Genomic DNA, 57,377 nt, shown 5'->3' with positions numbered 1-57,377 from the left:
TGTCCGGCGGGGCACTGTCGCTCGACGCGCTCGACGGCGGAGGCGCTTCACTCGAGGCTGGCCCGTCCGGCTCGGTCGACGCACTGGCCACCGACCCTCCGGCGACGATGATGGCAGCAGCTGCGGCTGCCAGGCGGCGGGGGCGGTGGGACAGGACGAGCATCGGCGGGCTCCTCGGGTCGTGCGGGCGGACGGTGGCGGTCGGCGGACTCGAACAGCGTCCAACACTGCGCCCGCCGAGTCAAACGAACAGCGGGAGCTCGTTGGTGACGAGGGGTTGTCGCGAAGGTGGAGCGCAACCCACCGCTGACCCGTCCGGGCCGCGTGACGCCGGTCGGGATCGGGGAGTACCGTCGACGGGAGGGCGGCCACCGGCCGGGTGACCGCAACGAGTGTTCGGGGAACAGCCATGAACGGATCGGTCGTCCACTTCGAGGTGCCCTACGACGACGGGGACCGGGCCCGCTCCTTCTATGCCGACGTGTTCGGCTGGAAGATCCAACAGATGCCGGAGTTCGACTACACGGGCGTCAGCACCGGCCCGGCCGGAGACGACGGGATGCCGAGTGAACCGGGCTACATCGGTGGCGGCATGTTCCAGCGGCAAGCCGACCTCGACCGTCCGGTGATCACCATCGACGTCGACGACATGCAGGCCGCGCTGGCGAAGATCGCCGAGCACGGCGGCGCCGCAGTGGGTGAGCCGATGGATGTCGGCGAGATGGGGATCGCCGGCTACTTCACCGACTCGGAGGGCAACCTGATGGGGCTGTGGCAGTCGAAGTCGCAGTGACGACCGCGCGCTGAGCCCGGCTGGGAACGGCTCCTACCAGCGGATCTCGACTTCGATCTCGGACTCCTCCCCGAGCTCGATCTCGACGTTGAGCGTGACCTCGTCGGGGACGGCGGCCGTGTAGCGAACCCCGTCGCGCGAGAACGCCACCTGGTTGTGGCGCGACAGCTGGTCGGCGAGCTCGCGCAGCCGGGCGGCCGCCTCCTCGCGACGCATCGTCGTCTCGTTCTCCACTTCGATCAGCTCGTCACCCATCCCGACCTCCGGTCACTCGTCGTCGCGCACGACGCTAGTGCCGTGACCACAAACGTCCGCACGCCACAGCGGCATGGTCCCGGCGACCAGGGTCGTCATCCAGCGACCCGAGCGGCCGCTGGATGACGACGCGGATTCACGGCGTGGTCGTGGCGGTGGCGACCACCCCGATGACGAGCACTGGCGGGGTCGACGGTGCGGTCGTCGTCGGGTAGGTCGGCGTCGATGTCGACGTCGTGGGCGGCGGCGGGGGAACTGACGGCGGGGCCGTCGTCTCGGGGATGAGCGACGCCGGCAGCGTCGTGGTCGGACGCCCGTGGGTCGGGTCGGGCTCGGCGACCACGTCGTCGGCGGGCTCAAACTCGGCCTCGTAGTCCTCGCAGTAGGGGACGCTGAAGCCGTCGGCCGCCGCCACGTGGTTGGGAGACAGGATCTCGAGCTCGTAGGTCCCGCTGTACGTGCCGTTGTCCTCGCCGGCGTAGCCGCCGATCCCGCCCCCGCCGGGCGTGGGGGCGAAGTCGCCCCCGGGTTCGGGGCCCTCGACGAACGGCACGTCCACGCTGCGGCTGATCATCGCCACGTTGGTGTCGTCGACGTGCACCTCATAGGTGTTCGACGGCTGGCCGTACGGGTTGACGAACCGGTACTGCACGTCGGTCTCCCTGTTGGTCGAGATCGTCGCCGACAGGTGGAGGGTGCACGGGTCGGCCGGGTCGGGGAGCACGATGAGCGAGGCGTCGGTCACCTCGGCCGGAGCGGCGACGTCGCCGACCGCGGGCGGCAGGTCGCCGACCGGAGCCGGCACCTCGACCGGGACGTACTCGATGCGCAGCGGGATCGATGTTGAGCGCCGCATGAAGTACTCGGCGGAGAAGCCTCCGTCGTAGGCGCACACCACCTCGGCCGACAGCGAGATCGCCGTGTTGAGCTCGTAGGGGATCGCCCTGGCTTCGGCGAACGTCATGCCGTCGTCGACCCGTCGCTGGATCTCGGCCTCGCCGGCGGCGAGCACGTCGTCGACGCTCGGGAAGAAGTCGACCAGCGGGTTCGCCGGATCGAAGGCGTCGGCGATCGGCACGTGGACGGCGACGGTGGTGTCGGGCATCGTGTTGGCGTGCGGCACGTTCACCCGCCGCGGCCAGCCGGTCTCGACCGAACCGTTCCCACCGCTGTTCGGGCCGTCCCCGCTCCAGATGCCGTCGCTGTCCCCGGCGGCCAGGTTGCCGTCGATCGAGATCACGTGCGTCAAGTGGTGGGCGAGCCGGCAGTCGGCCCCGATCTCGGCGGCCACCCAGATCCGCCCATCCACCTGGCTGGTGCCTTCGAGCGTGGTGAACTGGTAGTGGCCGCCGACCTCGGTCTGCACCACACGCAGCACGTTGGCATTGCCCTCGCCCGCGCCTGGCGTGCACGGCAACGCCTGGTCGGCCAGGCAGGTGTCGGCGGCCGGCCCGAAGTGCAGCCAGTCGACGCCGACGTTGTAGGCCGAGGCGTTGCCGGCGGAGGGGGCCAGGCCCGCTGCGCCGAGTGGCAGGGCGATCGCCAGCAGCGGGGCGCTGCGGCGTCGTCGGTGGGTGGATCGTGACATTGGAGCATCCCTTGATCGTCGGGGTTGATGACAGGGGTCCAGATGTCCGAGGCCGCCTGCGCTCGCGCCTTGTCCCGAGAATTTCGGCGGCCGGATGTCACACCACCTGGAGGGCGGGGAAGTCAGGGCCGGGGGCGGACGAGGCGGTGCACGTGATGGTGGGGTGTGTCCGCCGGATTGTCGGGTTCGAGATCGACGGTGGCGACGTGGTCGAACCCGGCCGAGCGCAGCGCCGACCACGAGGCCCGGTTGTCCACATGGACGGGAACGACGAGCTCGGTGACATCGGGATAGGTCGGCCAGACGACCCCGACGAAGGCCCGGATCATCGCCGTGCCGATGCCGCGACCGGTGTCGCCCGGTTCGCCGACGAGATAGTCGATCGTGGCGACGTCGTCGCCGTCGACGAGTTCGCCGAGCTCGTCGGCGTAGTCGGGGTAGTCCCGGAAGTAGGCGAACTGCACGAGGCCGACGGGACGGCCGTCGAGCGACGCGAGGTAGTCGTGGCCCGGCTCGTCGCCGTCGGCGGACGGGCCGAAGTCGGCCTCGACCTCGTCGGGGGTGTGGCCGTGGTGCCACCAACGCTTGACGTGGTCGTACGCCAGCCAACGACCGAGCAGGGCGAAGTCGTCGCGGGCCAGGCGGCGGAACGTGAACCCCACCGGAGTCACGCTGGGGTCGCCTCGCGCCTGGCTCACCAGTAGCCGGCCATCAGCTCACGGGCCCACTCCGGCTCGACCAGGTCGCCGCGGGGACCGAACCCGCTCATGTAGGGCTTGACGTCGAGGATCGGCGTCCCCTCGACCGCGTCGAGGCCGATCACGTCGAGCCCGGTCTCGTCGGCCGCGGCGAGGCGGCAGACCGTGACGCCGATGCGGTTGGGCCGGTCCTTGGCCCGCTGGGCGAGGATCCCCACGTCCGGCCAGTCGAGCCGGCCCCGCGGATGGCGGGAGCCGCGGCACACGGCGTCGGGCGCGACCCGGTCGAACACGTAGATCACCTCGACGTGCGAGAAGCCGTCGAGGCCGGCCGTTGTCGTCGACTCGACGACGGCCGGGTCGAGGACGATGCGGGCCGCCACCTCGCCCCAATCATCGTCTTCGAGGAGGGCTCGCCCGCCGGTGACGTACCCGATCGGCTCCATCTCGAAGTGCACGCTCATCTCCTGTCCATGTCGGTGACGACGCCGGCGACCCGCCCGATCTGCACCTCGGACGAACTCGTCCGCATCTCCAGTCGCCGCTCGATGGGGAACATACTGTCGCAACCGTCGCCAGCAGCGGGTGGAGGCGGTGGTCCGCCATCGAATTTCGATGAGTGGACCTGCTGCACCGGCGGATGGCTGAGTGTCGGCTGTCGGCGCGTGCGGTGATGAGCAACGCCGCCCTGGGCGCGATTTGCGTGGTACGTTCGGCCCGGGAACTCGCCGGCTGGCCGGCGCGCGATGTGGAGGGGCTGTGCGCAACAAGCCGTACGACACGCGTCTGACGTGGAGCGGTCGGAGGATCGGTCGCTCCGCGGCGGCGTCGCTCGGCATCGCGGCCGGCCTCAGCCTGATCGCCGTCGGCGTCGCCGGATCCACAGCGCCACCCGGGCTCACGGAGCCGCCGCCGGGTGGGGAGTCGACGACAACCGTCGAGCCGTCGGCGCCGACGACACCGACCACACCGACGACTCCGACGACTCCAGTCGCGACGATCCCGCCAGCCCCAGAGGACTTCGAACCGGTTGCCACCCTCGCCGGCAATGCCGTGTGCGACCCGGCATCGGGCCGGACCACCGTCACGTGGCGTGTCGTCAACATCCGCAATGTGCCGATCGAGATCGTCTCGTCGTCGGAGCCGGTGACGTTCGACCGGGCAACCGTCGGCCCGTCGGAGACAGCCGTCGGAAGTCTCGAGATCGACGGTCCCAGCTCCGATACGGCGATCACCAACTCCGTCACCGTCTCGGTTGGCGGCGTTCCCATCACCGTGAGCGAGACGGTGTTCGCTGCTGCTTGCACCGGTCCGGCGCTGCCCCCCGAGGTGGCGTTCACGTTCGAGGTCAGCCCGAGCGTGACCACCGCCGCGATTGGCGACACGGTCGACTACGCGTACTGCGGTCGCAACCTCAGCGACATCGACCTCGAGGTGGTGAGGTTGACGGACGACCGGCTCGACGTGCTCTTCGAGCTGCCGGCGACCGTCACGATCGTGCCGCCAGGTGGCACGATCTGCAACGAGGACCTCGGGTTGACCGCGTCCTACCTCGTGGAACCCGCCGACGTCGGCCAGACGATCGTCAACAACGCCCTGGTGACGGTGCGCACGACCGAGGACAGCCCGCGCACCTTCCAGCAGACGGCGACCGCCGAGGTCGAGGTGACATTGGACCTCTTGGCGCTCGACATGTCGTGCGCCGGTGCGCCCGCCGACCAGGTGTGGGTCGGGTCCGTCACGCCCGACGAGCAGATCAGCCTGGGTAGCGGTCGCCACGTCGTGGTGGCCGCCGGGACGTATTCGGGCGGGGTGGACGGCAGCTTCGGCACGATCTGCGTACTCCCGGGCGCATCGTTCAACCCGGCCTACGTCAACGCGCAAGACCTTCACCTGTACGTCTACACCGGCGGATCGGCGCGGATGAACCAGTGGGTCAACGGGACGAGTTCGTCCATCCGTAATGCCGGGCAGTTCACGTTCGCCGGCAACGCCCAGGTGCGGACGCCGGTGACGAACGATGCCGGCGCGACGTTCTCGGCGCCGGCGGGTCTCACGGTGTCGGGGTCGTTCGTCAACGCCGGCACGCTCTCGTCACAACCGTTGGTGGTCGGCTCCGGCGGCGCGTTCGTCAACACCGGCACGGTCGAGGCGAGCGACTTCAACGAGAACGCCAACTCGACGTTCGACAACAGCGGCACGGTGAACGTGGGCGGGCGGGCGGAGCTCAACGGCCAGGTCGCCAACTCCGGGCGGTTCATCGCCGGGGGACTGGTCGAGATCAACGGTTCGGCCTCCGTGATCAACACCTGCCGCATCGAGGGCGGCAGCATGATCAACAACACCGCAGTCACCAACGAGGGCGTCATCCTCACCGGCAGCTCGTTCCGCAACAACAGCGGTGGCCGCTGGACGCAGACCACCTCCGGCTTCACCGGCGGCGACGACTTCTTCTGGAACGACGGGACGATCAGCGGCAGCGGTGGCTTCCGCTTCGGCGGATCGACCACGAACCAGGGCACGTTCAACGGCGCCAGCGCGCAGCAGCCGATCGTCTTCTACGACACCTCGCCGACCGGCAACCAGATCTTCGATCAGGAGTACCGACCGGTCACCAACACCGTGCGCGGCGAAGTCGCCGTGCCTCCGTCGGATGCCTGCAACGCCACCGGGCCCACGGTGCCGACCACGACCACCGCGCCGCCGACGACGTCTACCACCACCACGACGACCGAGCCACCCACGACGACGACGTCCACCACCACGACGACGTCCACCACCACCACGACGACGTCCACCACGACGACCGGGCCACCCACGACGACGACGTCCACGACCGAACCGGCGCCGTTGGACACCCCGGCGCCCAGCGAGCCGACCGAGACCACGGAACCCACTGCGTCGACGGAGCCCGCAGCGCCCACCGAGCCGACCGGCTCGACGCAGCCGAGCGAGTCGACGGAGCCGACGGCGTCGACGGAGCCGACCGAATCGACGGAGCCATCTGAGTCGACGGGGCCGACCCAGCCGACGGAGTCGACCGAGCCGACCGAGTCGACCGTGCCGGCCGAGTCGACCGAGCCAACGGCATCGACCGAGCCAACGGCGTCGACCGAGCCAACGGCGTCGACCGTGCCATCTGAGTCGACGCTGCCGACGGAGTCGACCGAGCCGACGGCGTCGACCGAGCCGACGGCGTCGACCGAGCCGACCGTGCCAACGGAGTCGACCGAGCCAACCGAGTCGACGGCGTCGACCGAGCCGACCGTGCCAACGGAGTCGACCGAGCCAACCGAGTCGACCGTGCCGACCGAGTCGACCGTGCCAACGGAGTCGACCGAGCCAACCGAGTCGACCGTGCCGACCGAGTCGACGCTGCCGACGGAGACGAGCGAGCCGACCGAGTCGACCGTGCCGACCGAGTCGACCGTGCCCACGGAGTCGACCGTGCCGACCGAGTCGACGCTGCCGACAGAGACGAGCGAGCCGACCGAGTCGACCGAGCCCGCGGCGTCGACCGAGCCCACGGCGTCGACCGTGCCGACCGAGTCGACCGAGCCGACCGAGACGACAGAGCCAGCGACCGCCACCAGCACCAGCTCGACGACGTCCACGTCCACGTCCACGTCCACGTCGACGTCGACGTCGACGACCACCTCCACGAGTACGACCACGACGACCAGCACGAGTACGACCACGAGCGCCGCGCCGATCGCGAGCGCTACCACGTCGACCGTTGCGACGACCACGGTGCCCGGTCCGACGACCACGCTGGTGCCACCCCCGCCGGGGATCACGTTCACGTTCACGCTCGAGCCGAGCACGCAGGTCGCCTCGGTGGGCGAGACCATCGAGTACGTCTACTGCGGCGAGAACACCAGCGACGTCCCCCTCGAGGTGATCCGGGTGGACGACGACCGCTTCGGCACGCTGATCCTGCCCGCGGACCGGACCGTCGTCGAGCCGGGCGGGGAGATCTGCAACACCGAGCTCGACCTGCCGGTCAGCCTCGTGGTCGAGGCGGCCGACGAAGGAACGACGATCATCAACCGCGCCATCGCCACGGTACAGACCGTCGATGGCCGCCAGTTCCAATTGAGCGACTCGGCCGAGGTGGAGGTGCCGGCACCGATGCCGCCCACCGGGGCGAGCGGTACGCCGTACATCCTGATGATCGCCGGCAGCGTGCTCGCCGCCGGCTCGGCCCTGCTGGTCATCTCACGCCGCCGACCGGACCCGACCAGCTGACCGAACGCAGGCGCGAGCACGGCGATCGGCGCTTGCGGGTAACAGATGGTGCCAGGCACCATCTGTTACCGCACCGACGTCAGGTGGGGCGGTCGCTGACGGTCTGCGTGGCTTCGGGGACGTCGTTGGTGCGGGCCGAGAGGACCTTGGCGGCGAGGTGGTCGCGGATCGTCAACGGCGCGTAGCGGGGCTGTTCGCCGGGGGCGAGGCACGACGGCAGGCACGACACGACGGTGTCGATGTTGCCGTCGTGGAAGAAGGCCCACGAGCGGCGCAGGGCGGGATCGTCTCCGGTCGCCTGCGGTGGAACCACCCGGTGGAGCGTGGAGCGCCAACGATCGTTCGTCCACACGGCGAGGGCGTCGCCGATGTTCATCACCACGGCGCCGGGATCCGGAGTCACGTCCACCCAGCCGCCGTGCGGCGCGACGATCTGCAGGCCCGGCACGGGGTCGGCGAGGAGGATGGTGAAGATGCCGTAGTCGGTGTGAGCGCCCATGCGCATCTGCCCTTCATCGGGCGGCGGCTCGCCGGCGGCGCGCTCGTAGCGGATGATGCGCATCACGTTGACGGCCCGATCGGTGCGCGGCGGGAAGAAGTCGTCGGGCAGGTCGAGGGCCAACTCGATGACGTCCTCGATGGTCGCCCCCAGCTGCCGGACGGCCGCGAGGTAGGCCTCGACGGCCGGCCGGAAGCCGGCGAGGTCGGGCCAGATGTTGTCCGGGAAGAACTCGGGGTCGCCGCCGGGGACCTCGATCCCCACGTTGAACGCTTCGAACAGATCGGGCGGCCGCGCCTGGCCGAGGCTGTAGGCGAGGCTCTCCGACCGTCGTGCCGCGTAGCCCCGGTTCACTCCGGGGGCCGGAGGTCGCAGAGCCAGCTTGTCGTCGGCGGGAAGCGCGAAGAAGGCGTCCGATGCCGCGCGGAGGCCATCGACCACGTCGTCGGGAAGGCCGTGGCCGACGAGCTGGAGGAAGCCGACCGACTCGCAGGCGGCGCCGAGCTCGGCCGCCACCGCCACCCGGTCGGACGGCGAACCGCCGAACCAGCGTCCGAGGTCGACGGTCGGGATCGCCGCCGGGGTGTGCGAGGACGACGGCGTGCCGAGCACGGAGGTGGCGCCGTCACCCATCACTCAGACCGCCACCTGACGCCCGAACAGCACGTCGCCGAGCCTCGCGCAGATCGCCTGCAACTCGGGCGATTCCAGCAGGTCGGGATGCCGCGGGCGGGGGAGGTCGATGTCGACGATCTCGACGATCCGGCCCGGCCGGTCGGACATCACGGCGACCCGGTCGGCGAGGAACGCCGCCTCGGCGATCGAGTGCGTGACGAGCAGCGTGGTGACGGCACGCTCCGACCAGATGCGCAGCAGCTCGACGTTGAGCCGTCGGCGCGTGATGTCGTCGAGGGCGCCGAACGGCTCGTCGAGCAGGAGCACCTCGGGGTCACCGACGAGTGCCCGGGCGATGGCGACGCGTTGCCGCATTCCGCCCGACAGCTGCGACGGCAGCGCCCGTTCGAAGCCGGTGAGCCCGACGAGGTCGATGAGCGCGGCGACACGGTCGCGATCGCGGATGCCGGCCACCTCGAGCGGGACCCTGATGTTGTCGACGACCGAGCGCCACGGCAACAGCGAGGAGTCCTGGAACGCCACGCCGACGCCGTGGCGGCGCCGCACGTCGCCGGGCGGCGAGCCGTGCACCGTGATGTGGCCCGTGGTCGGCGACTCCAGGCCGGCGGCGATGCGCAGGATCGTCGACTTGCCGCAGCCCGACGGACCGAGCAGGGCGACGAACTCACCGGCCGACGTGCTGAGATCGACGCGGTCGAGGGCGGGCAGCGTCTCGCGTCGCGTGGTGAAGGATTTGGTGACGCCCTCGAGAACCACACCGGACCGTTCGTTCATCATCCTGCTCCCCATCGTTCGAGCACCTGCGCCTCCACGAACGTGACGACGCTGTACAGCACGACCATCGTCGTCGTGCACACCACCACGGCCGCCCACAGTTGCGTGTACTCGAACGTCGTCGTCGAGCGCAGCATGAGGTAGCCGATTCCCGTGCCGCTCGCCAGCCACTCGACGAGCAGGCCGCCGACGATCGACCGCGGGACGGCGACACGCGCTGCGGCCAGCAGTGCTGGGACGGCGGCCGGGAGCTGCGCCTTGCGCAGCGTGGTGAACCGCCGGGCGCCCGACGCGTCGAACACGTCGAGGACGCCGCGCGGCACGTCGCGGATGGCGGTGGCCGTGAGGACGAGGGTCGGGAAGAACGTGACGATGCCGCAGATCACGGCGCTGGTCACCAGCCCCCGGCCGAACACGATGAGCACGATCGGCGTGAACACTCCGAGCGGCACCGACTGCAGGACCACCGCCGCCGGCATCACGGCGTACTGCACGGCGGGAACGGTGACGAAGAGCGTGGTGAGCACGAGCGCGGCCACCGTGCCGGCGACGTAGCCGGTCGCGGCCGAGCCGAGCGTCGAGCGCATCGCGCCGAACACCTCGGAGCGATTGGCTGCGGCGTCGGCGCCGCTCACGAGGAACTGCCACACGTCGCCCGGCGACTTGGCCACCAGCGGGTCGAGGTCGAAGATCTCGATCAGCGCCCACCACGCCGCCACCGCGGCGAGGAGTGAGATCGCCAGACCGCCGACGGCCGCGGCGAGGCGCCTCGGGAGTCCGTGGGGCCGACTGCGCACCTCGCCGGGGACGGCCGCGTCGACCGCGGCGTTGCCGGCCCAGCCCGACGTGAGCTTGCCGGCGAGGGCGGCGGCACCGTATGCCGCGCCGGCCAGGACGGTGGCGGCCAGGCCGAGCGCCCAGGTGCGCGGCACCTGGAGTTGGCTCTGAGCGGTCACCATCGCCGGGCCGAGTCCTTTGGCGCCACCGAGGTACTCGCCGAGGATCGCGCCGAGCACGGCCGCCGGACCGGCGATGCGCAGGCCGGCGAACAGATGGGGCAGCGTGGCGCGCAGCCGCACGATGCGCAGCTGCAGGAGGCGTCCGCCGCCGGACGCCCGGATCACGTCGAGTGCGGCGCCCGGCGCGGCGCGCAAGCCGACGAGGGCGCCGACGAGCGTCGTGAAGAAGACCGTGAGGACCGACACGGCCACCTTGGGGCTGTCCCCGTTGAGCACGACCTGCAGCACGGGACCGATGGCCAGGGCCGGAAGGCAGTAGACGATCGCCGCCATCCTCAGGGCGGCGTGCTCCAGGGCGGGCACGAACGCCACGACGGCGGCGATGGCGATCGCCGCGCCGTTCCCCCACAACCACCCGCGCACGGCGACGCCCGCTGTCGAGCGGGTGTTGGCGACGATCAGTGACCAGTCGTCCACGACCGCGCGCCCGACCGCCAGCGGCGTCGGGAACAAGGCCGGCCGAGCCGTGGCGAGGAGAAGCCACAAGGCGACGAGGGCGAGCGGGCCGGCGACCGTGGCCGCCAGCCGGGCGTCGACCGCCGGCAGCCGGAGGCGTCGCGAGACCGCCGACGAGGCGGAGACCGGGGCGGCGATCGCGTCGGTCATCCGGTGGTGGCGGGGCTCGACGACGGCGAGGCACCGAGTGCGGCCAGCCGGTCGAGCAGGTCGGGCTGCGCGGCGTAGGCGTCGGCGACCATCGAGAGATCGAACAGGTCCTCTGCGGCGATCTCCAGGCCGGACAGGGCGAGCGTGGCGATGTTGCCGTCGATCAGCTCGGGGGTCATCGTCATCAGCCCCGACGCCACCGTGTCGGGCGTGAGGATCAAGCCGTTCTGCGTCTCCGACACCGTGGTCTGCACGGCGAGGTCGAGGCCGAGATCGGGGGCGATCTCCTCGACGACGATGGTCGGCCCCGCCGTCGGGTCCTCGAGCGAGAGGGTCCAACCGGCGAGCTCGGCGCCGAGTACCGCCACGAGATCGTCGCGCCGGTCGGCGATCGACTCGTCGGTGGCGAGGTACACCTGGGCGACGAGCGGGTAGCCGTGATCGGCGAGCAGCATCGTCGTGACGTCGAATCCCGCGGCCGACAGCGTGACCGGCTCGTTGATGACGAACGAGAACCAGCCGTCCACGTCGCCGGTCGTGAGCGGCGTCGGGTCGAACTGCACGGGCACCGCGGTCACCGAGCCGGGATCCACGCCGGACGCGGTCAGGAAGGCGTTCCACACGGTCTCGTTGACGGCCTGCACGCCGATCGTCTTGCCCTCGAGATCGGCCGGCGAAGCGATCGGCGCTTCACTCAACGACGTCACGCAGTACGGGTTCTTCTGGTACAGCGACCCGATGATCTTGACGTCGGCCCCGCCGTTGAGGCGGGCCGCGGCCACCTGGTCGGGCGTGGAGGCGACGCCGACGAAGGCGTTGCCGGTGGCCACGTCCACCGGCGTCGGCGTGGCCGTCGGGCCGCCGGGGATGAGGTTGACGTCGGCGAATCCGGCCGCCGCGTAGGCGCCACTGTCGATCGCCAGGTAGGTGCCGGCGAAGCCGACGCCGGGCGTGTACGACAGCCGGAAGTCGAGGATGCCGCGCTCGGGCGGTGCCGAGGCGCCGACTCGCGCCCAACGCAGGCCGAGCGACGGGGCGAGCAGCGCACCGAGGCCGAGGCCGGCGCCGCCACGGACGAATGCCCGGCGGGAGAACGAGTCGGACATGAGGGCCTCCTGGATCAGGTAAACGGGTGTGGTCGGGGTGGGAGATCGAACGGGAGCGGGATGACGTGGGAGCGGTCAGGCGGCGAGGCCGACGACCTTGTACTCCAAGTAGTCACCCGACACGACGGGCGGATGCAGCGGCGGATGGGCCTCGTCGGTGCACGACGGGAGGCACTCGATGACGGCCGACCAGTTGGGTTGGTGGAAGAACGGCATCGAGATGCGCTCGAGGTGGCGGCGCTCGGGCGGCGGCACGAGGATCCGGTGCTTCGTCGACACCCAGCGGTCGTTGGTCCAGATCGCCATCAGGTCGCCGATGTTGACGACGAAGGAGCCCTCGACGAACGGCACGTCGACCCACTCGCCGGAGCGATCGACCACCTGGAGCCCGCCGGCCTCGTCCTGGTAGAGGATCGTCATCGTGCCCGAGTCGGTGTGGGGGAACTTGCGGTACTGGCCCTCGACCGGCTCGGTCGTGACCGGCGGGTAGAAGTTGGCGCACAGGTTGGTGAGGTGGTCGTCGACCATCGGGTCGAAAAAGTGCTCGTCGAGCCCGAGCCCGAGGGCGAAGAAGCGCATCAGCTCACCCGAGAGGTTCTCGAGGGCGCCGTAGAAATCGAGCCACGCCGGGCGGAAGCCCTCGAGCCCAGGGTTGGTCGGCCACCGGTTGGGGCGGGACCACACGTCGTAGCCCGAGCCGAGCTCGGCCTCGTCGGCCACGCCGGGCTCGCCGAGGCGGTTCATCGTGAACAGCTCGCAGAGGTCGGGCGGCGCCGACAGGCGGGTCGCGCCGGCGTCCTGGCTGGCGCCGCCGTCGGTCGTGCCCGGTCGTCCTTCGTGGAACAGCCGCAGGCCGCGCAGGGTGATGTCACCCTTCGGCGCCACGAGGTCGCGCCGCTCGTCGAGCGGCACGTGGAAGAACTGGCGCGTCACGTCGAGGACCCGCTCGATGAGCTGGGGGTCGATCCCGTGTCCGGCGACGAGGAAGAAGCCGGATTCGCGGCACGCCGTGTCGAGGGCGGCACCGACGGCGGCACGGGCCTCGGGATCGCCGCCCAGCGCGGCCGAAAGGTCGATCAGCGGCACGTAGCCGTCGATGAGAACGGGGCTGGCCAGTGGGGAGCGAGTCGTCACGCCATAAGTGTGAGCTATGAGCTGGCGATCTTGGTTTCCGCCGTGTGAACGCTGTCGCGCCATCGCGTTTCATCGTGGCGTCGGTCGGGCGTCAGCTCGGTAAGACCTCGGCAAGACGTGGCAGATCGGCGACCTCCGCGGGCAGCGGTCAGAAAGCGTCGAGATGGGACGTCGGAATTGCTCAGATCAATGCACCGACGATCCCGCCAGGTGTAGATTCCCCCCATCGTCGACGTCGCCTCCACCCACGCATCGGGCTCGGCCCGCTCCGACGACGCCGCCGACGGCGCTTCGGACATCGAGCTGTCGATCGGCGCGGCGATCCGGGCCCGCCGGCAGTCGGCCGGGTTGTCGGCGACGGCGCTGGCCGAGCGGGCGGGCGTCAGCCAGCCCTACATCAGCCAGCTCGAGAGCGGCAAGGCGTCACCGAGCATCAACACGCTGTACCGGGTCGCCAACGCCCTCGGCGTGACGCCCCAGGACCTGCTTCCCGACGGCGACGACACCACGGTCGTGATCCGCGCCGGGCAGGGTGCGGCCCGCCCGATCGAGGACCGGCCCGACGCCGCCCTCGCCCGCTTCCTCGTCGGATCGCCCGACTCGATCCTGCAGATCCAGGAGGTCACCGTCGACCCCGACCAGGACCTCGGCGGCTACTTCGATCACGACGGCGAGGAGTTCGTCCACGTGCTCGACGGGGCGATCAGCGTTCGGCTGCAGGGTCGGTCGCCGATCGACCTCGGCCACGGCGACGCCGTCTGGTACCAGGCGACCACTCCTCATCAGTGGGTCCGAACGGGCGACTCACCGGCCCGTCTCCTCGTGGTCAGCGCCGCCGTCCCCCGCCCGCGCACCCACGGCTGACTGGTCCCCGAGATAGTGCCAGGCACTATCTCGGGGCGTCACCGCGCCCGATAGCGCGGGTGGCCCGGGAAAGCAGTTGGTGAAAGTTCAGGGTCCCACCCTGACGACCCGGGTGGTCGGTCTCTTCATGATCGGGTCCCGTGGGCAGCCGCCCACGGAGCCGCCGGTCATCGTCAACCCGACGGTGCCCGAGTCGACCGACGCTCCCGAGCCGACCGACCCCGGGGATCTCGAGAACCCGGAGATCCCGGAGGTGACCGAGCCGCCGGCGCCCGAGGTGACCGAGCCGGCACCGGAGGAACCCCAGTTCACGGCGCCGCCCTTCGTACCGCCCCGGTTCACGCTCGATGCCGACGTCGATTGTGCCGGCCCGCGGGTCACCTTCTCGTACGACGACCTCGTCGACGGCCACGTGCCCCAGACCGTCCACGAGTTGGTGGGCAGCGGTGGCCATGGAGACTTCGGGTGGATCTCCACCGAGGTGCACCAGGTCAACGGCGACTACTTCAACAGCCACACCTTCCCCATGGCCGGACAGAGCATCCCGTCCAACCGCTTCTACGAGTACATCGTCACGATCTCCTACGAGGACGGTGTCGAGCTGATGGACGGCCTGACCGTCAACCTGAACGATGTCTGCCCTGCGCAGGCCACGGGGCCGCAGGTGCTCAGCGGTACGCTGCCGGAGACCGGTGCCAACGCCACGACGTGGGTCATCGGCACGATCGCCGCGCTGCTGCTCGGTGCCGGGGCGACGTTCATGGTCGGTACCCGCCGCTCGGGAACCTCCTGAAACCGTCCTTCGGAACGCGGAGGCGATCCCGAGGGCGACCGACCGTCGGTGATCGTCACGCAGGACGTCCGGCGTCGAGTCGCCGAATTCTCGAGAAGGCCCGTCACCGGTAGCGATCTCGGCACTTTCTCCGGTGTGACATGCGACGACACCGACCATGGGCGACCGTCCGGAGGCGGTGACCACGGCCCGCGTCAACGATCGAGCGCTTCGATTGGTCTGCTCGAACGACAGGAGGAACAGGCGACGCTCGTCGCCCTGCTCGACCACACGCGGGCCGGCAGGGGTGGTGTCGCCGTGATCGAGGGGCCACGCGGGATCGGCAAGTCGAGCCTCCTGACCGACGTCCGGGCGCGTGCCGACGGCCGTGGCGTGAGCGTCGGCATGGGGTCGGGAGGCACGCTCGTGCAGGACGTCGCGTTCGACGTCCTGCGCCAGATGTTCCAGCCGCTGATCGACGCCGCCGGTGACAACGACGAGCTGTTCAACGGTGGTGCGGCGGAAGCGGCTCCGGTGTTCGGCCGAGCACCCGTCGACGGGGCGTCGGAACCGGCGCCCGGCGCGGTGGTCCACGGTCTGCATTGGCTGACCGTCAGCCTCATGGAGCGACTCGGGCCACTCGTGCTCATCTGCGACGACGGCCACTGCACCGACGTCGCGACCCTGCGGTTCCTCGCCTACCTCGCCCGCCGCGTCGACGACCTCCCGGTCGCCGTGGTGATCGGTACCCGGCCGATGCGGGAGGATCTCAGCGGCGAGATCCTCCTGCGGCTGGTGGCCCAACACCCCGTCCGGCGGCTGCGACCCAAGCCCCTCAGCAGCGATGCCGTCGAGCGCCTCGTCCGTCGCTCCGTGTCCGACGCGGCACCGTCGTTCTGCCGGGCGGTAGTGGACGCAACACGAGGCAACCCGTTCCTCGTGACCGAGGTCGTGCGGGCTGCTCGTGTGGACGGACCGTCGGAGGGGCTGTTGTCACCCGGCGAACTCGTCAAGCTGGATGTCGCCGACACGGTGCAAACGCGGATCGACCTGCTGCCGGGGCCGGCGCTCGATGTCGCTCGCGCCGTGGCGATCCTCGGCCCCGAAGCCCACCCGCGGCACATTGCCGCGATGACCGGCCTGTCCGTCGACGACGTCGGTGCGGTCGCCGATCAGCTGCTGCGCCTCGAGGTGCTCGGACCTGAACGCCCACTCTCGTTCGTGCATCCGCTGGTCGAGGCGGCGGTCGCTGGGCCGCTGCGGCCGAGCCAACGGTCGGTGCTGCACCGCGAGGCGGTCCGTCTCCTCACCGCCGAGGCCCTTCCGGTCATCCGAGTCGCCCCGCACATCGTGTCGGTCGAGCCCGCCGGTGATCCCGAGATGGTCGCCATCCTCACGCGCTCGGCGCAGATCGCCCTGGCCCAGGGAGCGACCGAGCTCGCCGTGCACCAGCTCCGTCGAGCGTTGGCGGAGCCACCGGCACCCGACCAGCGGCGGGCGGTTCTGCTCGCGCTGGCGGTGGGGGAATCGGTCGTCAACGACCCGTCCGCCATCGACCACTTCGGCGAGGCGGCCGACGCCATCGCCGACCCGGCCCTCCGCCTCACGTTGGTGACCGCGCAGGCGATCGCGATGAGCGTGGCCGGGCGGTCGGCCGCCGGCGTCGAGACGCTGCGTGCCTTCGCGGCGGAGACGCCGCTCCCCGGTGTGGTGCACGCGGAGGTGCTCGCCGGCCTGACGTTCGCCGCCTGGGTGGGATCGGTCGACCCGCCGGTCCTGAGGCGGTGCATCGCCGACCTTCGAGCTGCGATCGATCTCGCCGGCGACCTCGACGGCTTCCCGGCGCTCGTCCTCGCGGTCCGGGCGCTCGCCGGCGCGCTGTCGGGTGAGCCCCAGGAACTCGTGGGACCGGCGCTCGACTCCTCGCTCGCGAACGCCAGCCCGCAGGAGCCGATGCACTCGCTCTGGATGTACGTCAATCTGGAGACGATGCTGATCCTCGATCGCGATCGGCCGGCCGCCGTGGCGATCGAGCGCTGGCTCACTCCGGCGCGCCGGTCAGGGTCACCGGCGCAGGTGAGTGCGTTGCTGTACCAACGGGCGGCGATTGCCTTCCGCGCCGGCGCGCTGGGCGAGGCCGAGGAGGACGCAGCGGCGGCCTTGGAGATCTGCTCGGGCTACGGCCTGCGGTACGTCCTGCCGGCGCCACTGTCGCTGCTCGTCGACATCGCCCGTGAGGGCGGCGATCTCGACCGTGCACAACAGCTGCTACGCACTCACGACGCCGAGACGCGTCCGGCGGAGTGCCTCTTCGACCAGCTGCTCATCGCGGCGCGCGCCCGGGTGCACGCCGCTCGAGGTCACTGGGACCGTGCGATCGGTGAGCTCGAGCGCGGATGGGCCGGCGCCAGCGACTGCGGCTGCGCGTCGCCCGGCTACTTGGCCTGGGAAGGGGAACTGGCCGGCGTCCTGGCCGCGGCGGGACGGCCGAAGGAGGCGGTACCGCTGGCGGAATCGGCGATCGCCCGGGCCGCCGCCCTCGGCCTCGTCCGAGCCAGGGCGTTGGCGCTGCGTGCGCTGGCCCTCGCCGAACCCGCTGGGGCCCACGAGGGGTTGGCCGAGGCCACCCGGATCTTCGATGCCCTGGGTGCACGGCTCGAGGTCGCCCGGACGGGCGTGGTGGCGCTGGCCGCGCACGACCGAGGTGGCCCTCGACCGGATGCCGCGCAGCTCGGCCACGCACTCTGGTTGGCCGAGGAATGCGGTGCCACGGCCGTGCGCGACCAGCTCCGGCGCGAGACCCGTGCCCTCGGCCTGCGCTCCAAGGTCCGGCCGGTGTCCGGCGTGGGTGCCCTCACGGCGAGCGAACGCCGCGTGGCATCGCTGGCCAAGGCGGGCCTGACGAACAAGGGCGTGGCTCAGGAGCTGTTTATCTCGGTGAAGACCGTCGAGACCCACCTGGCGCGTGTGTTCCGGATGCTCGGGGTGTCGTCCCGCGCGGAGCTCCGGCGTTCGGCAGCCGAGCTCCATTGACGAACTGTCGCCGCCCTACGGGGTCGCGCCGCGGAACGAGATGGCCATCGAAGCCGCCGTCCGTGGGCCGACGATGCCGTCCACCGTGCGACCGTGGTCGTGCTGGAACGCCCGCACGGCTCGGTCGGTCAGGTCGTCGAAGTCGCCGTCGATCGGGCCGGGGTCGTACCCGATCGTGGCCAGCCTCGCCTCGACGCAGAGCGCGTCGGGACCGTGGGCTCCGAGTGAGACCTCGGCCGCCAATCCCTGCGAGCAGGTGGCCTGGTCGGTCGGGGTGACGCGATCGTTGGCGTCGTCGCGTCCGGCGGTCGCGGCGATCCAGGCCCCGAAGCCGACGGCCAGGACGGCTGCCAGACCGAACGCGAGCCGGCTCGTCCGCCACGACCGCGGGGCCACGACGATCGTGGTCAACTCATCGTCGCCCTCGGCGCCGGCCGGAGGCGACTGGGGAGCCGGTTGTGGTGTCGGCGGCTCGCGGGTCAGGCCGTAGTGGCTCCAGACGTCCATGTCCGCGTCGGGGTCGTCGCCCGCCGGGGCCTCTGCTGAGATGCCCTCATCGGTGGTGGGTCGGACGTACGTCATCGCACAGACTGAGATGTCCGAGCCGGCCAGAAAGTTTCCTGCCGTGACCAACGACCGTGGGGACACCCGCGGTCGCGCCCTAACGGTTGGTGCCAGCGCGTCTCGTTGTCGGTGAGGCGGTGGGTGATGTGGATCATGACGGTGACCTCCCCCGTCTGGTGAATGGGTGTCTCCTGTCAGAAGAACACGGGCCATACGCACGACCGAGATGGTCACTCTCCGCGCACTCCCGGGCACTCTCTCGCCGCGAGGACACCTCAGGGACGGACGGGAGGGTAAATACCCCACCGAAGCGTCCGGTATTTACCCTCCGGTCGGGTGGGCCGGGTGGCCGGTCATCGCCACGTGCGGACGGGAGGGTACATACCCCACCGAAGCGTCCGGTATTTACCCTCCGGTTGGGACGGGGACCAGCGGACGGCCCTCGCCTCGAACGCCCTTTCCGCTCACCGACCAGGCACCAACCGTTAGGTCGGCGTCAGGCGGGGCCTCGGCGGGCGAGCTCGGCGCGGGCCTGGGCCGTGACCTGGTCGACGACGCGTCGGGCGACCACGAGGTCGTCGTGGGGGATGTCGGCGTAGACCCGCGACACGATGTCGGCGACCTGCTCGTTGAGCGACTCCTGCAGGGAGCGGCCGGCATTGGTGAGGTGGATCGTGTCGCCGTCGCGTGTGACGACGCCGGCCGCCTCGGCCTCGGCGACGATGCCAGGCACGTCGTCGGCCGGCCGACGGATGTCGACGGTGAAGCGCTGGACGACCGCGTCGAGCGGCAGGCCGTCGGGAGCGGCGAACGCCTGGCCGAGCACGATGCTGGTCTCGAACGAGATGCCGGCGTCGACCAGCAGGCTGTCGAGGAGCGATCGGGTGGCGAAGGCGGCGACGTTGAGGTCGCGGCTGGTCAACTCGGGAGCGTCGACGGTGACGGACATGGGGGCCTCCAAGGGGGGGTTGGTTCGGTCCCCGGACCGTACGACTTCAAGTCGTCTTGAAGTCAAGACCCCGTTGCGCCCCGCGGCTGCGCATCCGCGGCATCACATGCTCGGCGACCGACCGCAGGACGTCCTCCTTGGCGGCGAGTGGGGGCAGCAGCATCACCTGGTCGAGCCCGGCAGCCGAGAGGTCGTCGAGACGGTTGGCGAGCTCGTCGGCCGTGCCGACCAGACACGACGCCTCGATCAGTTGCTTGGTGACGAACTGCTGTTCCTCGTCGACGACCCAGCAGTTGTGACCCTGGTGGATGCGCTGATGCAGCACCGCCGGATCGGTGCGATCGAGCAGGGCCACGTAGTCGTCCCAGAAGTCGAACGGCGGGTGCCGGTCGGGACGCCCGGCTTCCTTCCACTGCTCGAAGGCGTAGTGCAGCGCGGCGATGGCGAACGCCCCACAGGCCTCGCGTGACCGCTCGCTGTCGACGGCCTCGCCCGGTTCGAGCACCACCATGGTGGTCAGCGTCGACGTGAAGAAGGACGAGCGGTCGACGGGGGATCCGTTCGCGACGTCGAGACGGCGCCACGCGTGCTCGAGACCGTCGACGGTGGGGTGGATCGACATCACCAGGCCGTCGCCGTGACGCAGGGCCAGGGCCATCGCCCGCGGCCCGAATCCCGAGATGTAGAGGGGGATGCGGGGCTGAAAGTTCACGAAGCCCGCGTCGGGCATCAGGTGGTGGACGGGACGGGTGTCGCCCCGGAAGGCGACGTCGGCCTCTTCGCCGTCGAGCAGGACCCGCAGCTCGCGGATGTAGCGCTCGAACTCGGCGATCGGCATCGGCTTGGCGCCCATCACCCGGTTGGCGGTGTTGCCGGTGCCGATGGCGCAGAACACGCGCCCGGGCGCCAGGCGGTTGATGGTGGCGTGAGCGGCGGCGGTGACGGCGCTCGTGCGCGTGCCCGCCACGGCGACGCCGGTGCCGATCTTGATGCGCTCGGTGCGCGTGGCGGCGAGCGCCATCGTGGCGTAGCAGTCCGACCACAGCATCTGGCTGTCGGCGACCCAGAGGTGCGAGTACCCCAGCTGCTCGGCGAGCACCGCATAGTCGATGTCGTCGATCTTGGCGGCCATGCACACCCCGAGGTCCATACCCGGCAACGGTACGGCGCCCGGTCGGCGCGCTACGGGTCCGAGCCGCCGGCCCGACGGGCCACACTGGACGTCTCCAGGAGAAGCTTGACTTTTCCAAGTGTTGGGCGGAGGCTGGTGTCATGACGCAGACGGTGGACGTCGAGCTCGAACCGCTCGGCGAGATCGAGATCCGCTTCGCCGACACCCACATGTACAGCACCCCGGTCGGGATGAGGCTGCACTGCATCGTCGATCATGGGCGCTTCGAGGGCCCGGACCTGCGCGCCGACGTGGTCGACGGCAGTGACTGGGTGACCGTCGGCGCCGACGGCGTGGGCCGCCTCGACGTGCGGGCGACGTTGCGCACCGACGACGGCGCCCACGTGGGACTGACCAACACCGGCCGGGTCCGGATGGACGCCGAGGCGGTCGATCGCTTCCGGAAGGGCGAGCTGGTGCACGCTGCCGAGATGTACGCCCGGTCGAGCCCGCTGTTCGAGACGGGCGACGAGCGCTACGGCTGGCTCAACGCGCTCCACACCGTCGCGGTCAACGAGCTCTCGCTGAGCGAGGTGCGCTACCGGATCTGGGCGGTGCGGTGAGCGTTCGCCGCTACGGGCAGTTCTGCGCGATCGCCAAGAGCCTCGATGTCGTCGGCGATCGCTGGGCCCTGCTCGTGGTGCGCGACCTCCTCCTCGGCCCGCGGCGCTACAACGAGCTGCTCGAACAGCTCGACGGCATCTCCACCGACATGCTCGCCCTGCGCCTTCGCGAGCTGGAGGCGGCCGGCGTCGTCGAGCGGCTGCCGGTGACGGGCAAGGCCCGCACCTATCAGCTGACCCCGCGCGGCCGCGAGCTCGAACCGGTCATCGACGCCCTGGCGCGATGGGGGCGCCCGCTGCTCGCCGAGCGGGCTGACGGCGACGTCGTCGCCCCCGCGTGGTTCGCCCGGTCGATGGCGTCGGCGATGCGCAAGGACCGACCGGGCACCGACCTGCTCGTACGCCTCGACACGGACGCCTTGACCGTCGACCTCCACATCACCGAGGACGCCGTCACCGTGTCCGACGCCGATGCCCCACCCCACGTGACCCTCACCGGCTCGCTCGAGGCGATCGCCGCCGCACTCGATCCGCAGGCCGCTGCCGAGCTGGTGGCATCGGGTCAGCTCACCGTCGAGGGGGCGCCGCGCCGCGTCCGCCAGCTCTCTCGGCTCTTCGCCTCCGACACCGGCAGCCGCTCGGCGGCGCGATGACCGCCTACTGGATCAACACGTTCCGGGAGATCCGCGATCCCGAACGCTTGGCTCGATACGCCGCGCTCGCCGGTGACGTGATGGAGGCCCACGGCGGGAGGTTCCTGGCCCGTGGCCTGCCGGCCCACGCGTTCGAGTTCGGTGTCGTCGAGCGCACCACGCTCATCGAGTTCCCGAGTGTCGAGGCGGCGTACGCCGCGTACACGAGCGACGCCTACCAGCGGGCCCTGGCGGTGCTCGGTGACGCCGCCGACCGCGACATCCGCATCATCGCCGCCCAGCCCTGACCGACCTCGCGCCTGGCGACGGGAGGGTATTTACACCACCGAAGCGTCCGGTATTTACCCTCCGGTCGGTGAGCCGGCGGGCAGCCAGCGAACCGGAGGGTAAATACACCACCGAAGCGTCCGGTATGTACCCTCCGGATGCTCGCGTGAGTGAGGTCGAGGGCCGGGATCAGGCGACGGCGACGGGGCGGAGGCGGGGCAACACATCGGCGGCCACGCGGGCGAGCGCCTCGCGCTGATCGGCGGCGGCGGCGCGGATCACGACGTGCTCGGCGCCGGCGTCGACGTAGCGCTGGAGCCACGCAGCGACGTCGTCCGCGGTGCCGGCGAACAGGGCCTGGTGCCGGCCGACGAGCTCCGACGGCACGCCGTAGTAGCGGGAGATGCGGTCATCGAGCTCGCGGCGTGCCCTGCGGGTGTCGTCGCTGACGGCGACGGTGGCGTACAGCCCGAGCGTGGGTCGGGGCCGGCCCGCCGCAGCGGCGTGACGCTCGAGCTCGTCAGCACCCGACCGGTAGGTGTCGGGATCGGGCGGGTAGGGCAGCCAGCCGTCGGCGATGCGGCCCGCCCGCCGGATGGCACCGAGGGCAGTGCCGGTGAACCACAGCGGCGGCCCACCGTCACGGTGGGGTCGGGGCTCCAGCTCCACCGGACCAGCGCCGCGCCACAGGTCGCGCATCGTCGTCACGGCGGCCTCGAAGCGGGCGATGCGGTCGCCGTACGGCACGCCGAGGGCGTCGAACTGGTCGCGGGTCGCCGGCATCGGGAACCCGGTGCCGAGGCCGGCGACGAGACGGCCGTCGGCGAGGTTGTCGAGCGTGGCCAGTTCGTGGGCGGCGAGCACGGGATGCCGGAGCGTCGGCAGGAGGACGGCCGTGCCCAGCATGCACGTCACGGTCCGGGCGGCGATGGCGGCCAGCGTGACGATGGCGTCGGGCCGGGGCCGGGCGATCGGACTGTCGCCCACCCACACCGAGTCGAAGCCGAGCCGCTCGGCCTCGACGCCGAGGTCGACCAGTGGCCCGACGCGCCGGTCGGGGTCGCCGGCACCCTCGCGGGTGGAGACGAGCCAGCCGAACCGCGTGGTCATCGTGCCGCAGTCGCCGAGTCGACGGCCGCGTCGGTGGGCAGGAACTCCACCGGCTCCGGGACAGAGATGTACATCAGCGCGCCGTCCTCCGACGCCGCGTCGTGCACGCCGCCGGCCGGGGTGTGGAGGTAGTCGCCGGCCTCCAGTACGACGTCGCCGACGCGGACGCGTCCCGACAGGATGTAGAGATCCTCTCCGGCGGGATGACGGTGGGCGGGGGAGCGGGCGCCGGGCGCGAACCGCAGCAGCGCCGAACCCGCTCCGGCCCCCACCACCCGCAGGGCCGCGATCGACACGCCGTCACCGACGTCGATCCAGCGGTGCTCGCCGGCTCGCGTCAGCGTCAGCCCGTCCCCCGGAGTCGGCGGGGCGAACAGCACGGTGGGATCGCCGTCGGACCAGAGCGTGCGGATGAGCATCGTGGAGATGCGGAACCCGTCGCTGTCGCGACGAAGTTCCAGGTCGTAGACGTTCTGCAGGAGCAGGTGGCGAGCGGGGTCGTCGCGACGCACGTGCTGGGCGGCCACGAGGGCGCGCATCGTCGCCGTGTCGCCGTCCACGGCCACCTGCGGGTTGGTGACGACGTGGCTGGTGACGAGCGGCTCGAGGATGTCGAGGATCGTGAGGATCTCGTCGACACCACGGAACACCGGGCCGGCGGCACCGAACCGTTGCGCCGGCTGCGTGAAGTCGAGCGTGGCCTCGTCGGTGAACGCCGACCGCAGGACCGCCGGGTCGCGGTCGTCCTGTCCGGCGGCGAACCGGTAGAGGGCGTCGACGACGGCGGTGCGGTCGTCGATCGGTGTGATCGGTGCGTGGTCCGTGGTGGTGGTCATGATGTCTCCTGGGGGTGGGAGGGTGAGGCGGCGAGGTCGTCGAGACCGGCGAGACGGCCGAGGGCCGCCGCCAACTCGGCCGGCGCGGTGACCATGGCGTCGTGGCCGCTGTCGACGTCGACGACGGGCCAGCCGGCATCGGAGGCCCACGTGCGGAACGGCAGGAGTTGCTGGGCTGTCGTGATCGCGACGGTGTCGATCGTGTCGACGACACCGGTCAGCTCGGTGGCCTGCTCGAACGTCGCCAGCGGGTGTGGCGTGAGCTGCTCGCGGAGCCACGCCGCATCGGCCGGATCGTCGACGCCGACCAGGCTGGGATCGGGGATCGGGATCCGCCAGCCGTCCCCCTCGCGCGCCGCTGCGTCGCGCATCGCTGCCGTGAACCAGTCGGGTGCCTGGTCGAACAGTGACGCGCCGTCGGCGCCGAACCAGCCGTCGACGAGCACGAGCCGATGAATGAGATCGGGTCGCCGGTCGGCTGCGGCGCGCACGACGAAGCCGGCGTAGCTGTGCCCGACGAGCACCACGGGAGTGTCGACCGCGTCGAGCACGCCCACGACGTCATCGACGTGGGTCGCCAGGTCGGTCGCCGGGGTCAGCTCAGACGCGCGATTGCCCAGCCCGGTCAGCGTGGGTGCGTGGACGCTGACGCCGCGCGAACGTAATCGCGTGGCGACACGTGTCCAGCACTCGCCGCCGTGCCACGCACCGTGGACGAGGACGACGGACGGCGGCTGGAGAGCGAGCGCGCACACATGCCGATCATCGCGCTTCGCTTGGAAAAGTCAAGTGATCGCCGGACGTGGCGAACGATCACGCCGAGTGGCACCGCCGCGCCTGCCCCACGTTCCTGTCTGGTTCTGTCCCGTAGACGGGTCGAATCCAGTACAGGAACGCGGGGTGGCGTGGCGGGTCGAGCTCAGCCTTCGTAGAGCTCGAAGGCCCCGGCGCCGGTGACGAAGCCCTCGTCGGGGATGTTCTCCTGGGTCACCAGTGGGCTGTCCATCCAGTAGGTGGTGGCGCCCGGCGTTCCGCCGGCGAGGAGCTCGGCGAGCAGTTCGCAGGCGAGCGCCGCAGTGCCCTCGAGGTCGTTGGCCGCCGTGGCCGCGAAGCTCTTGTTCTGGCGGATCATGTCGAGCGCCGTCGAATCGCCGTTGAACGACACGACGAACTGGCTGCCCCCGGCCGAGTCGATGGCCGTCGCCGCGCCCTGCCCGATCGTGTCGAACGAGGCGTATACGGCGTCGATCTCGGGGTCGGCCTGGATCGCCTGCTCGACCTTCGCCTGCGCATCGGCCAAGGCGTTGGCGATGTCGACCTCGATCTCCTGGATCTCGATGTCAGGGAACTCCGTGTCGGGCCCGACCATCGCCTTGAAGGCGTCGGCGCGCTGGCGCAGGCTCGGCGTGACCCTGGAGTTGACGACGAGCACGGTGCCGGCGGCGACGCCGTCGTTCTGCGCCGCCAGCCGGTCGATGACGTACTGGCCGACGCGGGCGGCGCTCTGGAACTCCAGGCCGGTGATCGCATACGTGCCGGTGCGCTGACCGCCCCACGCCGTGACCACCGGGCGTCCGGCGGCCGCCGCCTCGGCGAGACCGGCGTCGAGCCCGCCACCGCTCACGTCGTTGGCGATGTTGTAGATCGCGTCGACGCCCGCGGCGTTGGCCTGCTCGAAGGCGAGCACCGCCTCGGCGCCCCCCTTGGCGTCGAACACCTGGGTCGTGCCGCCGTTGGCCGCGACGCACTCCTCGACGCCGGCGCCGATGCGGTCGACCGGCTCGAGGCCGGGCGCCAGCGACACGATGCCGACGGTCGTGCCCTCGAACGCCGACAGGTCGGCCGCCGACTCACCCGCGGTGTCGGCCGACCCGGTGGCATTGCCGGCAGTCGCGTGCCCGGCGCCCAGTGCGGTCGCCAGTGCGACGGCGGCGCCGAGCGCAGCCGTGCGCCTCGTGATCAGTGCGTGCTTCATGTGGTCCCCCGGTTCTCGTGTCCCCACGTCCGTTCGTGGGTGGGCTGTGTGGTGATCGCCGCGGCTGTGAACCGCGGCGACCGCGTCGTGTCCCGCACCGAGCGGTTCACGGCAGCGGACTGGTGTCGAGCGCCGGGTTCGTCCCGGCGCGTTGGGCGTCGAGCCACGCGTCGATGCGGCGCTTGGTGGGCTCCGTCCCGACGACGGAGAGGAAGGCCTTTCCCTCGGCGCGGAACCCGTCGGCGCTGCGCACCCGCCCGGCGGCGAGCGCCCCCTTGGCGGCGCCGAGCACGACGGGGCCGATCGTCGCGAGATGCTCGGCGAGGGCGATCGCCCGCCCGACGGGATCGTGGTCGAGCAGCTGGACGAGGCCCATGCGGTGCGCCTCGTTCCCCGACACGGTGGCGCCGGTGAGGACGAGCAGGGCGGCGTTGCCGGTGCCGACGAGCTCGGGCAGCCGCTGCGTGCCGCCGGCGCCGGGGAGGATGCCCATACGTGTCTCGAGCACACCGAGCCGGGCGGTCGGTGAGGCGACGCGGAGGTCGGCGGCGAGGGACAGTTCCAGGCCGCCGCAGCTCGCCTGGCGTTCGACCGCCACCACGGTGGCGCTCGGGTAGTGCTCGACCAGATCGATCGCCCGGACCCACGGCGCCCAATCGGCGATCGGGCGGCCGTCGGACATCTGGCGCACCTCGGCGAGCTCGGCGTGCAGCACGTCGACGACGAGCACGAGCACCGGCGGCTCGTCGCGTGCCGCGCGCTCGGCGATCAGGTCGCCCACCTCGCGCGCCCCCTCGATGCCGAGCGTCCGTCGGTCGCCGCCGTCGTAGCGGAGGACGCACACCTCGTCGTCCCGGTCCACGAACCAGCGGCCGAGGTCGGGGATCGGTTCGGTGAAGACGGGTGTGGTCATGGCGGACCTCCTACGGTCGTCGGCGTCTGGTAGCAGAGGTGGAGGATCTCCGCCTCGGTGGTGGGTCGCGTCAGCTCCCCGGCGGTGCGTCCTTCCCGAAGCACGACCACCCGGTGGGCGATCGCCGCCGTCTCCTCCAGGTCGGACGAGGCGATGATGACGGCGACGCCGCCGGCCGCCAGCTCGGAGACGAGCCGGAGGATCTCGGTCTTGGCGCCCACGTCGACGCCCTTGGTGGGCTCGTCGAGGAGGAGTACCCGCGTCTTGCGGCCGACGAGCCAGCGGGAGAGCAGGGCCTTCTGCTGGTTGCCGCCCGACAGCGTGGAGATGATCTGCGCCGGTCCGGTCGCGGCGATCTTGAGGCGGTCGATCTCCCGCTTCGTACGATCCGTCTCGGCCCGCCGGTCGGGCGTGGGGATCCGGGCCGAGCGGCGGAAGTCCTGGAGGTGGGCGAGCACCACGTTCTCGCGGATCGAACGTCGCGGCAGCAGACCCTGCGTGCGCCGCTCCTCAGGGATGAGCGCGAACCCGGCCCGGATGGCGTCGGCCGGTGAGTGGAAGCGCACCGGCTTGCCATCCACGAGGAGCTCGCCACCCGCCGGCTTGTGGTGCCCGAACAGCGTGAGCAGCAGCGACGTGCGGCCGGAGCCGACGAGTCCGCCGATGCCGAGGATCTCGCCCGCCCGGAGGGTCAGGTCGACGTCCTGGAGCGGGCCACCGCTCAGTCCCCGCGCCTCGAGCACGACGTCGTCGCGTGGCGCCGCCGGTTCGCCGAGCGGTTCGATCGCCCCGGCCTCGCGACCGATGATCGCCGAGATCAGGCGCGTGCGGTCGAGCGTGGAGATGGCGTGCCGGCCGACGGTGCAGCCGTCCTTCATCACCGTCACGGTGTCGGCGATCCGCAGGATCTCGCCGAGCCGGTGCGAGACGAAGAGTACGGCGATACTGCGGGAGCGGAGGCGATCGACGGCCTCGAACACCCGCTCCACCTCGGCGTCGGCGAGCGCGACGGTGGGCTCGTCCATGACCACGAGGCGGGCGTCGCCCGAGCAGGCGCGGGCGATGCTCACCATCCAGCGCTCGGCGACGCTGAGCGCGGCTACGGGAGTGGCGGGATCGACGTCGACGAAGTCACGCAGCACGGTCGACGCGGCCGCCCGGGCCGCGCGCTTCGACACGAACGGACCGCGGCGCGGGAGGCGGCGGCCGAGGAACACGTTCTCGGCGACGCTCAGCCGGGGGACGAGGGCGACGTCCTGGTGGATGAAGTGCAGGCCGAGGGCGTCGGCCTCGGACTCGTGGCTGAGCGAGACCTCGGCGCCGTCGACGAGGATCGTGCCCGAGTCGCGTTGCTGCGCGCCGGCGAGGATCTTGATGAGCGTCGACTTGCCCGCGCCGTTCTCGCCGACGAGCCCGTGCACCTCCCCCGCCTCGATGGTGAGCGACGCGTTGTCGAGGGCGCGCACACCCGGGAACTGCTTGCACAGGCCGGCGATCTCGACGACGTGATGTGTTGACAACGCAGGCCCCCCGGATCCCGTCCCCGGCGGTGACTATAGAGCACGAATCGCGCCGGCGAAAGAGATAACTGACCACTTGTTGGGTTTCGAATTCGTAGTGGGCCGGCTCTGACACTGGCGTTACGCGGTCACGTCTGCCATGATGCTGCCGACGCCCCGACGTAGTCGGAGTATCGTTTGGCTTGGGGGAGAGATGACACAAACGCTCGTCGAGGCGGTCGAGTTGGAGGCGACGGAACCATCGGGTGGCCGGCGCGCGGCCGACTCGCCCGACTCGATGCGCCGGGCGCTGATCTTCATGTCGCGCTACGGAACGCTGATCTTCCTCGCCGTGCTGGTAGTGCTCTTCGCCGTCCTGTCCGAGATCATCCTCGGCAACCAGCGGTTCCTCACCGGCGCCAACGTGTCGCTCGTGCTGCGCCAGTCGGCCGTCCTCGCCATCCTCGCCGGCGGCCTGACGGTGGTGCTGCTCCTCGGCGAGTTCGACCTCTCGATCGCGGCGACGCTCACGCTCGGCGGCGCGATGTTCGCCCAGTTCGCCCAGGGCTCGTACGTGATCACGTGGCCGACGATCCCGTTCACCGACATCGGGGGCGGCGCTGTGTTCGGCGCGTCCTGGCAGTCGACCGCACTGGTCGCGCTCATCGCCGCCCTGGTGTTCGGCTTCATCGTCGGCGTCGTGAACGGCATCGTCGTGTCGTACTTCGGCGTCACTGCGTTCATCGCCACGCTCGGCGTGGCCGGCATCGTCGATGGCTACCTCGTCCGGCTGTCGGACGGCCGGTCGGTGCAGCTGCCCGCCGAGATCACGGGAACCGTGCAAGGCACCCTCTTCGGCTGGCGGGCGCCGTCGTCGTGGAAGTGGGTGGTCGAGCCGTTCGGCAAGACGCTGGAGATCGACCTCGGCGGGCTCAGCGTGCCGATCATCGCCGTGGCCGCGCTCGCCGTGCTGGCCGTGCTGTGGGTGTTCCTCAACCAGACCGAGGCCGGCCGTCGCATGGACGCCGTCGGCGGCAACGCCGAGGCGTCGCGACTGGCGGGCATCAACGTCAGGCGCTACCGGCTGGCCGCGTTCGTCATCTGCGCCGTGGTCGCGTCCTTCGCCGGGATCATGCTCGCCGCCGGCCGCACCGGCTCGGCCGTCACGCTCGTCGGCAACCAGGGGTCGTACCTGCTGCAGGCGTTCACGGCCTGCTTCCTCGGCGCCGTCTCGCTCAAGGAGGGCGAGTTCCACATCGTCGGCACGTTGATCGGCGTGGCCCTGATGACCGTGACGTTCTCGGGCCTCATCATCCTCGGCGTGCCCGGTTACGCCCAGACGATCGCCAACGGGGTGATCCTCGTCGCCGCGCTCACGTTCGCCGGCCTCGCCCGCCGGGCCGCCGCCAGCACCTAGCCGCCAGCACTCAGCGGATCGTCCACCACCGCTTCCGTCCACCGACACACCACACCGTCACATCAACCGACCAGGGGGAACCATGAACACACGCCGACCGACCGTGATCGCAGCGTCCGCGCTGCTGATCGCCCTCGCTGCCGCGGGCAGCGCCGCCGCGTCCACCGAGCCCGGCACCGAACCGGCGGGCACCGACGGCGCGGCCGCCGGGGGCGACACCGCCAGCGGCGGTGTCCCCGAGGGGGCGACCATCGTCGAGATCCCCGACGACCTCAGCGCGCTCGAGGGCGTGAGCGTCGGCATCGCCAACCTCGCGCCGGTGCCGGGCGCCGAGCGCTGGTCGCGCCCGCTCGAGAAGTGCCTGACCGACAACGGCGCCGACGTCGACTTCCAGGACGTCGGCGGCGACCCGACGAAGCTGCCGGCGATCCTCGACGCGTGGGAGGCCTCGGGCCGTCAGGCGGTGTTCAACATCGGCATCGACATGAGCGGCCAGGACGCCACGATCGCCCGCTTCAACGAGGCCGGCGTGCCGTTCATCACGTGGGGGGCGGGCAACCCGGCCGGAGTCGTGTCGCTCGACGCCAACCAGGCCGAGGACGGGCGCATCATCGCCCGCTACGTCGCCGAGCAGATCGGCGGCGCCGGCTCGGTGATCCTCGTCAACGCCAACAACCCGGCGCTGCAGAGCCGTGAGCAGGGCATCCAGGAGGTCTTCGCCGAGTATCCCGACATCGAGCTCACCATCGTTGGTGACGCCCTCGGGTTCAGCGCGGAGGCGGCACAGACCGCGACCGAGGCCGCCCTGCAGGCCGACCCCGACGCCGTCGCGGTGATCGGCGGATTCGGTTCGCTCGGCGTCGGCGCGGCCCAGGCGGTCGAGGCGGCCGGGAGCGATGCCATCGTGGTGTCGATGAACGGCGACCCCGAGGAGTACGCGGCCATTCGGGCCGGTGGCCCGTTCGTGGCCACGGTGGCCGATGGTCACGAGGCCGGCGGCGAGGCGGCGTGCCGCATCGCCGCATCGATGCTGGCCGGAAATCCGGCGCCCGGCGTCGAGGGCGTGCAGATCCTCGCCACGTCCGTGCTGGTGACCTCCGACAACGTCCCCGCCGACGGTGAGGTCGAGGCCACCGAGCGGGTCTTCTATCAGCTCGAGTCCTGATCGGGTCGCGGGCCCCGCCGAACGGCGGGGCCCGCGCCACGCTCGTGCCCGCCCGTCTGCCATCAGGAAGGAACCCACACAGTGACCAGTGAGACGCCACGCCGCACCGGCGAGGCCGGGGCCCCCGTTGCCGTCGTCACCGGCGCCGGGCGGGCCCGCGGGATCGGCCGGGCGATCGCCCGCCGCCTCGCCGCGGGCGGTTGTGCCGTCGTGGTCCACGAACGCAGCGCCGACCCCTCTCACCGCACGGCCGAGGAAGCGGCGAGCGGCTGGAAGGGCGCGGCGTCGGTGGTGGACGAGATCGTCGCCGGCGGAGGTGAGGCCGTCGCCGTGGCCGGCGACATCATCGAGACCGGCACCGCCGTCGCCCTGCGCGACGCGGCCGCCGGGCTCGGGGCGCTCGCCGTGCTCGTCAACAATCACGGGTCGGCCGGCGAGGCTAACTCGTTCATGGCCCATGAAACGCCCGCAGACGTCTGGGAGCAGACGATGCTGGTCAACGTGACGTCGTTGTACCAGGTGTGCTCCGTGATGGTGCCGGCGTTGGCGGAGAGCGCCGCGCCGCAGCGGTCGATCGTCCATCTGTCGTCGACGGCGGGCCACCGCGCCCTCGGCCGGTACGGCGCCTACTGCGCGTCGAAGGCGGCTGTCGAGCGGCTGACCGAGCAGCAGGCGATCGAGCTGGCCCGCTACGGGATCCGCGTCAACGCCGTGGCACCCGGGCCGACCCCCACCGACATGATCGACGGCACGTTCGCCCGTGCCGCGGCGACGGCGCACACCGACGTCGACACGATCGTCGCGGCGGCGACCAAGAAGATCCCGCTGCGACGGTTCGCCACCACCGACGACATCGCCGGCGCCGTGGCGTTCCTCGCCGGACCCGATGCCGGCTTCGTCACCGGCCAGATCCTGACCGTCGACGGCGGGATGACGCTCGCGTGATCAGAGGAGACGACATGGACGCGCTCGCCGAGATCGACCTCAACCTGATGTGCGACGAGGCGGTCCGCGATCCGCACACGTACTTCGGGCGCCTGCGCGAGCAGGAGCCGGTGTTCTGGAACGAGCGCCACCGGGCGTGGGTGATCACGCGCCACGCCGACCTGTCGACCGCCCTGCGCAGCAGCCAGCTCACCGCCGAGCGCATCTCGCCGTTCACCTCGGCGGTCACGTCGGCGGCGGCCTCCGACGAGGTGGACGACACGTTCCGCATCCTCGAGGACTGGCTGGTGTTCAAGGACCCGCCCGAGCACACGCGGCTGCGCAAGCTGGTGGCCAGGGCGTTCACACCGACCGTGGTCCGCGCCCGCACCGAGGAGATCAGCCGGACGATCCGCCAGCTCGTCGCCGAGCTCGACGGCGAGGCCGACCTCATCCGCGAGTTCGCCTACCCGCTGCCCGCCGTCATCATCGCCCAGATGCTCGGCGTGCCGCCGGCCGACCGTGACCTGTTCAAGGAGTGGTCGGACAAGCTCACCTCGCTCGTGTTCGGCGCCTACGGCCGCGAGGACCGCTTCGAGACGGCGGCACGCGGCATGATCGAGCTGCGCGACTACCTCGTCGACCTCATCGGCCAGTACGAACGGCACCCCGGCGACAACCTGATCAGCGTCCTGCTCGAGCACGAGGACGGCGACACCCTGTCGCGCCAGGAGCTGGTGGCCACGTGCACGCTCTTGCTCTTCGGCGGCCACGAGACGACGACCAACCTCATCGGCAACGGCATGCTCGCCCTGCTGTCGCACCCCGATCAGCTGGCCCTGCTCCGGGCCGAGCCCCACCTCATCGGCCCTGCCGTCGATGAGCTGCTGCGGTACGACGGGCCGGCCCGGGCCACGGTGAGGATGGTCAAGGATCCCCACGAGATCGGCGGCCGCCAGCTGAGCAAGGGCGACCGGGCCTTCCTCGTCAACCTGTCGGCCAACCGGGATCCCGAGGCCTTCGAGGATCCCGACCGGCTCGACATCGAGCGCCGGCCCACCAACCACCTCGGCTTCGGCGTCGGCATCCACTACTGCCTCGGAGCCCCACTCGCCCGGCTCGAGGGGCAGCTGTCGATCTCGGCGCTGGTCGATTCCTACCCCGGGCTCGAGCTGGCGGCCGACCCCGACACCCTCGACTGGCACCCGACGATGCTGTCGCGCGGCCTCGTCCACCTGCCGGTGCGGACCGCGTGAGCCCGATGCCCGATCGTCATCCGACCGCAGCTCGGACCGAAGTTCGACCCGAAGTTCGACCCGAAGTTCGACACGAAGTTCGACAAGGAGTACAGGAGTGAACGTCACCGGACTGATGAGGCAGGCGGCGCGCTACAACGCGCGGCGGACCGCCGTGGTGCACGGCGACCGGCGGCTGTCGTTCGCCGAGGCGTGGGAGCGCGGGGTCCGGCTCGCCAACGGGCTGCGCAGCTTCGGGCTGGCGCCCGGCGACCGCGTGGGCGTCCTCGAGGACAACTCGATCGAGGCCCAGGACCTCTTCGTCGGCGCGGCGATCGCCGGGCTGGTGCGAGTCCCGCTGTACGCGCGCAACTCCTACGAGAGCCACGTCCACATGCTCGACCACACCGGGTGCCGGCTGCTCGTCGTGTCCGACGCCTACCGCAACGAGATGAAGTCGATCACCGATGACGTCGCCGGGCTGGAGGACGTGCTCGTTCGGGATGCCGGCTACGAGGCGTGGCTCGCCGAGCAGTCCGACGTCGATCCACAGGTGCCGATCGAGCCCGACGACTGGTACATCATCCGCCACACTGGCGGTACGACGGGACGGGCCAAGGGCGTGGCCTACAGCCACCGGTCGTGGCTGGCCGCCGGCCGGGACTGGTTCTACAACTTCCCGCCGATGCAGGCCGGCGACCGCTGCCTGCACGTAGGCCCGATCTCGCACGGCTCCGGCTACCTGTACACGCCCACGTGGCTGTCGGGCGGGTGCAACGTGTTGCTCGACCACTTCGATCCGGCCGACACGCTCGACGTGATGGAACGTGAGCGCATCGCCTACATGTTCCTCGTGCCGGCGATGCTCAACGCCCTGGCCCGCCACCCGTCGGTCCGCGAGCGGGACTGGTCGTCGCTGAAGGTGATCCAGATCGGCGGGGCGCCCGTCAACGACGACACGGCGCGCCTGGCCGCCGACGTGTTCGGCAAGGTTCTCTATCAGGGTTACGGCCAGACCGAGGCCCTGCCGGTGTGCATGATGGGTCCCGAGGAGTGGTTCTCCACGGTGGAGGGTTCGAACCCGTTGCGGTCGGCCGGGCGGGCCCTGCCGTTCGCCTATCTACAGATCCGTGACCCCGAGGATCCGATGCGCGAGATGCCGATCGGCGACGAGGGCGAGATCGCCATCAAGTGCGACGGTCAGATGCTCGGGTTCTGGGAGAACGACGAGGCGACCGCCGAGCGGATGACCTCCGACGGCTTCGTGCTCACCGGCGACATCGGCCGGCTCGACGACAATGCCTACCTGTACGTGCTCGACCGCAAGGACGACATGATCATCTCGGGCGGCTTCAACATCTGGCCGGCCGAGCTGGAGAACGCCATCCAGGACCATCCGGCGGTGATCGAGGTCGCCGTGGTCGCCGCGCCACACGAGCGCTGGGGCGAGACGCCCGTCGCGCTGTGCGTGGTGGCCGAGGGCGCCGAGGTGGCCGCCGACGAGATCGTCGAGCTGTGCGCCACCCGGCTCGGGTCGTACAAGAAGCCGAGCGTGGTCGAGTTCCGCACCGATCCGCTGCCCAAGAGCCCGGTGGGCAAGATCCAGCGCAAGGTGCTCCGCGAGCCGTACTGGGCGGGGCAGCAGCGGCGCGTGGCCGGCAACTGACGGCGGGCCGACCAAAACGTTCGTTTGGTTAGAGATCAGGGCGCCGTTGCTCTCTGAGAGCGCCTGTAGGGCGGAGGCGCTTTGACACCCACCGATCGTTGGGTTACGATCTGGATCGAGTCAAACAGCTCGACACACAGCTCTTGGGGGGTTGTCTCATGTCATTGGGTCTCGACAAGCTCGAGCGGGTCACCGCAGACATCCAGGTCAACGACCTGGAGTGGGTGGAGGTGGCCGAAGGGTCCTACTTCAAGGCGCTCACGATCCACGAGCCGACGAACACCGTCGCCTTCGCCTTCAAGATGGATCCGGGTGCGCCGGACTTCCCGTCGCACTTCCACATCTGCCGGGCGATGGCGTACACGACCAAGGGCTGGTTCGGTTACCGCGAGGGCACCAACACGGTGGACAACGGCATGTTCTCCTACGAGGCGGCCGGCTCGTTCCACACGCCCTACAGCGACTGCCCGGAGGGGTTCGAGTCGCGGGGCATCTTCGAGTCCGACTCGAACGTGCTGCTGCAGAATCATGCCGCACCCGATCCGTCGAGCGAGGTGATCAGCCTGCTGACCGTGCAGGACTTCATCGCCATCGCCTCCAAGGAGACGCACATCGTGCTGAACGACGGCACCATCAAGGGTGAGCCGCACTTCAAGTACGACTTCACCAGCGGCGCCGACGTCTTCTCCGGTTCCTGAGACCGCGACGCGGTCGTTCCACGAGAGTCCGCCGACCATCGGCGGACTCTCGCCGCGTCCGGCCTACGCTCGTGCGCGTCAGAGGTGAGATTCGGAGAACTGCACAACCATGCCGAGACCCAGCAGGTGGCCCGAGATCGTCGAGACAGCAGCGAGGCTGTTCCAGGAGAAGGGCTACGACGCGACCTCGCTCGAGGACATCGCCGGTGAGGTGGGCATCTGGAAGGGCAGCATCTACCACTACATCGACTCGAAGGAGCAGCTGCTCTTCGCCGTCGTACGTGACCCGGCCGACCACATCCTCAGCCAGGTGCGGGAGATCGCCGACCTCGACCTACCGCCGTCGGAGAAGATTCGCCGAGTCGCCCACGCCCACGCCCACACGCTCGACACGACGTTCGTCTACGCGTCCGTGTACCTCCAGGAGATCGCCGGGCGGCACCGTTCGGCCGAATGGTCGGCGATGGACCGGGAGTACGTGGCGACGATCGCCACGATGATCGAGGAAGGGATGGAGGCCGGCGAGTTCTCGACGTTCCTCGACCCCCGCACCGCCACGCTCGCCCTCATCGGCGCCTTGAACTGGATGACGCACTGGTACCGGCCCGAGGGGCCGACGCCGGCGACCGTGTTCGCCGAGCAGATCTCGACGATGTTCCTCAACGGTGCCGTCACCCGGGCGAGGAAGCCGGTCGCGGGAGCGGCGAAGGCGCCGGCCAAGCGTCGCCGCACCGGCTGAGCCGCCGCCAGCCGCATCAGTGCCAGGCACCATCCCGCGGAACCGACTGCCGTCGCCCGTCAGGGGGCTTCGAGCACGGCGACCACGCACGCGTTGCCGTCGATGCCGGCCACGCCGCCGCCCATCGTCTCGACGAGGCCGAGCCGGGCGCTTGGCGACTGGCGGGCGCCGGCCGTGCCCCGCAGCTGCCAGACGATCTCGGCGATCTGCGCCAGCCCGGTGGCGCCGAGCGGGTGCCCGCGTGACAACAGCCCGCCCGACGGGTTCACCGGTTGCGGGCCGCCGAGCGCAGTGTGGCCGTCGTGGAGGAGCGAGGCGCCCTTGCCCACGTCGGCCAGCCCGAGCGCTTCGGTCGTGACGATCTCGCCGATCGTGAAGGCGTCGTGGCACTCGATCACGTCCACCTCGCCGGGGTCGATGCCGGCAGCGGCGTAGGCGTCGTCGGCGGTGTCCCTGACGAGCTCGAACCCCCACACGTGATCGCTGCGGTGGTCCCACAGGCCACCTGAGCGGAGCACGCTGGATCGCACCTTCACACCGGTCCGCCCCGCCGTCCACCGACCGATCACGGCCGCGGCTGCGCCGTCGGCGATGGGGCAGCACTGGAGCAACGTGAGGGGGTCGGCGATCATGCGCGACGCCAGCACCTCCTCGACGGTGTGCGGCGTGCGGTGCTGCGCCCGCTCGTTGGCCACCGCGTGACCGTGGTTCTTCACGGCCACCATGGCGAGGTCGGCGTCGGTGAGTCCGAACTCGCTCTGGTACCGGGTGGCTGCCATCGCGTAGAGACTGGGCAGGGCCAAGCCCGAGCGGCCCTCGGGGTCGGTGGGCTCGGGATGGATCGCCCCGGCGAAGTTGTCGGTCATCTTCTCCACGCCCACGGCGAGCACGTGGTCGAAGCGTCCCAGCTCGACCATCTGCACGGCCTCGTGGAACGCCGTCGTGCCGCTGGCGCACGCGTTCTCGACGGTGATGATCGGGATGCCGGTGAGCCCCAGGTGATGCAACGCCCGTTGGGCGACGCCGGGCGCACCGAACACCGTGCCCACGTAGACGGCGTCGATGCGTGGCCGGTCGGCGTCGGCGAGGGCCTCGCTCACCGCCGTCCAGATCAGCTCGTTGGGGTGCGTGTCGGGCTGCTTGCCGAAGAACGAGGTGCCGACACCGAGGACGGTCGCGGTCATGGCGTCGCCCGCACGAGCACGTCGCCCGCCACCGTGGTGCCGACGAGTCGCACCCTGCTGCCCACGGCCGGTCGTTCGTCGCTGTCGAGGTGGCACAACAGGCGCGGTCCGTCGTCGAGATCCACGTAGGCCACCGCGTACGGCGGTGTGCGACCAGGGATCGGCACCCGCACCACCGTCGACGACCACACGGTGCCGCCGGGGCCAAAGCGGGCGGTCTCGAGGCCTTCGCCGCACGACGGGCATCGGGAGACCGAGCTGAGCGTCGCCAGCTCGCAAGCGTGACACGACGCGCCCGCGACCGTGACGGGTTCGCCGCTGTCGGCGTCGGTGACGCGCGGCCGGGGGTCGGGATTGGTGGTCAACGGCACCTCACTTCCGCCGGCGATCGTACCCTACCGCTCGTTTGGTTACGGGCCTCCGAGATAGTGCCAGGCACTATCTCGGAAGCGATGTCGACCTGACGGGATGTGACGGCATGCGCCAGGCACATCCCGTCAGGGGCCTCGCCGGGTCAGCTGGCGACGGCGGCTGAGGGGCGGGCGAGGGGGATGGCGCAGGCGGACGAGAACTCCTCGGACTCGATGCCGAGGGCCACGTTGCTGCGCGTCGACAGGTTGGCGAAGCCGACCAGCGCGGTCAGCTCGATCAGGGCCGCTTCGCCGAGCTGGTCGAGCAGGCGGGCCGACAGCTCGTCGGTGACGGCCGGCGGCGAAGCGCTCATCGCCTCGGCGTACTCCAGCACATCGCGCTCGAGCGAAGTGAAGACGTCGGACTCGCGCCAGCGCGGCACCTCGCTGGCCTTGGCCTCGTCGAGGCCCGCGTTGTGGACGTGGAAATAGTTGTAGTCGAGGCACCACGAGCAGCCGACATACGCGGCGACGGCCATGTGAGCGAACGACTGCAGGTTGGGGTCGAGCCGGTGCCACTTCTGCACCTTGCCGCCGAGCCCGGCGAGGGCGAAGAGCACGTCGCGGTTGTGCCACATCACCCCCATCGACTCGGGTACGCGCCCGAGCACCTTCTTGCTGAAGCGCTTGACGAGCGCGCCCTTGATGCCGGTGATCGGGGCGGGGGTGATACGGGGGGTGGTGGTCATTGGTTCCTCCTCGAGGTCTCTGATCACTTGACGCCCGCCGGGCGAGGAATGTGACGAAGCGGCCGGTGCGGCGATATCTGCGTGACGGCGGGCGTCCGACGTGCTTGGCTCTCGCCGGAACAGGAGGTCGCGATGGACGCCGAGAACCTCGTACGGGACCACTATCACCGGAGCGACTTGGAGGCGGTCGTGCTCGATGCCTTGGCCCGGGTGGGGGTCGACGCGACGACGCTGACCGTCGACGATCTCTCCGGTCTCGACCAACTCCACGCCGGATCCGTCGCCGCCACCGAGCGGTTGTTCGGCGCCCTCGACGTCCATGCGGACTCCGAGCTCCTCGACGTCGGCTCGGGTGTCGGCGGGCCTGCCCGTCTCGCTGCCGCGCGGCACGGTTGCCACGTGACGGGCATCGATCTGAGCCCGGCCTTCGTCGAGCTGGCCCGGGCGCTGACGGCGCGGGTGGGACTGAGTGACTCGGTGTCGTTCGAGGTGGGTTCGGCGACGTCGATGCCGTTCGCCGACGCGTCGTTCGATCGGGCGATGCTGCTCCACGTCGGCATGAACATCGAGCGCAAGGATCTGGTCATCGCCGAGGTCCGCCGGGTCCTGCGCCCCGATGGTCGGTTCGCCGTGTACGACCAGATGCGCGTCGGCGACGGCGACCTGACCTATCCGTTGCCGTGGGCCGACGACGAGCGATCGTCGTTCGTCGAGCGCCGCGAGACGTACCGGCAGTTCCTCACCGACGCCGGGTTCGTGGTCGAGCGCGACGACGAGCTGCTGGACCCCGCCGCCGGTCCGCCGCCCGGCCCCCTGACGCCCGCCGATCTGTTCGGCCCCGGATTCGTCGAGCGCGTCCTCAACAATCTCGCCGCGGCCGCCGCCGGCATCCTCAGCCCCGTGCTGATGGTCGCTCGCGTCGCCTGAATCGGCGCCGCATCGACGCCACGAAGGACACCGACGGTCGGTCCCGGAGGCGGCCATCGTGGGCCGGACGCCGGGGCCTCGGCGCGGTGTGTCAGTGGCGTTGCCCATCGCGGGATGGCATCACGCTGGTTGTGGGACGAGCTCGTCGTGATCCCCCGAACCCGGGGTAACACCTGGAGTAGAGCGTCTCGCGATGCGGAACGACAATCCACCATCCGAAATCTCATGTTGACACTCCGGAGACACGGCTGTTACACATTGCCGGTCAACTGGGGAGTGCCGCGGGCCGCCGCTCGCGGATTGAACGATCAACAAGGCTGACGAGAGGGGTATCGAGTGGACCTGGACCACGAAGTCGGAGGAGTGCACCTCCGATGAGTGATGCTCCGTCCGCGATGGCCGTGCCGACGCGCTCCGTCCTCAGTCGCGTTCGCCGGACACCGCACGCAGGCGAGCGCGGTCGCGGCATCGCCAAGCCCGTGCTGCTCGGCGCGGCGGGGATCGTCGCCGCCGTCGGGGTCTGGGCCATCCTGTCGGCGACGGGCACCTTGAACCCCGACGCCATCCCCGGACCGTGGCCGGTAGGCCAACGGGTGGCCGACCTCCTGACCGACCGGGTCTTCCTCGAAGCGCTCGGCGGCACCCTGCGCACCTGGGCGTGGTCCCTGCTGGTCTCCACGGTCGTCGCCGTGCCCGTCGGTCTCGCGCTGGGGTACCTGCCGTTCCTCGAGCGGCCGGTGTTGCTCGTCGTCGACGCGGCCCGGTCGGTGCCGGGCACGGCCCTCATCCCGGTAGCCATCCTGCTGTGGGGTCTCGGCAACGAGATGAAGTCGGCACTCGTCATCTACTCGGTCTTCTGGCCCCTGCTGCTGAACAGCCTCTACGGCTCACGCGGCGTCGACCCGGTGATGAAGACGGTCGCCCGCTCGTTGCGATGGAGCGGGTTCAAGGTGGTGCGACGCGTCGTTCTGCCGGCGGCGGCCCCGGCGATCGTGACCGGCATCCGTGTGGCGGCGGCGATCGGGCTCATCGTGATCCTCAGTGCCGAGCTCCTCGGCGCCACGGATGGCGTCGGCACGATCATCCTGCGCTACCAGAACATCCAGGAGCCCGACTTCGTCTACGCCGGCGTCGTCGTGGTCGGCCTGTTGGGCATGCTCATCGCCCTCGGCCTCACCTGGCTCGATCGGCGCATCCTGCCGTGGTCGCCGGCGAACAGGAAGCGCTGATGAGCGCCGTCACGCCGTCCACGGCGATCCCCGTCGGCGTGCCCGACCGGGCGGCGCCCTCGAAACTGGCCCGCTTCGCCATGGCCGTCGGTCGGCGCATCGTCCGCTTCATCTCCACGGTGTGGCTCCTCGCCGCCCTCCTGCTGCTGTGGCAGTGGGCGGCCTCGCGCTCCACGTCGCTGTTCTTCCCGCCGGTGTCCACCATCTTCAGCACCGTTCGCGAGGAGTTCTTCAGCGGCTCGGTGGGGACCCTGTTCACCACCGAGACGTTCCGGGAGAACGTCTTTGCCAGCCTGTCCCGCGCCGGCCGCGGCTGGCTGTTCGCACTCATCATCGGCACCACGGTCGGCGTGATCGTGGGCATGTCCCGGAACGTCGCCTTCGCCCTGACCCCGCTGATCCGCTTCTTGATGTCGATCCCGGCGACGGTGCTGCTTCCCCTCGCCGTCGTCCTCTTCGGCGTCACCTCGTCGATGAACGTCTTCCTCATCGCCTTCGGCTCGATGTGGGTGATCCTCGTCAACACGATGGATGGCGTCCGCCACATCGACGAGACGTCACTCCTCACCGCACGCAGCCTGCACCTCAGCCGCTGGCGGACCTTCTTCAAGGTGCTGCTGCCCGGAGCCAGCCCGCAGATCTTCTCGGGCATCCGCATCAGCATCGGCATCGGACTGATCCTCATGGTGGTGAGCGAGCTGTTCGCCGCCGCCTCGGGGATCGGCTACTACATCGTCTACGCCCAGCGGATGTTCAACTACAACCAGGTCTGGGCGGGCGTGTTCCTGCTGGCGATCATCGGCATTCTCGTGAACCTCATCGCGGTCACGATCGAGCGTCGGGTCCTGCGCTGGCACATCCAGTCGAGAAGCCACAACGAGTAAAGGACGCCTCCGATGACCGCACTGTTGGAGATCGACGGCCTCACGAAGAGCTACCCGTCACGATCCGGATTCGTGAAGGCGATCGAATCGGTCACCTTCTCCGTCCCGCAAGGCTCGTTCGTCTCGGTCGTCGGGCCGTCGGGCTGCGGCAAGACCACACTGATGATGAGCATCGCCGGCCTCCGCCCGATCAGCGGCGGCGAGGTGCGCATGAACGGGCGGCCGATCGACGGGCCACCGCCAGGGATGTCGATGGTCTTCCAGGACTACAGCCGGTCGCTGTTCCCGTGGCTGTCGGTGGGCAAGAACGTGGCGATGGCGCTCGAGGGTCAGCGCAAGAGCCGCAAGGAGATCGCCGTCATCGTCGAACAGTCGCTGCACTCGGTGGGTCTCGACGGGAGCGAGAAGCTCTACCCGTGGCAGCTCTCGGGCGGCATGCAGCAGCGCGTCGCCATCGCTCGCGGGCTGGCCACGTCGCCGCAGCTGCTGCTGATGGACGAGCCGTTCGCGTCGGTCGACGCCCAGACCCGGGCCAACCTCGAGGACCTCGTGCGCCGCCTGTGGGACGAGTACTCGATGACGATCCTGTTCGTCACGCACGACATCGACGAGGCGGTCTACCTCGCCGACCAGGTGGTGGTGTTGAGCCAGGGACCGTCGGTGGTCCGCGACGTCATCGACGTCGATCTGCCCCGCCAGCGCGACCAGATCGCCACCAAGGAACTGCCCGCGTTCGCCCACCTGCGCGCCAACGTCTTCTCCCAGGTGATGGGCTCGGCGCGACGCACCGACCTCGTCACGTCGGCGGTCCACCCGGAATGACGGCCCAGCACGTGGAGCTCCACGTCAACGGGACACGACACACGCTCTCGCTCGAGCCGGGCACGTCGCTGCTCACCGCGTTGCGCGATCACCTCCGCCTGTCGGGCACCAAGGAGTCGTGCGGTCGGGGCGAGTGCGGCACGTGCACCGTGCGCATCGGTGGCCGGCCGGCGCTGTCGTGCGTGACGCTCGCCGCCCTGGTCGACGAGCCGGTCGAGACGATCGAGCACGTGGCCGACGGCGCCGAGGACCTGCGGGCCCTGCTCGCCGACCACGGCGGGTTCCAGTGCGGCTTCTGCACGTCGGGCCAGGTGGTGCTCGGCGACCACGTCGCCCAGGAGGCCGCGGCAGCCGACGGGCTCGACCCGACGGCGATCGCCCACGCGATGAGCGGCGTGATCTGCCGGTGCACCGGCGGCAGGCCGATCGTCGACGCCGTGGTCGACGTCGCGGCGCGACGCCGCGGCGAGCGGGCTGCGGACGAACCGGCCGAGCTGCTCGGCCGCTCGAGCACGCGGGCGACCACCCTGTCGTCGACGACGTCGGTGGGCGCCAGGCGACGGCCCAACGACTGGCGGCAGCGCACCAGTGGCGCGTCCGTGTACGTGGCCGACGTCGAGCTCGACGGCCTGCTGGAGGCAGCGGTTGTCCGCTCGCCGTGGCCGTATGCCGAGATCGTCGGCATCGACGCCGACGCGGCCCTGCGGCTCCCCGGCGTGCACGCCGTGTTGACGGCGGCCGACTTCCCGAAGGGCACGAAGTACCTGCACGGCGCCGACTCCGACCGGCCGGTGCTCGCCGACGGCGTGGTGCGGTACATCGGCCAGGACGTCGCCGTGGTCGCCGCGGACACGAAGGAGCTCGCCCGCGAGGCCGCCGGGCTGGTCCGCGTGCGCTACAAGCGCCGCCGCGGCCCGACCGACGTGCGGTCGGCGCTACGGCGTCGTGCCGCCGTGCTGCACGACCGGGCGACCGGCGAGCCGAACGTCTCGTCCCACCTCACCGGCAGCTGGGGTGAGGGCGCCGCGGCGTGGGATCGTGTGACCGACCGCGTGACCGGCGAGTTCTACTGGCCCCGCCAGTCGCAGGCGCCGATGGAGCCGCAGTCGGTGATCGCCCGTTGGGACGGCGACTCCGGGACGCTCGAGCTGTGGGTGTCGACGCAGGCGCCGATGATGGTGGCCAAGGAGGTCGCCCGCCTGCTCGACATCTCGGTCGCCGACGTGCGCTGCCACGACGTGGCGGTGGGCGGGGGCTTCGGCGCCAAGTCGAAGGTGTGCGAGCACGAGGTGTTGGCGGCCCGCCTCTCGCAGCTGACCGGCCGGCCCGTGCGGCTGGTGTACGACCGCAACGAGGAGTTCGCCGTCACCAAGACCCGCCATCCGTTCCGGGTCCGGCTGACGACGGGAGTGGACGCGGAACAACGGATCACCGCCCTGCACGCCGACGTCGAGGTGGAGAACGGCGCCTACAACCACTACGGCCCGGCCGTGATGCGCGTCGGGATCAAGACGCTCGGTTCGATCTACGACCCCAAGGGTGCGTCGTGGGACGCCCGCCTGATCGACACGGCGACGCAGCCGGCCGGCCCGTTCCGCGGCTACGGCGCGGTGCAGGTGACGTTCGCGACCGAGCAGCAGATCGACGAGCTGGCCGAGAAGGTGGGCGTCGATCCGATCGAGCTGCGGCGGCGCAACGCCAACCTGCCCGGCACGACGATGCTCAACGGGTCCAAGCTCGGCTCGGCCCGGTTCGCCGAGTGCCTCGATGCCGTTCGTGAGGCCATCGACTGGGATCGCAAGAAGCGCGAACGCCGCCCCTACCGCGGCGTCGGGGTGGCCGCGGCGTCGCACGGCAGCGGTTCTTACGCCTTCCCCGACGCCAACCGGAGCGAGGCGGCGATCGACATCGACGTCGACGGACGCGTGTCCGTCCGCTTCGGCGGCGCCGACGCCGGCACCGGTCAGCGGACGCTCCTCGCCCAGATCGCCGGCGAGCTGCTGGGGCTCGACCCCGAGCAGATCGGCGTCGAGATGGCCGACCTCGGCGTGTACGACCAGGGCGCCTGGTCGTCGCGTGGGACCCACATGGGAGGCCACGCCGTGCGGGTGGCGGCCGAGGCGGCTGCCGAGCATCTGCGTGGGCTGGCCACCGCCAAGCTCGGCACCGACGAGATCACGTTGCGCGACGGATTGGCGCGCTCGCCGCAGGGCGACGTCGAGCTCGGAGATCTCGTGCGGCTCGACCCGGGTGCGCACGACGGAGTCCTCACCATCCAGCGCGAGTGGCTCGATCCCCGCATGGAGCTCTACGACCCGAGCAACCCCACCCCCAACGTGGCCGCCAGCTACACCTTCGCCGCCCACGCGTGCGAGGTGGAGGTCGACCCGGAGACCGGTGTGATCACCGTCGTCGACTACGTGGCCGCCCACGACATCGGCCGGGCGCTCAACCCCACGCAGACCGAGGGCCAGATCATCGGTGGTGTGGCGATGGGCCTCGGCGCGGCCCTCTCCGAGCGCCTCCTGCACGACCACGGCCGGACGGTCAACCCGGCGTACGTCCACTACGGCCTGCCGCGGTCGGGCGACGTGCCACCGGTACGCACGATCCTCGTCGAGGGTCGCGAGGACGCCGGTCCGTTCGACGCCAAGAGCGTCGCCGAGATGAGCCTCGTGCCCGCGCCGGCCGCCCTCGCCAACGCCGTGTACGACGCCATCGGGATCCGCTTCCGCGAGGTGCCGCTGAGCCCCGACCGCGTGCTGCAGGCGTTGGCCGAGCGCCACGGGCGGCGACCGCCACGGGCATGGCGCAGTCATCCGCACCAGTGGTGGGTGGAGGCGATGCGTCGGGCGTACCCGCTCGGCCTGCACTGGGTGCTGCACAACCACGGCACCAAGCTGGCCCGGCGTCGGTCGCGCCGGCCGATCGAAGGGGTCCGGCGCTCGGGCCTCGTCGCACCGGGGGAGACCCTGGTCGGCGGCGGCACCGACGTGATGGTGCAACGTCAGCAGGGCCTGATGTCGCCCGTGAGACTGGTGTCGACGCGCGACATGACCGGGCTGCGCGAGCTCCAGGTCGGACCGACCGGCGACGTCGTGATCGGCGGCGCCGTCACGCTCGCCGACCTGGCGGCAGCCTGCGCCACTCGACTGCCGATGGTCGCCGAGGCGGTCGGCACCATCGCCTCTGAGCAGCTGCGCACCACGGCCACCGTGGCCGGGAACCTCCTGCAGGCCAAGCGCTGTTGGTATTTCCGCAACGGGTTCGACTGCTACAAGCGCGGCGGCGTCACGTGCCCCTGCTACGCCGTCGACGGTGAGCATCGCCTCAGCCACGCCGTGATCGGGGCCCACCGATGCCAGGCGGTCACGCCGTCGGACCTGGCGACGGTGTTCGTCGCCCTCGACGCCACGGCCCATGTTCGCAGTCCTCGTGGCGATCGCATGCTGCCGATCGCCGAGCTGTACACGGGTCCCGGCGAGAGCGTGCTCGGCGATCGCGACGTGCTCGTCGGGGTGCACATCGCGGTGGCCGACGCCGATCGGACGCAGGCGTTCGAGAAGCTCGCTCTCTGGGATGGCGACTTCGCCGCCTGCTCGGCGGCGGTGACGGCGCTCGGCGATCCGGCCGGCACGCTGCGCGACGTCCGGGTGGTGCTCGGCGCCGTGGCGCCCACACCGTGGCGGGCGCGAGGTGCCGAGCGCGCTGCCTCAGGTGTCGGCCCGGGGCCTGCTCGCGCCGATCGTTTCCGTCGCGCTGTCGATGCCGATCTCGAGGCGTCGGCCCATCCGCTGCGGGACAACGCGTGGAAGCTCGATGCCGTCGCCGCCCTCGCCGGGCGGGCGATGCGGAGGTTGGCACGTGACTGACCTCGCCCAGGCCATTCGCGGCGCGGGCATCGACCTGATCGCCACCGTGCCCGACTCGTGGCTGAGCGACGGCATCGAGTTCGCCGACTCCGCGCTCGACGTCGAGCTGGTGCGCGTCGCTCGCGAGGACGACGCGATCGGTGTTTGCGCGGGAGCGTGGCTCGGGGGTCGCCGGGCGATGGTGCTCTGCCAGAACGCCGGCCTGCTGCTGTCGGTCAACGCCCTCGCCGGCCTGGCCCATCACCACCAGATTCCCGCGCTCATCGTGGCCGCCGACCGCGGCGGGCCCGGCGACGCCTTCTACTACCAGCAGTACAAGGGCGCGGTCACCATCCCGGTGCTCGACGCCATCGGGATCCCGTGGTCGCGCGTCGACGGCCCGAACGGGTGGGACGTGCTCGGCCCCGCGCGGCAGCAGGCCGAGTTGCGCCGCCGACCCGTCGTGCTGCTGGCCGATCGGCCCGCTCTGCGCATCGCCGGCGAGGTGACGTCATGAGGCGCGAAGTCGCCGCCGCGACGATCGCCGCGGCGATCGGGCCCGAGCCGGTGGTCGTGTGCAGCCTCGGGTCCACGAGTCGGGCCTGGGCGGCGATCGACGCACCCAACGCCGTCCACTTCGGGTCCGACCCGATGGGCCTGGCCGGATCGGTCGCCCTCGGCCTGGCCCTGGCCGTGCGTCCACGTCGCGTGGTCTGGCTCGCCGGCGACGGGGACCTGACGATGAACCTCGAGGTGCTGCTGGCGATCAGCGGCGCCCCGCAGTGCGAGCTGGCCGTCGTGGTGTTCCACAACGGCCGCTACGAGACGGGCGGTGGCCATCCGCTCGCCGGCGCCGGGACCGACCTCGGTGTGCTGGCCCGTGGTGCCGGGCTGCGCGTGATCGACACTCCTGCCGAGCCCGACGAGCTGACCGCGGCGTGCGGCCGGTTCTGGGGCGAGCCCGGCGTCGCCTTCTGCGTCCTCGACATCGAGGTGGAGGCGGCGCCCTACGGCGGCCCCGGCGAGCACTCGGGCGCCGAGGCCCGTGCGATGTTCCAGCGCCGGCTCCGCGAGACCGCGACGCCGACGACCGACGAGGCCCCAACAGCCGGGCCGTCCACCTCTGGGGGGAATCCATGACCAGCCTGCTGATCACCAATGCCGCCGTGTTCGACGCGGCGATCGGTCGCGAGGGCCGCGACGTCACCCCGACCGACGTGGCGGTGGTGGACGGTGAGATCGTCGCCGTCGGCCCCGATGCGCGCACCGCGGCCGAGTTCGATGAGGTGGTCGACGCCGGCGGCCGCGTCGTGATCCCCGGGCTGATCAACGCCCACCTCCACTCGAATCAGACGCTCGAAGCCGGGCTGTGCGACGAGCTGCCGCTCGACGCCTATTTGGTGCTGGCCAGCTACGGCGGTGCCGGTGCCCGTTTCAGTCCCCACGAGCTCGGTCTCAGCGCCAAGGTCGGCGCGCTCGACATGCTGCTCGGCGGGACCACGTCGGTGGTCGACTGCGCCCGCTCCGACGACGAATGGTTCGCCGACGGCATGGACGCCGTGTGCCAGGCCTACGCCGACCTGGGCATCCGGGCCGGGGTGGCCGCGCAGTACTCGGACCTCGACTACATGTCGTCGATCCCCGGGTGGCTGATCGACGGGAGCCACACGGCCGGTGTCCCGCGACTGTCGGTCGACGAGGTGATGGGACCGGTGGGCGCGTTCGTCACCCGCTGGTCGAGCCGCACCCCTCTGGTGCGCCCGATGCTCGGACCGTCGTCGCTGCCGCGGTGCTCGGTCGAGCTGTTCGAGTCGTCGGTCGAGCTGTCGCGCGGCTCCGGGGTGCCGCTGCAGACGCATCTGCTGTCGGCGTCGGGCCAGGTGGAAGTGGCCCGCCAGCGCTACGCCGGGTCGACCGTGGGATTCCTCGAGAAGGTCGGCGCGCTGGAGGCCACGTCCTCGTTCGCCCACGCCATCTGGCTCGATCCGCGAGAGATCGGGATCATGGCCGAGCACGCCGCGGTGGCCGTCCACAACCCGGCGAGCAACCTCAAGCTGAGCGCCGGGCTGGCGCCGATCCCGGATCTGCTGGCCGCCGGCGCGCCGGTCGCCCTGGGCTCCGACGGGGCGTCGAGCAACGACAGCCTCAACATGTTCGAGACCCTGAAGCTGTCGGCACTCGTGCAGCGGGTCCGCGGGCCGCTGGCCCCGTCGCCGAAGGCGCTCGACGCCCTCGAGATGCTGTGGGACGGTGGCCGGGCCGTGCTCGGGCAGCCCGTCGGTCGCATCGCCCCTGGCTACCGCGCCGACCTCGTGATCCTCGATCGCCTCCGGTTCTCGCCGGGACCGGCGGCCCAGATCGCCAACCAGTTGGTGTTCGCCGAACTCGGCCAGTCGGTCGAAGACGTCTACGTCGACGGCCGCCGTCTCGTCGCCGGACGGCAGCTGGTCGGCGTCGACGAGGCCGCCATCCGTGACGAGGCCCGGGAGGTGCGCGAGCGCCTGTGGGCGGGATTGCCCGAACGCCTGCAGCGCTTCGAGGAGCGCCGCCCGTTCCTGGAATCGCTCGAAGCGTCGCTGGCCGGGATCGAGCTCGACTTCGCCCGCTACTGGTCGTGACGGACGCCGGATCTCCGCTCGCCGTCGCCGTCGCCGCCGACCCGACGCCGTGGCCGCTGGCCCCGGCGCGCCTCGACGACGTGTCGGTGGCCGCCCTGTTCATCGACTTCCAGCACGACTTCTGCTCGCCGGGCGGGATGGCCGACCAGCAGGGCTACGAGATCGATCAGCTCCGGGGGGCCCGGAGCCAAGCCCGGCGCGTGCTCGGCGCCGCCCGGACTCTCGGCTGGACCGTGGTCCACACGAGGGTCGGCCGGCCCTCGGGGTCGCCGGGAGCGGGCTCCGGCCCGCTCGGCCGCCATCTCGTGCAGGGGGAGCCTGGCTACGAGCTGGTCGACGACCTCGCACCCGTCGCCGGCGAGATCGTCATCGACAAGCCGGGCAAGGGTGCGTTCCGGTCCACCTCGCTCGACGAGGAGCTGCGCGAACGCGGCATCACCCATCTCGTGTTCGCCGGCGTGACGAGCGACGTCTGCGTCACCTCGACGTTCCGGGAGGCGCATGACCTCGGGTACTCGTGCCTCGTCCTCTCCGACGCCACCGCCTCGTACTGGCCCGAGGCCCACGCCGCAGCGATGACCCTCGTCGTCGCCCAGCGCGGCCTGCTCGGCCGCCGGGCCACCACCGATCAACTACTCGCCGCCGCCCTTCCGGCCGCGGCCATGTCCGAAGGGAGCTCATCGTGAGCAAAGCCGATCTCGCCGTCGTCAACGGACGCGTCGTGACCAGCTCGGGGGTCTTTCCCGGCGGCGTCGCCATCCGCGACGGTCGCATCATCTCCGTGGGCGATGACGACTCGCTGCCGCCGGCCGTGGAGACGTACGACTGCGGCGGCAAGCACATCCTTCCGGGTCTGGTCGATCCCCACGTCCACCTCGGCGGCGGGCTGCCCTACGACCAGATCCTCCAGTCCGAGACCGCCAGCGCGGCAGCCGGCGGCGTGACGACGGTTATCCAGTACCGGCGGGCACCCAACGGCTCGTTCCTCGACACGTTCCCCCGCGACATCGAGATGTGCGAAGCAAACATGCGGATCGACACGTGGTTCCACTTCATCCTCGACTCGATGGAGCAGGTGAACGAGATCCCGCGTTACGCCGACGAGTTCGGGGTGACCAGCTACAAGTTCTACATGGGCGGCTACGAGCCCGGGAACCCGATCGGACTCGTCACGGTGAACGACGCCATCTTGTTCCGGGCGATGGAGCTGGTGCGTGAGCTGGGTCCGCACGGCTACTGCATGGTGCACTGCGAGGACGACTCGCTTGTGAGCTTCCTGACCGATCGGATGCGTTCGACCGGGCGTGAGGACCTCGCCGCCTACAGCGAGTCGCGCCCCGACTTCGTCGAGGAGCAGGACATCATCCGGGCGATCTGGTTGGCGACCAAGCAGCGCTGCCAGCTGTACATCCCCCACACGACGGTGGGCATGGCCGTGGCGGCGGCCGGCGCGGCGCGCCTCGACGGGGTGCGCATCGTGCTCGAGACGTGCCCGCACTACCTGGCGCTCACGCCTCACGACGAGCGCCTGCTGGCGCAGGGGCCGGGCGTGGGCAAGGTGGCGCCGGCGCTGCGCGACGAGGAGCACCAGGACAAGTTGTGGGACGGCCTGCACCGTGGCTACATCCACACGATCGGTTCCGACCACGTGCCGATCGTCAAGACCGGCGCCGGGCTCTGGGACGAGAAGCCGGGGTTCCCCGGCCTGGCGACGGCGCTGCCGGTCGTGATCACCGAGGGTGTGATGAAGAACCGCCTGTCGCTCTCGCGTCTCGCCGAGGTGATGGCGCTCAACCCGGCGCGCATCTTCGGCCTCCATCCCCAGAAGGGCGAGCTGGCCGTGGGCACCGACGGCGACCTGGTCGTCGTCGACCTCGAGCGACAGCGCCGGGTGTCGCCCGAGATGACCATGTCGGAGTACACCAGCCCCTTCGAGGGCAAGGAGCTGGTCGGCTGGCCCGACCTCACCGTCCGGCGCGGCGAGGTCATCTTCCGCGACGGTCAGGTGCTCGCCGAGCCCGGCTCGGGCCGGGTCGTTCCCCGCCGCGCCGACGCCACCGTGCTCCCGCTCTGACCCCCGACCTCATCCGTCCGGCCGCGCACGTCGGCCACCGTCCCAAGGAGCACTTCATGCCCCTCGATGTTGATCTCGACCCTCGCGAGTGCGGCCTGGTGGTCGTCGACCTCCAGAACGGGTTCTGTCACCCCGAAGGTTCTCGGGGCCGGGCGTTCGGGCCCGACTCCGTGGTCATGCCGGCGGCGATCGTGCCGCGGACCATCCAGCTGGTGCGCGACGCCCGTGAGTTGGGCGTGCCGGTGTGGTTCACCCGGCAGGTGCACTTTCCCGACGACGCCGGGCGCGCTCGCCGTCGCCTGCCCTCGCACCTGGAGCGCCGGGGTGTCCGTCTCGACCTGTGTCACGAGGGGACGTGGGACGCCGACCTGCTCGACGAGGTGGCGGCCGAGGTGCGGGCGCCCGAGGAGGTGGTGGTGAAACACCGGGCGAGCGCCTTCTTCGAGACGCGGTTCCCCGGCGAGCTGCGCATGCGGGGCGTGCAGGTGCTGGTGGTCACGGGGACGACGACGAGCTTCTGCATCGACTCGACGATCCGCGACGCATATGCCCGCGATCTCGACGTGGTGGTGCCTGGCGATTGCGTCGCCGACACCGATGTCGCCGCCCACGAGGCGGTGTTGGCGACGACCGATCGCTTCCACGGCGTCGTGACCACCGCCGACGAGCTCACGGCACGGTGGCACGCGTGTCTCGCATCGCAAGACATCGCATAGCAATACGAAACATTCTGTTGACGGTGACGACACAACGTTGATACAACCGAGAAGTTCACTTGGGGGCGCTGCTCGGTTACCGGGACCGGATCTCCGATCGCGGGACATCGGGAGGTCAGCGTGAACACTTCAGTCCTTCCGAAAGGGGAAACACAGTCATGAAGACGAGCAAGCGAGTGGCCGGTCTGGCCGCCGCCGTGATGGCCGCGACGGTGGCCGTTCCGGGCATCGTGGGGGCGACCCAGCCCGCCTCCGACGAACTGTCGCCGGTCCGGGTGACGTCGATCGGGTTCTGCAACGAGGTCTACCTCTGGTGGGGCCAGGAGAACGGCATCTTCGCCGACCACGGTCTCGAGGTCGAGCTGGTGCCGTCGCAGGGCGGCGCTGCGGCGGTCGCCGCGGTCATGTCGGAGGCCACCGACTTCGCGTTCACCAACGGGTTCACGTCGTTGATCTCGCTGTCGCAGGGCTTCCCGTTGAAGTTCGTGTCGGCGGCCTACGAGAGCGCGCCTCCCGGCCAGCCGCAGGTGCAGGGCGTCTGGGTGACGGAAGACTCCGAGATCCAGAGCGCCGAGGACCTCGTCGACAAGCGCATCGGCGTCAACGAGCTGGGCGGCATCAACCAGATCGTCACCAGTCAGTGGCTGCGTGCGATGGGGGTCGATCCCAAGGACGTCAACTTCGTGGCGCTGCCGCTGCCGCAGCTCGCCGCCGCCGTCGCCGACGGCCAGATCGACGCCGCCCAGGTGCCGATCCAGAACCTCGGCGAGAGCGCCGACGTGCTGCGCAGTCTTGGCGACCCGTACCAGGACGGTCCGGGGCGCGTGCTCTTCGCCGGCTACGTGACGACCCAGAAGTGGTTCGAGGAGAACGCCGACCTGGCCGAGGCGTTCCACGCCTCGCTCGCCGAGTCGATGGAGCAGATCCAGTCCGAGGAGTTCTCGGAGGCGGCGTTCGAGCTGGCCGCGGCCAACTGCAACCAGGACCCCGCGGTGCTCGCCTCGCTGCCGCAGAACCCGTACACCGCCGACGTCGATGTCGAGTTGCTCGGAAGCATGGGTGAGATGCTCGTCGAGGAAGGCCTGCTCCGGGAGGCCCCGGACATCAGCGAGTTCGTTCCCGAGTTCGCTCAGAAGTGAGCCGGCGAACTTGGCGTCCGGGCGAGCGCACCGCTCGACCGGACGCCGGGTCGTCGTCCTCTCCGGCCGCGGTCCTCGGTGACGAGGCCCAGCCGTGACGGTGGATCTGCTGGTCGCCGGACTGGACCACGCGGTGGTCGGTCCTCCGCCGTTCGAGGTGCGTCACGACGTGACCATCGCGATCGACGGTGGCCGCATCATCTCCGTCGGCGGCGCCGACCTGGCCGACGTCGAGGCTCGGCGGCGCATCGACGGCCGCCGTGCCGTGGCCGTGCCCGGCTTCGTCAACGGCCACACCCACGGCGCGTTCGCCCTCGATCGCGGCCTGGAGCCTGAGCTGCCACTCGACCGGTGGTTGCCCCATGTGTTCGCCGTGTCCGAGCGCGTCGATCCCGACGTGGCGTTCTGCTCGGCCCAGCTGGCCTACACCGAGATGGTGCGGGCGGGCTTCACGGCATGCGTCGACCACCACTACGCCCAGGCCCACCGGGGCAACGCCCTCGCCGTCGCCGCCGCGGCCGACTCGGTCGGATTGCGGGTCGGGGTGGCGGCGACCGCGTCCGACCTCGGCGACGGGGCTGTCTCGTCCGACGAGGCCGTGGCCCGTCTCGATGAGCTCGTCGACGCCACCCGCGGGAGCGACGGATCCGTCGTCGAGCCGTGGCTGGCCCTGGCGTCGCCCGGCCGCCGCGAGAGCCCCGAGCGGTGCCGCGATCTGCGCGCCTGGGCCGACGACCGCGGGGTGCGCACGACCTACCACTTCGCCGAGACGACGGCGTGGCGCCAGTTGGCCGCCGATGCCGGCAGCAGCAGCCTCGCCCACTACCTGCTGACCGCCGAGCTGCTCGACGACCGCTCGGTGCTGGCCCACGGCGTCTGGTTCGAGCCCGGCGACCTGCCGGTGCTCGCCGAGCACGGTGTGTGGCTGTCGCACAATCCCGTCGCCAACGGCTATCTCGGCGACGGCATCGCCCCGATGCGATCGATGCTCGACGCCGGTGTCTCGCTGTGTCTCGGCACCGACGGCCCCAACTGCTCGGGACGGGCTGACCCGTTCGAGATGATGCGCACGGCGCTGATCCTCGCCCGCGCCAACGGTGGCGACGCGCCCTTCATCGAGTCCCGCACCGCGCTCGAGCTCGCCACGTGGGGTGGCGCCCGGGCGTTCGGCGCCGCCGACACCGGCGCCCTCGTCGAGGGCGCTCGCGCCGACGTGACGATCGTGAGCCTCGACGCACCGCACCTCCAGCCGGTCCACGACGTGATCTGGACGCTGGTGTGGTCGGTCGTCGCGTCCGACGTGCGCACCGTGGTCATCGGCGGCCAGGTCGTCGTGGACGACGGCGAGTGCGTGACCGTCGAGGTCCCCGCGGTCATCGATCGGGCGATCGCAGCGGCCGAGAGATTGCGGGTCCGATGAGCGACGAGTCTGGCCGGATCCCAGTCGACACCTTGATCCGCGACGCGGTCATCGTGACGATGAACGCCGAGCGCGAGGTCTTCCGCAGAGGGGCCGTGGCGATCCGTGGTCGCGACATCGTCGCCGTCGGTCAGTCCGACGACGTCGCCGCGACGGTCGACGCGGCGCGCGTCATCGACGGTCGGCGGTTCGTCGTGACGCCCGGACTGGTGAACGCCCACATCCACATCACCGGCGAGACCCTCACGCGCGGCTTCGTACCCGACGACTGCCCCTTTGACGAGCAGATCGTCACCTGGCTGCGCCCGCTGTACGAGCTGCACGACGAGACCGACGAGCACGTCTCGGCCAAGCTGGCAGCCGTCGAGATGCTGCGCACGGGCACGACGACGTTCCTCGAGGCGGGCACGATCTGGCACGTCGATGCCGTCGTCGACGCCCTCGTCGAGGTGGGCATCCGGGCCCGCATCGGACGGCGCGCGTGGGACCTGCCCGACCTGCCGCCCAAGTACCGCATGACGACCGACGAGGCGATCGCCGGCATCGAGGACACGGTGGCCCGCCACGGCGACGTCGCCGGGGGCCGCATCAAGGCGTGGTCGATGCTCGTCGGACACACCACGTCCAGCGACCCCTTGTGGCGCGCCGCGCGCGAGCTGGCGACGGCGCACGGCACCGGGTTCAACTTCCACATGTCGCCGGCGGCCAGCGACCCGGCCGGTTTCCTCGCCGTGCACGGCGAGCGGCCGATCGTCCACCTCGACCGCCTCGGCGTGCTCGCCGACGACACGATGCTGGTCCACTGCGTGCACGTCGACGACCACGAGGTCGCCCTGCTCGGACGGCACCGGTGCAACGTGGCGCACTGCCCGACCACCGCGCTCAAGGTGGCCTACGGCGTGACGCAGATCGGCAGGATGCCCGAGATGGTCGACGCCGGCGTCAACCTGTGCATCGGCACCGACGGCTCGAACGCCGGCAACTCGATGGACATGATGCGGGCCACGTACCTCGTCGCCGGTCTCTTCAAGGACGCCCGCAACGATCCGGCGTTCTTCCCGGCCGAACAGGCCTTCGCCATGGCGACGATCGGCGGCGCCCGCGGGCTGTGTGCCGACGGCGAGATCGGCTCGCTCGAGGTGGGCAAGCGCGCCGACCTCGTGCTCCATGACCGTCAACGGCCCGAGTGGGTGCCGCTGTTGGACGTGGCCAACCAACTCGTCTGGTCGGCCGACGGCCGCGGCGTGCACACGGTGTTCGTCGACGGTCGCGTGGTGGTCGAGGACTACCGCATGACGACGGTCGACGAGGAGCGCCTGTTCGCGCTCGCGCAGGAGCGGGCCGAGTTGATCGTCCGGCGCACCGGGCTGCAGAAGCCGCCACGCTGGAAGCTGACCTAGCTCATGATCGAGGCCGAGGACCATGACCTGGTCACGGTGGGGCACGAGGATGTGGGCGATGCGGCCACGACGATCAAGGCGGTGGCCCGGGCCGCGCAGTTCCTCGAGGTGTTCACGCTCGGATCGCCGCGGGTGACGCTGGCCCAGATCGCTCAGCACCTCGACGTCGGCCGGGCCTCGGTGCAGCGCTATGCGTTGACCCTGCAGAAGCTCGGCTTCGTGCGGTTCGACCGGCCGACGAGGAGTTACACGCTCGGCCCTCGCGTGCTCACACTCTCCGCCGCCGTGGTGGCCGGCAATCAGCTGACGGCCGTCGCCGCCCCGTTCATGCGCCGGCTGGTGCGCGCGACCCGCGAGACGGTGATGTTGTCCGTGTGGGACGTCGACGCGGCAATCGTCGTGGCAACTGACGACAGCCACGACCGAACGTTGCGGGTGATCGTCGAGGTGGGCGCGCGGCTCGGCCCACGATCGGCCGAGAGTCAGTTGTTCGCCCGACCGCCGGTCGACCACGTCGTGGTCGTGAGCTCGGCCGAGTACGTCGGCCTGCGGGCCGTGGCGACGCCGGTGTTCGACGCCGACGGGATAGCGGCGGCGCTCACGCTGATCGGGACGACGGCGACGCTTCCCGATGCGGTCGACTCCCCGCTCGCCCGATCGCTTCGCGAGGCCGCCGTCGAGCTCTCGGCCGCGCTCGGAGGGGCTGGCGTACGCTCACGCCGGTGATGTTGGGGCGGGAGAGCGAGCTGGCGAGGGGCGTCGCCGTCGCCGACGCGGTGCGGGGCGGCACCGGCCGCCTGCTCCAGGTCACGGGCGAGGCGGGCTCCGGCAAGTCGACCCTCCTCGCCGGCATCGCCGACCGGATCCGCGACGACGGGTTCACGGTGTGGTCGTACGCGGCGACGCGGCCCGAACAGGCCCTGTCGTGGGTCGGCGTCGCCGCCCTCCTCGACACGGTCGATCCGGCGATGATCGCCGCCCTTCCGGGGGGACCGAGCGCCCACATCCGCTCGATCATCGCCCCGGACGCAGCGACGATCGTGAGCGCCCACGGCGTCGCCGTGGCGCTGCGGGATCTGCTCGTGACCGCGACGCGGGCCGGTCCACTCGCCATCGTGCTCGACGACGAGCAGTGGTTCGACTCGGCCACGGCCGGAGCCGTCACATTCTTCACCCGATCGATCGCCGACCACCCGGTCGTCATGATCGTGGCGCGCCGTTCGGAGGAGCGCTCATCCGTGGACCTCGTCGCCGTCCCCGATGACCAGCGCGATCGGATCGACCTTGCCGGACTCCCCGTCGAGGTCGTGGCCGAGCTGATCCGGCCGATCGTCGGGCGCGACGTCGCCCGCTCGACGGTCCATGCCATCCACGAGCGGTCGGCGGGCAATCCGATGCTGGCGCTCGAGATCGCCCGCCAGCTGGCAGCAGGTGAGACCCTCGACCGGGCGCTCGTGCCGCGGTCGATCGTCGAGACGCTCGGCCCCCGGATGCGTTCCCTCCCGCCGGACTGCCGGGCGGCACTCGGCTACGCCGCCCTGCTCGCTGTGGCGTCGACCGACGTCATCAGCGCCGCACTCGGCACCGACGCCATTGCCGCGATCGCACCCGCCGAGGCGGATGGTCTCGTCGAGCTGATCCCCGG

At 70.8% G+C, this 57,377-nt stretch carries 53 protein-coding genes (2 of these 53 cut by a window edge); 31 read left to right on the top strand and 22 right to left on the bottom strand.

Annotation, left to right across the window (positions count from 1 at the left end):
• Nucleotides 1–163, bottom strand: the beginning of a protein-coding gene (locus tag DN771_RS10975; protein ID WP_116997410.1) for a bifunctional metallophosphatase/5'-nucleotidase. The gene continues 1,790 nt to the left of window position 1, outside the view; 163 of the gene's 1,953 nt are visible here — the first part of the coding sequence; its start codon is at nt 161–163; its stop codon lies beyond the left edge, outside the window.
• A 246-nt stretch (nt 164–409) separates the two neighbouring features.
• On the opposite strand from DN771_RS10975, the gene DN771_RS10970 reads away from it, so the two are divergent.
• Nucleotides 410–793 (top strand): VOC family protein, encoded by a 384-nt coding sequence (locus DN771_RS10970; RefSeq protein ID WP_116997409.1) that lies wholly within the window; start codon nt 410–412, stop codon nt 791–793.
• 33 nt (nt 794–826) lie between these two features.
• On the opposite strand, the gene DN771_RS10965 is transcribed toward DN771_RS10970, so the two are convergent.
• From DN771_RS10965 to DN771_RS10950, 4 genes are all read right to left on the bottom strand, one after another.
• Nucleotides 827–1,048, bottom strand: a complete 222-nt coding sequence (locus tag DN771_RS10965; RefSeq protein ID WP_116997408.1) for an amphi-Trp domain-containing protein — start codon at nt 1,046–1,048, stop codon at nt 827–829.
• Between the two features lie 136 nt (nt 1,049–1,184).
• Nucleotides 1,185–2,636, bottom strand: coding sequence for a hypothetical protein (locus tag DN771_RS10960; protein ID WP_116997407.1), 1,452 nt, complete (start codon nt 2,634–2,636; stop codon nt 1,185–1,187).
• Nucleotides 2,637–2,758: 122 nt separating this feature from the next.
• The gene (locus DN771_RS10955; protein ID WP_116997406.1) at nt 2,759–3,298 is read right to left on the bottom strand and encodes a GNAT family N-acetyltransferase; all 540 of its coding nucleotides are present in this window, start codon (nt 3,296–3,298) and stop codon (nt 2,759–2,761) included.
• A 32-nt stretch (nt 3,299–3,330) separates the two neighbouring features.
• Nucleotides 3,331–3,792, bottom strand: coding sequence for an SAM-dependent methyltransferase (locus DN771_RS10950; RefSeq protein WP_116997487.1), 462 nt, complete (start codon nt 3,790–3,792; stop codon nt 3,331–3,333).
• 301 nt (nt 3,793–4,093) lie between these two features.
• Between DN771_RS10950 and DN771_RS30390 the strand changes: the two genes are divergently transcribed.
• A complete protein-coding gene (locus tag DN771_RS30390) occupies nt 4,094–7,582 on the top strand; it encodes a hypothetical protein (protein ID WP_227462309.1) in 3,489 nt (1,162 codons plus the stop codon).
• Nucleotides 7,583–7,661: 79 nt separating this feature from the next.
• Here the strand turns inward: DN771_RS30390 and DN771_RS10940 are convergent, their stop codons facing one another.
• The 5 genes from DN771_RS10940 to DN771_RS10920 all read right to left on the bottom strand — a co-directional run bounded on the left by DN771_RS10940 (nt 7,662) and on the right by DN771_RS10920 (nt 13,356).
• Nucleotides 7,662–8,714, bottom strand: coding sequence for an isopenicillin N synthase family dioxygenase (locus DN771_RS10940; RefSeq protein WP_116997405.1), 1,053 nt, complete (start codon nt 8,712–8,714; stop codon nt 7,662–7,664).
• Between the two features lie 3 nt (nt 8,715–8,717).
• Complete coding sequence (locus DN771_RS10935; RefSeq protein WP_227462308.1) at nt 8,718–9,491, bottom strand: ABC transporter ATP-binding protein; 774 nt, start codon at nt 9,489–9,491, stop codon at nt 8,718–8,720.
• Nucleotides 9,491–11,116, bottom strand: coding sequence for an ABC transporter permease (locus tag DN771_RS10930; RefSeq protein ID WP_116997403.1), 1,626 nt, complete (start codon nt 11,114–11,116; stop codon nt 9,491–9,493). The genes DN771_RS10935 and DN771_RS10930 overlap by 1 nt, the downstream gene beginning before the upstream one ends.
• The gene (locus tag DN771_RS10925; protein WP_116997402.1) at nt 11,113–12,222 is read right to left on the bottom strand and encodes an ABC transporter substrate-binding protein; all 1,110 of its coding nucleotides are present in this window, start codon (nt 12,220–12,222) and stop codon (nt 11,113–11,115) included. Before DN771_RS10925 ends, DN771_RS10930 begins: the two co-directional genes overlap by 4 nt.
• A 75-nt stretch (nt 12,223–12,297) precedes the next feature.
• Entirely contained in the window at nt 12,298–13,356 is a 1,059-nt protein-coding gene (locus tag DN771_RS10920) for an isopenicillin N synthase family dioxygenase (protein WP_205528536.1), read from the bottom strand.
• Nucleotides 13,357–13,572: 216 nt separating this feature from the next.
• On the opposite strand from DN771_RS10920, the gene DN771_RS10915 reads away from it, so the two are divergent.
• The 3 genes from DN771_RS10915 (at nt 13,573) to DN771_RS10905 (ending at nt 18,025) form a co-directional block, all read left to right on the top strand.
• Nucleotides 13,573–14,220: a helix-turn-helix domain-containing protein gene (locus DN771_RS10915; RefSeq protein WP_321196052.1), complete on the top strand. Its 648-nt coding sequence runs from the start codon at nt 13,573–13,575 to the stop codon at nt 14,218–14,220.
• A 127-nt stretch (nt 14,221–14,347) separates the two neighbouring features.
• Nucleotides 14,348–15,013 (top strand): LPXTG cell wall anchor domain-containing protein, encoded by a 666-nt coding sequence (locus DN771_RS10910; protein WP_162941804.1) that lies wholly within the window; start codon nt 14,348–14,350, stop codon nt 15,011–15,013.
• A gap of 135 nt (nt 15,014–15,148) precedes the next feature.
• A complete protein-coding gene (locus DN771_RS10905) occupies nt 15,149–18,025 on the top strand; it encodes a helix-turn-helix transcriptional regulator (protein WP_162941803.1) in 2,877 nt (958 codons plus the stop codon).
• A 15-nt stretch (nt 18,026–18,040) separates the two neighbouring features.
• On the opposite strand, the gene DN771_RS10900 is transcribed toward DN771_RS10905, so the two are convergent.
• From DN771_RS10900 to DN771_RS10890, 3 genes are all read right to left on the bottom strand, one after another.
• Nucleotides 18,041–18,607 carry a peptidoglycan-binding domain-containing protein gene (locus DN771_RS10900; RefSeq protein ID WP_205528535.1) on the bottom strand — a complete coding sequence of 189 codons (567 nt, stop codon included), beginning with the start codon at nt 18,605–18,607 and terminating at the stop codon, nt 18,041–18,043.
• Nucleotides 18,608–19,085: 478 nt separating this feature from the next.
• On the bottom strand, nt 19,086–19,538 hold the full coding sequence (locus DN771_RS10895) for a hypothetical protein (RefSeq protein ID WP_116997396.1): 453 nt from the start codon (nt 19,536–19,538) through the stop codon (nt 19,086–19,088).
• A 46-nt stretch (nt 19,539–19,584) separates the two neighbouring features.
• On the bottom strand, nt 19,585–20,688 hold the full coding sequence (locus DN771_RS10890; RefSeq protein WP_116997395.1) for an LLM class flavin-dependent oxidoreductase: 1,104 nt from the start codon (nt 20,686–20,688) through the stop codon (nt 19,585–19,587).
• 122 nt (nt 20,689–20,810) lie between these two features.
• Here DN771_RS10890 and DN771_RS10885 point away from each other — a divergent pair, with 122 nt between their 5' ends.
• Genes DN771_RS10885 through DN771_RS10875 form a run of 3 tightly spaced genes read left to right on the top strand, consistent with a single transcriptional unit; the run spans nt 20,811 to nt 22,212 of the window.
• Nucleotides 20,811–21,272: a DUF3237 domain-containing protein gene (locus tag DN771_RS10885; protein ID WP_116997394.1), complete on the top strand. Its 462-nt coding sequence runs from the start codon at nt 20,811–20,813 to the stop codon at nt 21,270–21,272.
• A complete protein-coding gene (locus DN771_RS10880; protein ID WP_116997393.1) occupies nt 21,269–21,925 on the top strand; it encodes a winged helix-turn-helix transcriptional regulator in 657 nt (218 codons plus the stop codon). Before DN771_RS10885 ends, DN771_RS10880 begins: the two co-directional genes overlap by 4 nt.
• A complete protein-coding gene (locus DN771_RS10875; RefSeq protein ID WP_116997392.1) occupies nt 21,922–22,212 on the top strand; it encodes a DUF1330 domain-containing protein in 291 nt (96 codons plus the stop codon). The genes DN771_RS10880 and DN771_RS10875 overlap by 4 nt, the downstream gene beginning before the upstream one ends.
• A 169-nt stretch (nt 22,213–22,381) precedes the next feature.
• Here the strand turns inward: DN771_RS10875 and DN771_RS10870 are convergent, their stop codons facing one another.
• The 6 genes from DN771_RS10870 to DN771_RS10845 form a co-directional block, all read right to left on the bottom strand.
• Nucleotides 22,382–23,302, bottom strand: a complete 921-nt coding sequence (locus DN771_RS10870; RefSeq protein ID WP_116997391.1) for an LLM class flavin-dependent oxidoreductase — start codon at nt 23,300–23,302, stop codon at nt 22,382–22,384.
• Complete coding sequence (locus DN771_RS10865; RefSeq protein ID WP_116997390.1) at nt 23,299–24,138, bottom strand: nuclear transport factor 2 family protein; 840 nt, start codon at nt 24,136–24,138, stop codon at nt 23,299–23,301. Before DN771_RS10865 ends, DN771_RS10870 begins: the two co-directional genes overlap by 4 nt.
• Nucleotides 24,135–24,893, bottom strand: coding sequence for an alpha/beta hydrolase (locus DN771_RS10860; RefSeq protein ID WP_116997389.1), 759 nt, complete (start codon nt 24,891–24,893; stop codon nt 24,135–24,137). The genes DN771_RS10865 and DN771_RS10860 overlap by 4 nt, the downstream gene beginning before the upstream one ends.
• Nucleotides 24,894–25,057: 164 nt before the next feature.
• On the bottom strand, nt 25,058–26,113 hold the full coding sequence (locus DN771_RS10855; protein WP_116997388.1) for a sugar ABC transporter substrate-binding protein: 1,056 nt from the start codon (nt 26,111–26,113) through the stop codon (nt 25,058–25,060).
• A 106-nt stretch (nt 26,114–26,219) separates the two neighbouring features.
• On the bottom strand, nt 26,220–27,026 hold the full coding sequence (locus tag DN771_RS10850) for an enoyl-CoA hydratase-related protein (RefSeq protein ID WP_205528534.1): 807 nt from the start codon (nt 27,024–27,026) through the stop codon (nt 26,220–26,222).
• Nucleotides 27,023–28,546 carry a sugar ABC transporter ATP-binding protein gene (locus DN771_RS10845; RefSeq protein ID WP_116997387.1) on the bottom strand — a complete coding sequence of 508 codons (1,524 nt, stop codon included), beginning with the start codon at nt 28,544–28,546 and terminating at the stop codon, nt 27,023–27,025. The genes DN771_RS10850 and DN771_RS10845 overlap by 4 nt, the downstream gene beginning before the upstream one ends.
• Before the next feature lie 193 nt (nt 28,547–28,739).
• Here DN771_RS10845 and DN771_RS10840 point away from each other — a divergent pair, with 193 nt between their 5' ends.
• From DN771_RS10840 to DN771_RS10810, 7 genes are all read left to right on the top strand, one after another.
• On the top strand, nt 28,740–29,942 hold the full coding sequence (locus DN771_RS10840) for an ABC transporter permease (protein WP_162941802.1): 1,203 nt from the start codon (nt 28,740–28,742) through the stop codon (nt 29,940–29,942).
• An 82-nt stretch (nt 29,943–30,024) separates the two neighbouring features.
• A complete protein-coding gene (locus DN771_RS10835) occupies nt 30,025–31,107 on the top strand; it encodes a sugar ABC transporter substrate-binding protein (protein WP_116997385.1) in 1,083 nt (360 codons plus the stop codon).
• 81 nt (nt 31,108–31,188) lie between these two features.
• The gene (locus tag DN771_RS10830; protein ID WP_116997384.1) at nt 31,189–32,052 is read left to right on the top strand and encodes an SDR family NAD(P)-dependent oxidoreductase; all 864 of its coding nucleotides are present in this window, start codon (nt 31,189–31,191) and stop codon (nt 32,050–32,052) included.
• Between the two features lie 14 nt (nt 32,053–32,066).
• Nucleotides 32,067–33,287, top strand: a complete 1,221-nt coding sequence (locus DN771_RS10825) for a cytochrome P450 (RefSeq protein ID WP_116997383.1) — start codon at nt 32,067–32,069, stop codon at nt 33,285–33,287.
• A gap of 97 nt (nt 33,288–33,384) precedes the next feature.
• Nucleotides 33,385–34,932 carry a class I adenylate-forming enzyme family protein gene (locus tag DN771_RS10820; protein ID WP_193615362.1) on the top strand — a complete coding sequence of 516 codons (1,548 nt, stop codon included), beginning with the start codon at nt 33,385–33,387 and terminating at the stop codon, nt 34,930–34,932.
• A gap of 158 nt (nt 34,933–35,090) precedes the next feature.
• The gene (locus tag DN771_RS10815; RefSeq protein WP_116997382.1) at nt 35,091–35,630 is read left to right on the top strand and encodes a cupin domain-containing protein; all 540 of its coding nucleotides are present in this window, start codon (nt 35,091–35,093) and stop codon (nt 35,628–35,630) included.
• A gap of 109 nt (nt 35,631–35,739) precedes the next feature.
• A complete protein-coding gene (locus DN771_RS10810; protein WP_116997381.1) occupies nt 35,740–36,369 on the top strand; it encodes a TetR/AcrR family transcriptional regulator in 630 nt (209 codons plus the stop codon).
• A gap of 59 nt (nt 36,370–36,428) precedes the next feature.
• On the opposite strand, the gene DN771_RS10805 is transcribed toward DN771_RS10810, so the two are convergent.
• The 3 genes from DN771_RS10805 to DN771_RS10795 form a co-directional block, all read right to left on the bottom strand.
• Nucleotides 36,429–37,553 (bottom strand): thiolase family protein, encoded by a 1,125-nt coding sequence (locus tag DN771_RS10805; protein WP_116997380.1) that lies wholly within the window; start codon nt 37,551–37,553, stop codon nt 36,429–36,431.
• On the bottom strand, nt 37,550–37,918 hold the full coding sequence (locus tag DN771_RS10800) for a Zn-ribbon domain-containing OB-fold protein (RefSeq protein WP_205528533.1): 369 nt from the start codon (nt 37,916–37,918) through the stop codon (nt 37,550–37,552). Before DN771_RS10800 ends, DN771_RS10805 begins: the two co-directional genes overlap by 4 nt.
• Nucleotides 37,919–38,067: 149 nt before the next feature.
• A complete protein-coding gene (locus tag DN771_RS10795) occupies nt 38,068–38,652 on the bottom strand; it encodes a carboxymuconolactone decarboxylase family protein (RefSeq protein ID WP_116997378.1) in 585 nt (194 codons plus the stop codon).
• Between the two features lie 132 nt (nt 38,653–38,784).
• Here DN771_RS10795 and DN771_RS10790 point away from each other — a divergent pair, with 132 nt between their 5' ends.
• The 16 genes from DN771_RS10790 to DN771_RS10715 all read left to right on the top strand — a co-directional run.
• Complete coding sequence (locus DN771_RS10790; RefSeq protein WP_116997377.1) at nt 38,785–39,579, top strand: class I SAM-dependent methyltransferase; 795 nt, start codon at nt 38,785–38,787, stop codon at nt 39,577–39,579.
• Between the two features lie 374 nt (nt 39,580–39,953).
• Nucleotides 39,954–40,808 (top strand): ABC transporter permease, encoded by an 855-nt coding sequence (locus DN771_RS10785; RefSeq protein ID WP_116997376.1) that lies wholly within the window; start codon nt 39,954–39,956, stop codon nt 40,806–40,808.
• Nucleotides 40,808–41,692, top strand: coding sequence for an ABC transporter permease (locus tag DN771_RS10780; RefSeq protein WP_162941801.1), 885 nt, complete (start codon nt 40,808–40,810; stop codon nt 41,690–41,692). The genes DN771_RS10785 and DN771_RS10780 overlap by 1 nt, the downstream gene beginning before the upstream one ends.
• Nucleotides 41,693–41,704: 12 nt before the next feature.
• Nucleotides 41,705–42,514 (top strand): ABC transporter ATP-binding protein, encoded by an 810-nt coding sequence (locus tag DN771_RS10775; RefSeq protein ID WP_116997374.1) that lies wholly within the window; start codon nt 41,705–41,707, stop codon nt 42,512–42,514.
• Complete coding sequence (locus DN771_RS10770) at nt 42,511–46,386, top strand: molybdopterin cofactor-binding domain-containing protein (protein ID WP_116997373.1); 3,876 nt, start codon at nt 42,511–42,513, stop codon at nt 46,384–46,386. The genes DN771_RS10775 and DN771_RS10770 overlap by 4 nt, the downstream gene beginning before the upstream one ends.
• Complete coding sequence (locus DN771_RS10765; RefSeq protein ID WP_162941800.1) at nt 46,379–46,882, top strand: sulfopyruvate decarboxylase subunit alpha; 504 nt, start codon at nt 46,379–46,381, stop codon at nt 46,880–46,882. The genes DN771_RS10770 and DN771_RS10765 overlap by 8 nt, the downstream gene beginning before the upstream one ends.
• The gene (locus tag DN771_RS10760) at nt 46,879–47,505 is read left to right on the top strand and encodes a thiamine pyrophosphate-dependent enzyme (protein ID WP_116997371.1); all 627 of its coding nucleotides are present in this window, start codon (nt 46,879–46,881) and stop codon (nt 47,503–47,505) included. Before DN771_RS10765 ends, DN771_RS10760 begins: the two co-directional genes overlap by 4 nt.
• A complete protein-coding gene (locus DN771_RS10755; RefSeq protein ID WP_116997370.1) occupies nt 47,502–48,983 on the top strand; it encodes an amidohydrolase family protein in 1,482 nt (493 codons plus the stop codon). Before DN771_RS10760 ends, DN771_RS10755 begins: the two co-directional genes overlap by 4 nt.
• A complete protein-coding gene (locus DN771_RS10750; protein WP_205528532.1) occupies nt 48,980–49,669 on the top strand; it encodes a cysteine hydrolase family protein in 690 nt (229 codons plus the stop codon). Before DN771_RS10755 ends, DN771_RS10750 begins: the two co-directional genes overlap by 4 nt.
• Nucleotides 49,666–51,057, top strand: coding sequence for a dihydroorotase (locus DN771_RS10745; RefSeq protein WP_162941799.1), 1,392 nt, complete (start codon nt 49,666–49,668; stop codon nt 51,055–51,057). The genes DN771_RS10750 and DN771_RS10745 overlap by 4 nt, the downstream gene beginning before the upstream one ends.
• Nucleotides 51,058–51,113: 56 nt before the next feature.
• Nucleotides 51,114–51,773, top strand: coding sequence for a cysteine hydrolase family protein (locus tag DN771_RS10740; protein WP_116997368.1), 660 nt, complete (start codon nt 51,114–51,116; stop codon nt 51,771–51,773).
• Nucleotides 51,774–51,931: 158 nt separating this feature from the next.
• Nucleotides 51,932–52,912, top strand: coding sequence for an ABC transporter substrate-binding protein (locus tag DN771_RS10735; protein ID WP_116997367.1), 981 nt, complete (start codon nt 51,932–51,934; stop codon nt 52,910–52,912).
• 94 nt (nt 52,913–53,006) lie between these two features.
• A complete protein-coding gene (locus DN771_RS10730) occupies nt 53,007–54,332 on the top strand; it encodes an amidohydrolase family protein (RefSeq protein WP_116997366.1) in 1,326 nt (441 codons plus the stop codon).
• On the top strand, nt 54,329–55,732 hold the full coding sequence (locus tag DN771_RS10725) for an amidohydrolase family protein (RefSeq protein ID WP_116997365.1): 1,404 nt from the start codon (nt 54,329–54,331) through the stop codon (nt 55,730–55,732). The genes DN771_RS10730 and DN771_RS10725 overlap by 4 nt, the downstream gene beginning before the upstream one ends.
• Before the next feature lie 3 nt (nt 55,733–55,735).
• The gene (locus DN771_RS10720; protein WP_116997364.1) at nt 55,736–56,458 is read left to right on the top strand and encodes an IclR family transcriptional regulator; all 723 of its coding nucleotides are present in this window, start codon (nt 55,736–55,738) and stop codon (nt 56,456–56,458) included.
• Nucleotides 56,458–57,377, top strand: partial view of an AAA family ATPase gene (locus DN771_RS10715; RefSeq protein WP_227462314.1) — the 5' portion only. The gene runs 1,789 nt beyond the window's last position; 920 of the gene's 2,709 nt are visible here — the first part of the coding sequence; its start codon is at nt 56,458–56,460; its stop codon lies beyond the right edge, outside the window. Before DN771_RS10720 ends, DN771_RS10715 begins: the two co-directional genes overlap by 1 nt.

The sequence above is a fragment of the Desertimonas flava genome, assembly GCF_003426815.1.
Taxonomy (GTDB): domain Bacteria; phylum Actinomycetota; class Acidimicrobiia; order Acidimicrobiales; family Ilumatobacteraceae; genus Desertimonas; species Desertimonas flava.
The sequence above is the reverse complement of the archived record's forward strand: the minus strand, read 5'-3'. Positions and strand labels throughout refer to the sequence as shown.

Bases quoted from the DNA above. Each gene is read 5' to 3' on its own strand.
- DN771_RS10970 (WP_116997409.1), top strand. From the start codon at position 410: ATGAACGGATCGGTCGTCCACTTCGAGGTGCCCTACGACGACGGGGAC.
- DN771_RS10965 (WP_116997408.1), bottom strand. From the start codon at position 1,048: ATGGGTGACGAGCTGATCGAAGTGGAGAACGAGACGACGATGCGTCGC.
- DN771_RS10960 (WP_116997407.1), bottom strand. From the start codon at position 2,636: ATGTCACGATCCACCCACCGACGACGCCGCAGCGCCCCGCTGCTGGCG.
- DN771_RS10940 (WP_116997405.1), bottom strand. From the start codon at position 8,714: ATGGGTGACGGCGCCACCTCCGTGCTCGGCACGCCGTCGTCCTCGCAC.
- DN771_RS10935 (WP_227462308.1), bottom strand. From the start codon at position 9,491: ATGAACGAACGGTCCGGTGTGGTTCTCGAGGGCGTCACCAAATCCTTC.
- DN771_RS10930 (WP_116997403.1), bottom strand. From the start codon at position 11,116: ATGACCGACGCGATCGCCGCCCCGGTCTCCGCCTCGTCGGCGGTCTCG.
- DN771_RS10925 (WP_116997402.1), bottom strand. From the start codon at position 12,222: ATGTCCGACTCGTTCTCCCGCCGGGCATTCGTCCGTGGCGGCGCCGGC.
- DN771_RS10910 (WP_162941804.1), top strand. From the start codon at position 14,348: ATGATCGGGTCCCGTGGGCAGCCGCCCACGGAGCCGCCGGTCATCGTC.
- DN771_RS10900 (WP_205528535.1), bottom strand. From the start codon at position 18,607: ATGACGTACGTCCGACCCACCACCGATGAGGGCATCTCAGCAGAGGCC.
- DN771_RS10895 (WP_116997396.1), bottom strand. From the start codon at position 19,538: ATGTCCGTCACCGTCGACGCTCCCGAGTTGACCAGCCGCGACCTCAAC.
- DN771_RS10890 (WP_116997395.1), bottom strand. From the start codon at position 20,688: ATGGACCTCGGGGTGTGCATGGCCGCCAAGATCGACGACATCGACTAT.
- DN771_RS10885 (WP_116997394.1), top strand. From the start codon at position 20,811: ATGACGCAGACGGTGGACGTCGAGCTCGAACCGCTCGGCGAGATCGAG.
- DN771_RS10875 (WP_116997392.1), top strand. From the start codon at position 21,922: ATGACCGCCTACTGGATCAACACGTTCCGGGAGATCCGCGATCCCGAA.
- DN771_RS10870 (WP_116997391.1), bottom strand. From the start codon at position 23,302: ATGACCACGCGGTTCGGCTGGCTCGTCTCCACCCGCGAGGGTGCCGGC.
- DN771_RS10865 (WP_116997390.1), bottom strand. From the start codon at position 24,138: ATGACCACCACCACGGACCACGCACCGATCACACCGATCGACGACCGC.
- DN771_RS10855 (WP_116997388.1), bottom strand. From the start codon at position 26,113: ATGAAGCACGCACTGATCACGAGGCGCACGGCTGCGCTCGGCGCCGCC.
- DN771_RS10850 (WP_205528534.1), bottom strand. From the start codon at position 27,026: ATGACCACACCCGTCTTCACCGAACCGATCCCCGACCTCGGCCGCTGG.
- DN771_RS10840 (WP_162941802.1), top strand. From the start codon at position 28,740: ATGACACAAACGCTCGTCGAGGCGGTCGAGTTGGAGGCGACGGAACCA.
- DN771_RS10835 (WP_116997385.1), top strand. From the start codon at position 30,025: ATGAACACACGCCGACCGACCGTGATCGCAGCGTCCGCGCTGCTGATC.
- DN771_RS10825 (WP_116997383.1), top strand. From the start codon at position 32,067: ATGGACGCGCTCGCCGAGATCGACCTCAACCTGATGTGCGACGAGGCG.
- DN771_RS10815 (WP_116997382.1), top strand. From the start codon at position 35,091: ATGTCATTGGGTCTCGACAAGCTCGAGCGGGTCACCGCAGACATCCAG.
- DN771_RS10810 (WP_116997381.1), top strand. From the start codon at position 35,740: ATGCCGAGACCCAGCAGGTGGCCCGAGATCGTCGAGACAGCAGCGAGG.
- DN771_RS10805 (WP_116997380.1), bottom strand. From the start codon at position 37,553: ATGACCGCGACCGTCCTCGGTGTCGGCACCTCGTTCTTCGGCAAGCAG.
- DN771_RS10795 (WP_116997378.1), bottom strand. From the start codon at position 38,652: ATGACCACCACCCCCCGTATCACCCCCGCCCCGATCACCGGCATCAAG.
- DN771_RS10790 (WP_116997377.1), top strand. From the start codon at position 38,785: ATGGACGCCGAGAACCTCGTACGGGACCACTATCACCGGAGCGACTTG.
- DN771_RS10785 (WP_116997376.1), top strand. From the start codon at position 39,954: ATGAGTGATGCTCCGTCCGCGATGGCCGTGCCGACGCGCTCCGTCCTC.
- DN771_RS10780 (WP_162941801.1), top strand. From the start codon at position 40,808: ATGAGCGCCGTCACGCCGTCCACGGCGATCCCCGTCGGCGTGCCCGAC.
- DN771_RS10775 (WP_116997374.1), top strand. From the start codon at position 41,705: ATGACCGCACTGTTGGAGATCGACGGCCTCACGAAGAGCTACCCGTCA.
- DN771_RS10770 (WP_116997373.1), top strand. From the start codon at position 42,511: ATGACGGCCCAGCACGTGGAGCTCCACGTCAACGGGACACGACACACG.
- DN771_RS10760 (WP_116997371.1), top strand. From the start codon at position 46,879: ATGAGGCGCGAAGTCGCCGCCGCGACGATCGCCGCGGCGATCGGGCCC.
- DN771_RS10755 (WP_116997370.1), top strand. From the start codon at position 47,502: ATGACCAGCCTGCTGATCACCAATGCCGCCGTGTTCGACGCGGCGATC.
- DN771_RS10740 (WP_116997368.1), top strand. From the start codon at position 51,114: ATGCCCCTCGATGTTGATCTCGACCCTCGCGAGTGCGGCCTGGTGGTC.
- DN771_RS10735 (WP_116997367.1), top strand. From the start codon at position 51,932: ATGAAGACGAGCAAGCGAGTGGCCGGTCTGGCCGCCGCCGTGATGGCC.
- DN771_RS10725 (WP_116997365.1), top strand. From the start codon at position 54,329: ATGAGCGACGAGTCTGGCCGGATCCCAGTCGACACCTTGATCCGCGAC.
- DN771_RS10720 (WP_116997364.1), top strand. From the start codon at position 55,736: ATGATCGAGGCCGAGGACCATGACCTGGTCACGGTGGGGCACGAGGAT.